This window comes from Chitinophaga sp., assembly GCF_039596135.1.
In the GTDB taxonomy this organism is placed as follows: Bacteria; Bacteroidota; Bacteroidia; order Chitinophagales; family Chitinophagaceae; genus Chitinophaga.
On record NZ_JBCNKH010000013.1, the window covers coordinates 57,672 to 115,342 of the forward strand.

The following is a 57,671-nucleotide window of genomic DNA, read 5'->3' on the forward strand; positions in this document are numbered from 1 at the left end:
CGGAGTGTTTTGAGATCGAAGAGCGCCTGAAAAAGGAATTGAAGATCCCTATCATGCACGATGACCAGCATGGTACGGCGATCATTTCCAGCGCTGCTCTGCTGAATTCGATAGACCTCGTGAAAAAAGATATCACGAAAGTAAAAATCGTATTCAATGGTGCCGGTGCAGCAGCCATGGCCTGCGTAAAACTTTACGTAGCCCTGGGTGCAAAAAAAGAGAACATCATCATGTTCGACAAGGATGGCGTGATCAATACCAGCCGCGAAGGTTTGTCAGAACTGCACCGCCAGTTCGCTACTACCGCTACCGTCACCTCACTGGCAGAGGCGCTGAAAGGTGCAGATGTATTTGTAGGATTATCAGTAGGTAATGTGGTAACTGCAGATATGATCAGGTCTATGGCAGACAACCCGGTAGTGTTTGCGATGGCGAACCCTGATCCGGAAATTGCTTATGAGGTGGCGATTGCCTCCCGTCCTGATGTGATCATGGCCACAGGTCGTTCCGATCATCCTAACCAGGTGAACAATGTATTGGGTTTTCCATATATATTCCGGGGAGCGCTGGATGTACGTGCCACGCAGATCAACGAGGCAATGAAACTTGCTGCGGTTAAAGCCCTGGCAGAACTGGCCAAGGAACCGGTACCAGATATCGTGAACCTGGCTTACAACGAAAAAAATATTTATTTCGGCCCCCGCTATATCATTCCAAAACCACTGGATCCCCGCCTGCTCAGTCATGTAGCACCAGCAGTGGCCAAAGCAGCCATGGAGAGTGGTGTGGCACAGCAGCCTATTACGAACTGGGAAGAATATACGAACGTACTGAATAAACGCCTTGGACTGGACAACCAGCTTTTCCGCGTGATCGGTACCAAAGCCCGCCAGGATCCACGCAAGGTCGTATTTGCAGAAGCAGACAACCTGAAGGTACTGAAAGCATCCCAGGTAGTAAGAGACGAAGGTATTGCTTACCCGATCCTGCTGGGTAATGAACAAAGAATCAGGAGCCTTGCTGCAGAAAATGGTATAGAACTGGAAGATACCGTGATCATCGACCCAAAGAGCGATGAGATGACAGAGAAACGCCATGAATACGGAGAGCTGTTCTTCAAAAAACGCCAGCGTAAAGGCTTTAACCAGTACGAAGCGAAGAAAGTAATGCGTGAGCGTAACTACTTTGGCTGTATGATGGTGGAGACAGGCGAAGCTGATGCCCTGATTTCAGGTCTGACACGTAACTATCCTGACACCATCCGCCCGGCATTGCAGGTAATTGGTACTGCGCCAAATGCAAAGCGTGTGGCAGGTATGTACATCATCAATACTAAGCGTGGTCCGCTGTTCCTGGCAGATACGACTGTCAACTTCAACCCTACTGCCGAAGAGCTGGCCGAAATTACGCTGCTGGTGGCTGAGGAAGTAAGACAATTTAATATTACCCCACGCATCGCGATGGTATCTTATTCCAACTTTGGTTCCAGCCCAACCCCTGAGGCACAGCTGGTAGCCAGGGCAAGAGAGATTGTGAAATTGCGGGAACCGTCACTGATCGTAGATGGTGAAATACAGGCCGCGATGGCGTTCAATAAAGAAATACTGAAAGATAGCTATCCGTTCAGTGAGCTGATCGACCAGGAGGTGAATACACTCATCTTCCCGAACCTCACTGCGGGCAACGTAGCGTACAACCTGTTGCAGGAAGTAGCGGGCTTTGATGCCATCGGACCTATCCTGCTGGGTATCAAGAAACCAGTACATATTCTGCAGTTGGGTAGTACCGTAAGGCAGATTGTAAACATGGTGAACATAGCTGTAGTAGAAGCACAGCATAAATGCTGCAAATAATATGATTTACAGGTCTCTGTCCACGGGCAGAGATCTGTATCTTTATAATAAAAAGCATGCAGCACATCTCCCGGAAAAAGACCTTCTTTCCACTGAACCCTGCATTTCGCGGGTACCTCAAACTGTATGAGCGGGAGATCCGGTTGCCGATATCTTACGAGGAGCTCCGCTACTATGATTCCTCCATTCCGGTATATGACAAAGATGGGAATGATACACTATGGGAATCTGTTTTTTATCCTGATAGCATGTATGGCCAGCTGAAGGCGGGCCTGAAAAGAATTTACTCCATTCTCAAGGCTGGGGGTGACCAGGCTGCGGAAGAGCATTTGCAGGTAGAGCGGATTGATTACTGCACATTTGGGAACTCACATCCTTTCCGTATCAGGATTGTCAATACTTACAACGAAGTTTACGACTATTTTTATATTAAGACGGCCGATGCTTCGCGCATTTACGGGCTGGAGCTGGAGCACATTTTGTCTCCTTACTGGATGAGTTACATTGTGGATGGCAATACACTGGTAGAGGAGCATATTGCGGGTGTACCGGGCGATCAGTTTATAAACCAGTATTTGCAGCGGCCGGAATTTAACCCCAAGCGTATAGCCAAGGAGTTTGTAAAGTTCAATGAGCGGTGTTTTGTGCGCCTGCTGGGCGATATGCGATCGTACAATTTTGTGTTTGACATCACGCCTGATTTTGATGATGTGCAGTTCAGGATCAGGGCAATAGATTTTGACCAGCAGTTTTATGAGGGGAGGCGCACATTGTATATGCCCCAGTACTTTAAAGAGAACCGGGTCTTTGTGGACCTGGCCATTAAGCATTTGAATGCAGAGGTAGTAAAGCAGTACCAGCAGGAGGAGCGCTCGCTCATAGCCCGCAGAATTAAAGCGCACAGGCATCGGATTAAGGACCTGAGGGATGTAATAATGACGGATAGGGTGTCGTTTCCTGAAAAGATTATGCAGTTGGGCGAAGAGCTGGCCCAGTATTATGATGACCCGGTGTTTGCGAGGTGTAAGACGATGGGGGAGATAATAGAAAGGAGTTTGAAAAGGTTATTGGTAAAAAGTCTGAGAGAGAGATAAGCCGGACGCAGGCAAAAGCGTTCTTTGCAGAAATGGCTTCTTTAGCAGACCGCAGGCAAAAGCGTTCTTTGCAGAAATGGCTTCTTAGCAGACTGCAGGCAAAAGCGTTCTTTGCAAAAAAATCCGCTACTTTAGCCGGCCGCAGGCCCTACCGCCCGCAAAAACAGGGCTTCTGCCGAAGGCGGAAGCCCTGTTTTTGCTAGCCAATGATTTAATTATTATTTAAATGGATACATTATCTTTGGCCCGTTATGGAATTTAGATTCTTTCATCATTTCGGAAGCTACCTGCTTATGCTCAAAGGAATGTTTTCCCGCCCGGAAAACATGAAAATGTATTGGAAAGAGTTCATGCGGCAGTGTGTGGATATCGGTATCGGTTCATTAGGTATCGTATTCATCATCTCCCTGTTTATGGGAGCTGTAACCACCGTACAGATTGCTTACCAGCTGGTAAGCCCAATCATCCCCAAAGCTACAATAGCCCAGGTAGTACGTGATACCATCATCCTCGAATTCGCTCCTACACTAACCTGTATCGTACTGGCAGGTGTAGTCGGTTCTAAAATTGCCTCCGAGCTGGGTAACATGCGCGTATCCGAACAGATTGACGCTCAGGAGATCATGGGTATTAACACCCGCGGTTACCTGATCATGCCAAAAATCATGGCTTCACTGATCATGATACCATGTCTCATCTGTATCGCGGGGTTCCTCGGTATATGGGGTGGTCTCAAAGCTGGTGAATTTGGTGGCATTCTCTCTGCCGATGAGTACTGGCAGGGTTTAAGACAGGAGTGGAAACCCTACAATATCTTCTTCTCACTGTTCAAATCATTCGTATTCGCATTCATTATATCCAGTGTACCTTCCTATTATGGTTACTATGTACAGGGTGGTGCGCTCGAAATTGGTAAGGCAAGTACCCGTGCCGTGGTGGTGACCTGTGTGCTGATATTATTCATGGACTACATACTGGCAGCATTACTGTTGCAAAAATAATATAGACTACATGATCGAATTAGTTAATATTAAGAAAGGCTTTGGAGAAAAGGTGATCCTGCCCGATGTGTCGGCGGTAATGGAGCCGGGCAAGGTGAACCTGATCATCGGTTCCAGTGGTAGTGGTAAAACGGTAATGATGAAGTGTATGGTGGGGTTGATGGAAATAGACGGCGGCAAGGTCCTGTACGATGGACAGGATTTTACCAACATGCAGGAACAGGATCGTAAAATCATTCGCCGCCAGATTGGAATGCTTTTTCAGGGTTCTGCCCTATTTGATAGTATGACGGTAGAGCAGAATGTAATGTTTCCGCTCGATATGTTTTCTACAGGTTCATTAAAAGAAAAGAGAGCCCGTGTGATGGAATGCCTGGAAAGGGTACAACTGAAGGATGCCGCTAAGAAATTTCCGGCAGAGATTAGTGGTGGTATGAAAAAAAGGGTGGGTATTGCACGCGCTATAGTTTTGAATCCCAAATACTTATTCTGTGATGAGCCCAACTCTGGTCTTGATCCGCAAACTTCCCTGCTGATCGATAAGCTGATTAAAGAAATCACACATGAATTTAAGATAACTACAGTCATCAATACCCATGATATGAATACGGTAATGGAGAGTGGAGATCATATCGTATACATGTACCAGGGTAGAAAACAATGGGAAGGCACTAATAAAGACATCATTTTCAGTAAGGATGAGAAACTGAATGACTTCATATTCGCATCAGATTTCTTACGGGATGCCAAGGAAATGCGCCAGATGGAGATGTTCCAGGAGAAGGATTGGAGAAGTAAACTAAAGAAGGGTTAGAAACAGGGCTGGTGCAGGGAACTGAAAAAGTACGAATGCCGGACCGGGCAATTTTATCTCCTGCTGAGAAAAAAGTAGCCAAAACATGACGACGGACATTAAAAAAACGTGAACAGGACCACAATCAGTAAATTATTGATTGGGAATGTGGGATTAGCGGGTTATTTTTGCCAATAACATTACAAACACATAAACCAAGCGCGATGAGTGTTTTAGTTAATAAGAACAGCAAAGTGATTGTACAGGGTTTCACCGGTACAGAAGGCACATTCCATGCCACACAGATGATAGAGTATGGCACGCAGGTAGTAGGCGGCGTTACGCCGGGGAAAGGCGGCACCAAGCACCTGGATCGTCCGGTTTTTAATACGGTGAGTGATGCCGTAAAAGCAACCGGCGCCAATGTATCCATCATTTTTGTACCACCAGGATTCGCTGCTGATGCCATCATGGAAGCTACCGAAGCAGGTATAGAACTGGTAGTTTGTATTACCGAAGGTATTCCTGTACAGGATATGATTCGTGCAAAGAACTTCCTGGTAGGTCGTTCTACCCGCCTGATCGGTCCTAACTGCCCTGGTGTAATCACTGCTGAAGAAGCTAAAGTAGGCATCATGCCAGGTTTCATCTTCAAGAAAGGTAACATCGGTATCGTATCCAAATCCGGTACCCTGACATACGAAGCAGCTGACCAGGTAGTAAAAGCTGGTCTGGGCGTATCTACAGCTATCGGTATCGGTGGTGACCCAATCATTGGTACCCCTACCAAAGATGCGGTTGAACTGCTGATGAACGATCCTGAAACCGTAGGTATCATCATGATTGGTGAAATTGGTGGTAGCATGGAAGCTGAAGCTGCAAAATGGATCAAAGAAAACGGTACTAAACCGGTAGTTGGTTTCATCGCTGGCCAGACAGCGCCTCCGGGCCGTCGTATGGGTCACGCCGGTGCAATCATCGGTGGTGCTGACGATACTGCTGCTGCTAAGATGAAGATCATGGCAGAGTGTGGTGTTCACGTGGTAGAAAGCCCTGCGAACATTGGTAAAACAATGGCAGAAGTGCTGAAAGCTGTAAAAGCTTAAAAACAAACTAACTGTATAATAATTATCCTCCTGTCGGGCTGTAGCCAGCAGGAGGATCTTTTTTTTTGCGCTAACCTATATTCTTTACCTTCCGTTATGGAATTGGACCCCTTGATTGCATCCTATTGATGACGGAAATACATACACCCAGTTTTTCATATAAACGCTATCCATATATGCGCCTGATCGTAGCTTTTTTTATTCTATTTTTTATTAGTACAACAAGTACCATGGCTCAGTTTAATTATGATAACCACTGGAAAAAAGTCCAGGAGTTAGATAACAAAGGCCTCCCCAAATCGGCTTTGGAAGAAGTCAATGTAATCTATAAGAATGCATTGCAACAGAAAAATGAAGGTCAACTGTTAAAAACCCTGATCTTCCGTATTAAGTATGTAAACGTAAAGAACGAAAACCCTGCTACCGACGATAACCTGAAGGTAGTAGATGAACAAAACGTTGTTTTTACCCCAACTGTCCGGGCTATCCTGCAAAGCATGAAAGGGGAACTGCTCTGGAATTATTACCAGACCAACAGGTATCAGCTCTATAGCCGTACGGCGATTGCCAGCGATACCTCTTCGGATGTAAGTACCTGGACCGCCGACCGGTTGAACAAAGAAATCACTGCTGCCTATGGCGCTTCTCTGAAAGATGCCGCACAGCTCAAAAAAGTAAACATCGCCGATTACGATGTCATCATCGAAAAAGGACAGAATTCCAGGAACCTGCGCCCTACGCTGTATGACCTGCTGGCACACCGTGCACTGGACTATTATAAGTCAGGTGAGAGTAACTTCAGGCAGGCGGCCAACCAGTTCGAACTGTTGGACCCTGCTGCATTTGCACCGGCTGCTACTTTTGCCACACACACCTTCCAGGTGACTGATTCTACCTCTTTACAATATAAAGCACTCCTGCTGCTGCAAGACCTGCTGCGATTCCATACACAGGATGGTAAAGCGGCATTGCTCGATGTAGACCTGGAACGTATCAATTACATGCACGATGCTGCTGTAATGCCGGACAAAGAATTGCTGTATGCAAAAGCATTGCAAACCATGCAGCAAAACTATACAGGTGAAAATGGTGTGACAGCCGTAATATACCAGCTGGCTGCCTATTACCAGGGCATTGGCAATGGAAAGGACAATGTAGGGGAATTGACGCCTTCTGCCGCCATGAAACAAGCCGTGTCACTGTGTGAGCAGGCGATCAAACAGGCTCCAAATACCGTTGGTGCAGGTAACTGCAAAAGCTTACTGGACGACATTCATCGTAAGTCGCTGGAAGTAAGTGCTGAACAGGTGAACCTGCCTGATGAGCCATTTCGCGCACTGGTACATTATAAGAACGTTAATAAACTCTACTTCAGGATCGCTAAAATTGATGAACGTTTCCGTCGTCAGTTAAAGGCACAACTGGAAGCAAATGAGGGTTATGAAGAGCGTAACAATAAGTACTGGAATCTGATACTAAATAAAAAATCACAACAGACATGGGATGTGGCGCTGCCAGGTACTGACGATTACCGTGAACACGCTGCTGAAGTAAAAGTAGCCGCGTTGCCGTTAGGTCTGTATATGTTAGTCGGTAGCACTACCCCTGAATTTTCAAAAGACCAGAATATTATTACTGTACAGTTCATACACGTGTCCAACCTGAGTTATATCTCCCGCTCTTCTACCGATAGCGACAATGGGAAAGATCTGTATGTATTGCACAGAAAAACAGGAGCACCATTACAAGGTGTGAAATTGAATGTATATACCCAGCAAAATAATGCCGGATTCAAAGTAACGCAATCTGTGGTATCAGCAAAGGATGGTTCTATTGCACTGAAGGCTGAAACACAATACAGCAGCAATAAATACGAACTAATATCAGATGCGGATACACTGGCGCCTGATGATTACAATTATATTTATAGATACAATTCTTACAGGGATAATTCAGGTGCACCCGATCACCAGAGCTTCCTCTTCACAGACCGCGGTATTTACCGCCCCGGGCAGCTGGTATACTTCAAGGGCATTGTAGTAAACCGTAATGCTGTAGTGGATATGGATAGAAAGGTACTGGCCGGCTACAAAACTACTGTTACCCTGCTGGATCGCAATGGACAGAAAGTAGATTCAATGCAGGTAACAGCCAATGAATATGGTTCTTATGCAGGTAAATTCAGACTGCCGGAAAACCAACTGAATGGTCTATTCCGCATTGAAGAAAGCAACAATGGGGGGAGTGTAGGTTTTAGCGTGGAAGAATACAAGCGTCCTAAATTCTATGTAGAATTCGATACACTGAAAGGCAGTTATCGCCTGAATGATACCATTCGTGTAAAAGGTAAAGCACTGGCCTATGCAGGGAATAATATTGATGGTGCTAAGGTTACTTACCGTGTGATGAGGCAGGCTCGTTTCCCTTACTGGTGGTGGTCCAGAAAAGCACCTTCCTATAGCCCTGCACGCCAGATCGCTACAGGTACTACTGAAACTGCTGCAGATGGTAGCTTTACAGTCAACTTCCCGGCATTACCTGACCTGGGTATCGCTGCTGCTCAGAAACCGGTATTTACTTATTCTATCCAGGCAGATATCACAGATATCAATGGCGAAACACGCACCGGCAATCAGCATGTGAGCGTGGGTTATCAGGCCATGGAAATTAGTATTGGACTGGCTGACCGCGTGTTGCCACAGGATCTGGAAAAGGTAGCTATCACTACTGAAAATCTGAATGGTGTATTTGAACCTGCTGATGTAGCGGTGACACTGAAACCATTAACACATCCGGGCCGCCTGCTGCGTGCACGTTATTGGGAACAACCAGATCAGTTTACCCTTTCACGTGAGGAATATGAAAAAACATTCCCGCATGATATTTACAGTGACGAAGATGATCAGAACACATGGAAGAGAGGCAACGCTGTTGTGTCCAAACAAGTGAAAACGCAGGCAACCACTGCTGTACCTTTGGCAGTTAAATCCCTTGCAGCTGGCTGGTATGAGCTGGAAGTAAGCACGACCGATAAATTTGGTGAGAAGGTAATTCAAAAGAAAGCTTTTGAACTGGTAGATTCAAATGCATCCCGTTTATCTTATCCGGCATACAGCTGGACGTATACGGATGATAAACCATTGCAACCAGGGCAGACAGCGCGTTTCCTGATAGGTTCATCTGCGCCGGATCTGCATGTGATTGAAACGATTGGTACGAACGTGCAGTCTGTTCAGAGTAATACATTTACGGTTAATAACGGTGTTACAGACAGGAAGTACATAGTGAAAGAAGAAGACAGGGGAAATGTGGTGTTACAATATGCGTTTGTAAAAGATAACCGTGTACATACAGAAGAAAGAATAGTGCGTGTACCGTGGAGCAACAAAGAACTGGAGGTAACGATTGAAACGCATCGCGATAAAATATTGCCTGGGGCAAAAGAAGAATGGCATGTGAAGATTAAAGGAGAGAAGCGTGATAAGATAGGGGCAGAATTACTGGCTGCGATGTATGATGCTTCGCTGGATGCATTCAAAGCGAATGAGTGGAGTATACCTGATTTGTATCCTTACAAAACGAGTCTGGCAGCCTGGGAAGGTGGTACCAACTTTAAGGAGCAATCAGGGAATAGTTACAATTTCATTGTTGACAATGCTGAACAGAAAGAGATACCATTTGCATATGATGGGTTGAATTGGTTCGATGCATTGGGGAATGGCGCAAGTATTATTGATTTTGGAGAGGGTAGTGGTTTGCAGGCAGTGAAAGTGACGGGTTTTGGATATGCACGGCAATATTTCGGGATGTACAAAGATGTAGCGCCCGGAGGCAGAGCAAGGGAGCTGAAAAAAGGTATGGCGGCACCGGCACCAGCGGTAGCTCTTGCGGCACCTGTGGCTAAAGCAGATATGGAGGTGAGCGCCAGTCTCGCCGACAAGAAAGAGGAACTTTACGCAGTTGTAGAACAAACTGCAGCAGCTCCTGAACCAACGAAAAGCGCTGAAACTGTCACCCCACGTACCAACTTCAACGAAACCGCCTTTTTCTTCCCGGACCTCCGCACAGATGAAAATGGCAACATCACCTTTAGTTTCACCGTGCCTGAGGCCCTGACCCGCTGGCGCTTCATGAGCCTCGCTCATACCAAAGACGCTGCCTTTGGTTATGCTGAAAGCAGTGTCATCACACAAAAACCATTAATGGTGCAGCCCAATGCACCCCGCTTCATAAGAGAAGGCGACAAGATCATCTTCTCTGCCAAGATCAGCAACCTTGCTGACAGTGCATTGACCGGCGAAGCACGCCTGGAACTGCTGGACGCCACTACCATGAAACCAGTAGACGGCTGGTTCCAGAACGTGTATCCCGCACAGCACTTTACCGTACAAAAAGGACAAAGTACTGCTGTTACCTTCCCATTACAGATACCATACAAATTTGGTAGCTCCCTGCTGTATCGCATAGTAGCTACTGCAGGCAAATTCAGCGATGGAGAAGAAAATGCTGTACCGGTATTGACCAACTCTATGCTGGTGACAGAAACCCTGCCACTGACCATGCGTGGCGACGGAAAGAAAGAGTTTACTTTCGAAAAATTGCTGCAAAGCAATGCTTCAGAAACTTTGCAACAACATGCACTGACAGTTGAATATACCGGCAATCCTACCTGGTACGCAGTACAGGCATTGCCTTACCTGATGGAGTTCCCATACGAATGTTCCGAACAGGTATTCAACCGTTATTATGCCAATACACTCGCTACGTATATCACCAATGCATTGCCGGGTGTAAAAAGCATGTTTGAAAAATGGAAAACAACAGATACCACAGCACTGCAAAGCAACCTTCAAAAGAATGAAGAACTGAAGAGTGTATTGCTGCAGGAAACACCCTGGGTGCTGGCTGCAAAAAATGAAGCAGAACAAAAACGTAATATCGCCCTGCTCTTCGATCTGAAAAAGATGAGTGCAGAACAGCAGAAGGCATTGGAACAACTGCGTCAGAAACAGTTACCGAGCGGCGCATTCCCATGGTTCAATGGTATGTGGGAAGATCAGTTCGTGACCCAATATATCCTGGCTGGTATCGGTCGCTTACAACAGGTAGGTGCTGTGAATAGCCCGGATGCTGATGCTATTGTGAATAAGGGTTTAGCGTATGTAGACAGGAAAATGGATGACTGGTACCATGAACTGAAACGCAACAAAGCTGATATGAGCAAGCAACATATCGGTTACATCGAATCGCACTACCTGTACATGCGTAGTCTGCTGAACAAGCCTGTGGATGAAAAGTACAATGAATCTTATCAATACTACCTGGGCCAGGCTAAGAAATACTGGTTGCAGCAAAGCACTTATACGCAGGCCATGCTGGCGATTGTATTAAATGATAAAGCCATCATCCGTTCACTGAAAGAAAACGCCACCAACAATGCCGAAATAGGGATGTACTGGAAGAATGTAACTGCCGGTTACTGGTGGTACCAGGCACCGATTGAAACACAGGCCATGCTCATTGAAGCATTTCAGCGTGTAGGTCATGATTCAGTAGCTGTAGGCGATATGAAAACATGGTTGCTGAAGAATAAACAAACCAACAACTGGCATACGACCAAGGCGACTGCTGACGCCTGTTATGCAATGCTCCTGGGCGGTGCCAACTGGCTCACTACAAATCCTGATATTACCATCCAGTTAGGTCAAACGACTGTGAAGGAAGAAAAGAAAGAAGCAGGAACCGGTTATTTCAAAAAGCAATTCAACAATGAGGAAGTAAAACCTGCAATGGGTAAGATAGCTGTAGAAGTAAACGGCAGTAACGGTCAGCCATCATGGGGCGCTGTATACTGGCAATACTTTGAGCAGCTGGATAAAATCACCACTGCGGCTACCCCAATGACCCTGCAGAAACAACTCTTTATTGAGAAGACAAATGATAAGGGAGCAGTGCTCACAGCTATTGAAGATGGCAACCAACTGAAAGTAGGTGATAAGGTAAAAGCACGTATTGTGATGAAGGTAGACCGCGATATGGAATATGTGCACCTGAAAGATATGCGTGCCGCATGTTTTGAACCTACCAACGTGATTAGCCAGAGTGGCTGGCAGAATGGAGTAAGTTATTACCAGAGCACAAAAGATGCGTCTACTAATTTCTTCTTCAGCCGTTTACCGAAAGGTACATATGTGTTTGAGTACAGTATGTTCGTAACACATAATGGAGATTTCAGTAATGGCATCAGTACTGCACAGTGTATGTATGCACCTGAATTTAGTGCACATAGCGAAGGAATCAGGGTAAAAGTGATAGAGTAGTAAAAGCATGCAACTTTTTTGCCGGACGGCTGTCTTTATTAAGGTAAAGACAGCCGTTTTTCGTTAGTGAACAGCCCATGTATCAAAATCGGACAATATTGAAATACTACGATTGTCTAAACTGTTGAAAATCAATTTTATCACAAAGTGGCATTTTTTTAGTCCACACCAAGATTTCCGGGTCATGAAGCAAACTATCTGTATTCTCCTTGTTTTATTGCTGGCGGGCAATGCTACCGCGCAACAGGTGAAGATCATCCGCGATTCCCTGTACTCTGACAACCTGAAAGAGACGCGCCAGATTGAGGTGGAACTACCGGATGATTACGATCCTGCTTCAGGGAAAAAGTATGAAGTGATCTACGTAACGGATGGAGAATGGAACAATGACATTGTTGCACATATGCAACGTTTCGTACAGATTCAGTTTATACCTCCCTGTATAGTAGTCAGCATGAAGCATATGGGCTTCCGTGACCGGGATTTTACACCCAGCCGTTTGCAAGGCAACCCCCGTTCCGGCGGAGCCGATAAATTCCTTGCATTTATGAAGACTGAACTGATGCCCTATATTGAAAAAAAATACCCTGCCCGGGCTGACAACAGGGTATATATAGGCTCTTCACTGGCTGGCTTATTTGGAATGTATGCCTTTCTGCATGATCCATTGTTGTTTGAATCATACCTTATTTCAGATCCTGCTATGTGGTGGGACAATGGTCTCCTGCTCAAAGAAACCGGCGATAAACTGCCGGGAATGAGCAATGTGCATGCATCGCTGTACATCACAGGCAGGGAAGGAGCATCCATGCGTGAGATGGGAGTGTCTCAGCTGGATTCTATTTTCAGGGAAAAAGCACCGGCCTCTTTGCACTGGAAGGTAACACCTTATGCAGGAGAGACCCACAACAGTATGATTTTTAAAACCGTGTTTGATGGATTGAAATTCACCTGGGCGGGTTATACCACCGATAAACCCAGGTATCATCCTATGACGGGCATTGTGCTGAAAGATAAATCATTCCCGCTCTACATCTGGCCGGACGAAAGGGCTGACTGGCATTATACGACAGATGGAACAGTGCCTACAGCAGCATCTCCACGTATTACAGGTAAACTGGATCTTACCATTCCTGTAGCGTTTACGATTAAGTCTATTTGTGTAAGAGATGAATACAGTGATACGGTAAAGGGTAGTTTTAAATTGGGAAATACCTTGCCATCGGCGCCATTATCAAAAAAGCTGAAACCCGGTGGCCTGGATAGTTTGCAGGGACAACTGAGTGGAGGTATTAAAATCGATACAGACGGTTATTACATATTTTTTGTCAATACGGAAGACAGTGTAAATATATCACTCGGCAATGTGGCTTTTGACAAACAGAGTTTTGTCGTGCCATTACAGAAAGGATATTATCCACTGAAAATTTCTTACAAAGGTACAGCTCCCGGTATAGAGTGGGTAGCACCTGCAAGTCCGGATTCAGGTCCGGTGCCGGCTACAGCATTGTACCACCATTAATAAAGTTATGATCAAGCGTTTCCTGAAAAAGTACAGTATTCTCAACATTTTCGGCCTGGCCATTGGCATCATCTGTGCCGGTGTGATCTTTTTATGGGTGGAAGATGAAGTACAGTTTGACAATGTCAATCAGAAGAAGGACCGGTTGTATTCTGTGCTGGCTAACTGGCAGTATGATAGTTATATCCCTACTTTCTGGTCTACTGCAGCACCACTGGCGCCAGCGATGAAAGCAGATATACCGGGTGTGGTCAATGTGTTTCGTATGACGGAAGAATGGGCGCCGGCATTGATGAGCAATGGAGATAAAGCAGTCTATGCATCCGGCAGGTATGCTGATCCTTCTGTTTTTAACATGCTCACCATGCCTTTTGTAGCAGGTGGTACTTTTAGTGAATTGCACTCCGTAGTGATTACAGAAAAAATGGCGAAGAAATGTTTTGGCGATGAGAAAAATGTGATCGGGAAAACGCTGAAGATGGATAATAAGGATGCATATGTAGTGAGCGGTGTCGTCAAAGACTGGCCATCGAATGTATCGTTCAAACCTGAATGGATTGCCCCATTTGAAATCATAGAAAAAACGAATGCTTACTATAGTAGCTGGACTTCCAATTCCCTGATCACAGTAGTAGAACTGGCACCGAATGCAAATGTAGACGCTATCAATAAGCAGCTGTATAACTATGTGCAGCAGCATGCAGAGGGTGCCGTGAATCACCTGTTTTTATTCCCCATGAACAAGTGGCGGCTCTATGGCAATTTTGATAATGGAAAGCCTGCCGGTGGCAGAATTCAATATGTGAGAATGTTTACGCTCATTGCGTGGATTATACTATTTATTGCGTGTATCAACTTTATGAATCTCGCTACTGCCAGCAGTGAAAAACGTGCAAGAGAGGTAGGTGTGAGAAAAGTAATGGGAGCTTCCAGGCGTGGGTTGGTATTGCGGTTCATGGGCGAAGCGATTTTGATAGCTGCGATCGCTTGTGTACTGGCGGTTGTACTGATCTGGACCTTACTGCCTTATTGTAACCTGATTTTAGGCAAGGAGCTGGCTATGGATCTGCTGGCGCCTGCGCATATTGGTGCATTACTGGGAATCGTACTGATTTGTGGATTGGTGGCAGGCAGTTATCCCGCATTATATCTTTCTTCCTTTCAGCCACTGGCTGTATTGAAGGGGTATAAACGTACTACAGGCAGTGCAGCATGGATCAGAAAAGGTCTGGTTATTGTACAGTTCACAGTGTCGATCGTATTGATCATTTGTACCGTTATCATTTACCAGCAGATCGGTCATGTGAAAGGGCGTGATATGGGCTTTGACAGAAGGAATGTAGTGGGTATGAATATCACACCGAATGTAGTTAAAAACTTTCCCTCCATTAAACAGGACCTGATAAATACAGGTGTGGTAGAACAGGTAGCGCTGGCAGATCATGCGGTGATTTATGGCGGTAACAATACAGACGAAATATACTGGGAGGGGAAACCTGCTACACAAAAAATACTGATTTCCACACGTTTTATCAGTCCCGAATACTTGTCTGCCATGAAGATGCAGATCAGGGAGGGCCGTGACTTTCGTGCTGGCGACAGTATGAATGTAGTGATCACCGAATCGATGGCAAAGTTGATTGATAAAGGAAGTGTGATAGGAAAAACGCTCAATATACCCTGGGATAAGGCGGGCAATTTACGTTCGTTTCCGATCGTAGGTGTTGTGAAAGATTATATGTATGGCGACATGTATGGTTCTCCCGATCCGGTGGTGTTCTTCTGTATACCAGAAGTGGCGAATATTCTCTACATGCGGTTGAAAGCTGATGTGGCGCCAGACAAGGCATTGAGCAAGGTGGGCGCAGTGATGTTAAAAGACAATCCTGCTTATCCGTTTGATTATATTCTGATGGAAGATCAGTTCAATAATCTCTTTAGTGGCGAAATGCTGATCAACAGGTTGTCGACTGTATTTGCAGTGATTGCGATCCTGATTTCCTGTCTCGGATTGTTTGGATTAGCGACTTACATGGCGGAGCGCCGTACCCGCGAAGTGGGCATCCGCAAGGTATTGGGGGCAACTACATCGGGCATCACGATATTGTTATCCAAAGATTTTTTAAGACTGGTGGGTATTGCTGTGCTGCTGGCATTTCCGCTGGCATGGTATGCAATGTCTTCGTGGTTGCAGCAATATGCTTACAGGGTAGATATACACTGGTGGGTATTTGTACTGGCAGGAGCGATGGCTATGATTATTTCTTTGTTTACCGTTAGTTTTCAATCAATTAGGGCGGCGCTCATGAACCCTGTCAGGAGCCTGCGTGCAGAATAAGTCATTTCTTCCATTGACCATTATCATTACGGGCTAGATATTTTCGCATTATTTTGCATATCAAATGAATGTAGATTATCTGGTAGTAGGTCAGGGCATCGCAGGTACGATGCTAAGTTACAGCCTGATGCAGGCTGGAGCTTCTGTGCTCGTCATCGACGAATACAAGGAAAATAGTTCTTCCCGTGTGGCTGCAGGTGTGGTGAACCCGGTATCGGGCAGGCGTTTTACAGTGGCGTGGTTGTATGATGAGATCTACCCGGTGGCCCTGCGCACGTATCGTGAAATGGAGGAATTACTGGGTTTACCTGTATATAAAGAGCGGGATCTGTGGACGGTGTTACCGTCAGAGCAGTTGAGAACGGCATTCTTTGACAGAACGACAGGTCTGGATTATATGCGGCTGCCATCGGGCGCAGCTGTAGCCCACTATGACCAATGGCTGGATCAGCCTTTTGGTGCCGCCATTATCAAAGGGGGTACGGTATTGCTGCAACAGTTGCTACCGATCTGGAGAGAATACCTGAAAAAACATAACTCCCTGCTGGAAGAGCGTTTCCTGCCTTCCAAATTGCAGGCGAAGCCTGCGGGTGTCATTTATGGCGACATTCATGCCAGGGCAATGATCTTTTGCGACGGCGCCCAAACTCCCCATAACCCCTGGTTCAGTGCTATTCCTTTCCTCCTGAATAAGGGGGAGGTATTGATAGTACGGGTACCTGGGTTTGAAACCGCCGATATAGTAAAGAGAAGTATATCCATGGTGCCGGTACCGGGTCAAAAGGACATCTATTGGGTAGGTGCCACTTTTGCCTGGGATTATCCGGATGAAAACCCAACTGCCGAAAAACGAGCTTTCCTTGAGAATGGACTCCAACAATTATTAAAAGTACCCTATGAGGTGCTGGACCACCAGGCGGCAGTACGGCCAAGTGGCACAGACCGCCGTCCTATGTTGGGCATGCACCCTGAAATGCCTTCTCTTGGCTTATTCAATGGCCTGGGAACCAAAGGGTCCAGCCTGGCACCGGCCATGGCGGCCCAGATGACGGCTCATTTGCTGCGGAATGCCCCACTGTGGCAGGAAACCGATATAAAACGGTTTTTTAACAGGTATAAAGGTTAGAAATGCTGGCGGCAAACGTTATCTTTGCCGACCGTCCCGGAGAACTGCCGGGTCGGTTGAAAAGATATTTAAGAGCAACACATAAGGTATAGTATATGTACAGAACGCACACCTGTGGCGAGTTACGATTGGAAAACATAGGCACACCCGTAACCCTGGCCGGTTGGGTACAGACAGTCCGGAAATTCGGAAGCATTACTTTCGTGGATCTGCGTGACCGCTATGGTATCACGCAATTGTTGTTTGGCGAAGCCCTCAATCCACAACTGGACGCACAGCCCCTGGGCCGTGAGTTCGTATTGCAGGTAGAAGGTACTGTGACAGAGCGTTCTAATAAAAATAAAAATATTCCCACCGGTGATATCGAAATCACCGTGAGCAACTTTACCATCCTGAACAAGGCCCAAACGCCTCCTTTCACCATCCAGGATGATACTGATGGTGGAGACGAGCTGCGTATGAAATACCGCTACCTCGATCTGCGTCGTAATATAGTAAGACAGAACCTTGAGCTGCGTTACCGTGTTAATAGAGCAGCACGTAACTTCCTGGACAGCAAAGGCTTCATGGATATTGAAACGCCTTTCCTGATCAAGTCTACGCCAGAAGGTGCACGTGACTTTGTGGTACCAAGCCGTATGAACCCTAACGAGTTCTACGCTTTGCCCCAGTCTCCGCAAACTTTCAAGCAGCTGCTGATGGTGAGTGGTTACGACAAGTACTACCAGATCGTAAAGTGCTTCAGGGATGAGGACCTCCGTGCTGACCGCCAGCCGGAATTTACCCAGATCGACTGTGAAATGAGCTTCGTAGACCAGGACGATATCCTGAATAACTTCGAAGAAATGCTGAAATACATCTTCAAAGAGATCAAGGGCATTGAGTTTACCGAAGCATTCCCACGCATGACTTACGACGATGCGATGGAACATTATGGTAATGACAAGCCGGACATCCGTTTCGAAATGAAACTGGTGAACATGAACGATACTGTAAAAGGCAATGGCTTCAAGGTATTTGACGAAGCTGAGCTGGTAGTAGCGATCTGTGCAAAAGGCTGTGCAGAATATACCCGTAAGCAGCTGGATGAGCTGACTGAGTGGGTAAAACGTCCACAGATTGGTATGACCGGACTGATCTACGCCCGTTATGGTGCAGATGGTTCCATCAAGAGTTCTGTGGATAAATTCTTTGACGAGAGCAAGCTGAAAGGCTGGGCAGAGAAAACCGGTGCACAACCGGGAGACCTGATCCTGGTGCTGGCTGGCAAGGAAGAGCGTACCCGCAAGGCGATGAGCGAGCTCCGCCTGGAAATGGGTGAGCGCCTGGGCCTGCGCAATAAAGATGTATATAAACCGTTGTGGGTAGTAGACTTCCCGCTCTTTGAATACGATGAGGAAGATAAACGCTGGGTAGCTAAGCACCATCCGTTTACTTCTCCAAAACCAGAACAGATCAGCTGGATGGACGATTTGTCTAAATATGCAGATATCAAGGCCAACGCTTACGATATCGTACTGAACGGTACGGAAGTAGGTGGTGGTTCTATTCGTATCTTCCAGCGTGACCTGCAGGAAAAGATGTTTGCTGCGCTGGGTATGGACGAGGAAGAATTCAATCACAAGTTTGGCTTCCTGTTGGGTGCCTTCGAATATGGTGCACCACCACATGGCGGTATGGCATGGGGCTTTGACAGGCTTTGTGCTTTGCTGGGTGGCAGCGAGAGCATTCGTGACTTTATCGCCTTCCCGAAAAACAACTCCGGACGCGATGTAATGTTGGACGCCCCAAGCTCAATCGACCAGAAACAACTGGACGAACTGCAGATAGCCCTGAAGTAATGGCATGGTATTTGCCAATGGCAGCATGCATGTAAACAACTAAAATCCCCCTTGACACTGTGAAAATGCGGTATCAAGGGGGATTGTTGCAAACAATCAGAGGCATGATATTTACTGAATCCCAATGACTTATGTAAGTATAGCCCCTCATTCCTATAAAATATTTTAACATTTAATAGTCACATTATAGAAACTTTTAAACTATATTGCCGGTAAGAAGGAATGTTTCTGGCGCCCGATAATGATGAGATTGATAACACACACATTATTAAGTACAAGAAAAATTACTGCCATGACATTGAACAAGATGTTCAGCAGAGGATGGTTTTGTGCAGTGCTATGCATGCTCTTACTGTTTGGCAACAGTGCATACTCCCAAAGCAGGAACCGTTACGTAGTGAAATACGAAGAAACGGCGATTGCATTAATGAATGAGACCGGTATTCCAGCCAGTGTGATCCTGGGGGTTGCTATGCTGGAATCAGGCATGGGAACCAGCAAAAATGCCCGTTTGCTCCACAACCATTTTGGAATTGTGGGCAGCAACAAGCTCCATAAGAAGAAGGGAGTGACCTATAGGTCCCGGTACAGGGAGTTTGCATCTGACGATGCATCTTTCCAGTACTTTGCCAAAATGGTCATGAAGAAGAAGTATTACTCCAAATTGAAGGGGGATGTAAAGTATAAAGACTGGCTGAAGCATATGAACAGTAGCGGATACTCTGCTGCTGGTCATGAATGGGAGAGAAGAGTGGCAGGCATGATCAGTCGGTACAAGCTGTACAAGCTGGATGAGCAAATGGCTTATTCAAAGAAATAAATTTTAAAAAATGACGTAACTAAACGCATCTGCCCCCGGGTAGATGCGTTTAGTTATGTTATGGAATAGCGCTATCTTTAGAAGATTTAGTAGACCAATCCAATAATCAGAGTAATTCATGTCTGGCAATAATAAATCTGCCTATCCTTTTTACATCATTACGGGGGCTTTAGTGTGTCTGTTAGCATTATCACAGTTTGACAACATTGTGTCTTACGCAGGTTTTAAAACCCGCCCGCTGGATATGCTGGCGGATCTGCGACCTGATTCTTTAAGAAAACAAGAGGAAGATGCCCCGGTCGATAGTTCTATGATTCCACAGATTCCTGAAGAGGGAGACTCCACAGCAACTGCTGCAGAACAAGCTGCAGATTCTACCCTTGCCACTGAGCTGGCAGACGTTCCAGACCCTGACAATCATCTCGATTTTACTGATTATAAAGGCATTATCAGTTATAACCTGCCTTCAACTGCCGATACGGCAGCTGCCGGGCTCCAGCATTTCCTCGATGCATTGGTCCAGCTGAAACAGGGCAAGCGTAAGAAAGTACGTATTGCGTACTTCGGCGACTCTATGATCGAAGGCGACCTGCTCACAGAAGACCTGCGCGATAGCCTGCAAAGGACATTTGGGGGCAGTGGTGTGGGATTTGTACCCATCACCTCGGTAGTAGCGGGCTTCAGAACAACCATTACACATACATTTTCCAAAGACTGGAAAGACTATAGTTATAAACAACAACCACCTTCCAATATCTCGCTTGGCATTTCCGGCCACACATTTGTACCTGGCAGTAACAGTTATGTTCGCTATACACCGGTGCATAAAAAGCGCCTGGACAAGTTTGAACATATCACATTGTTCTATGGCCCTGCCGGTAATGCAAATATCACTATCAATGATAAGGCATATAGCCTGAAAGAGCAGAACACTGTTAACCGTTTTGTATGGTCACAGGATCCGGCACAGAACAATGTGACGATCAAGTGGGCAGGGGGCTCGGCTACACCATTTTATGGCGTGTCTTTTGAAGGCGATAGCGGGGTGTATGTAGACAACTTTTCTTTCCGTGGTATCAGTGGGATTGAACTGGGCAAGTTGTCGAAATCACTGGTGCGGGAAATGCAGGCCGAACATCCTTATGACCTTGTCGTACTCCAGTATGGCGCTAATATATTGTTCAAACCAAAGTTGACTGACTACAGCTGGTATGCAAGACCCATGAAGAAGGTAATTGACTCTTTGAGAAAAGACATGCCTGGTACTTCATTCCTGGTGATAAGCACAGCTGATAAATCATATAAAAATGGTGGTGACTGGGTGACGGCGCCGGGTGTGATGGCCTTACTCAAAGAGCAGCATGAACTGGCTAAGCAGCATGGTACTGCTTACTGGAACCTGTATGCTGCGATGGGCGGTGAAGGTACCATGGCAAAGTGGGTCGACGGTGACCAGGTGTTAGCCCAGAAAGACCATACGCATTTTAACAGACAGGGGGCAGCCAAAGTAGCGGCGCTGCTGTATAAAGCTATGATGGATGAATTTAAGCAGTTGGAAATTCAATAAAACAACATTCTTTGCAGGGATATTGACGTTAACTGTCAGCCTGGCTTCTGGTCAGGCGAACCGTATTGCACAGGATTCCGCACTTAACAAGTTCTTTGCTTCGCTCGACAGGTCAGATAGTATGGTGGTATCCATACTGCACCTGGGTGATTCTCATATTCAGGCCGGTTTTTTTCCCGAGGCGACCGCCTCCCTGCTACAGCGGGATTTCGGAGATGCCGGCAGGGGGTGGGTATTTCCCTGGAACCTGGCCAATACCAATGGTCCCGGCGATTATCGCTGGAACAGTACAGCCAGATGGTCAGCTGACCGTATTATCGATAAGTATAAACCTTCTGTATTAGGACCGGGTGCTATCGTGATCAGCTCTACACAGCCCTCACCGGCCCTGGCTTACAACAGGAGGGAAGATGGCCCGGAGAATAATATCAGCCAGGCAGAACTTTTTTACGACGCCGGGCCTGAAGAGGCCACTATCGTAGCTCCCGGGGCAGATATCAATATATTCGGACCGCCATTCAGGGCTGCAAGTTCTACGGTGAAGGCAGCTACATTGAATTTTGAGGAACCGGTACAGAACTTCCAGGTTCGCTGGGATGATAAAGGCAGCCAGCCGTTTCATTTTTATGGCGCCCTGCTGTTCAACGGTAAGCCGGGGATACAATACAATGCTATTGGTATCAATGGGGCGATGTATAGCCAGTACAATGATGCCAACAATACCCTGATCGCACAGATGGATGTGCTGAAACCACAGCTGGTAATCATCTCGCTGGGCACGAATGAGGCTTTCAGTTCGCTGAGTGCTTCTAATTTCAGAGACCAGATAGATAGTGCGGTAACGGTGATACGCCGGTATCAGCCGGGAGCGAGTATTCTGCTGACTACCCCGCCGGAGTGTAAGAAAGTGAGCAAACGTGCCTTCAAAAGGAAAGTCGGAAAGAAGTATAAAACCTATTATAAGATCTCTTATTATCCTAACCCTTACATAGCGGTAGTGACCCAACAGATCATGAGTTATTGTAAAGAGAAGGGGATTGCATGCTGGAACTTTAATGCGGAGAACAGGTTTAGAAATGCTGAATTCGCAGGCGGTTGGTCACCTGACCATATCCACTTCAATGTACGTGGGTACCAGTTGCAGGGAAGATTACTGTACGAAGCATTGCACCAGAGTTATTTAAAGTATAAAAAGTACACTACCGCACACTACAACGTGAACGAACATGACGATTGAGCTGAATAAAATCATAAGTCTACTGACGTATAATGAGAAGAATCCTATCCTGTTTAATAGTGCATTTTTCATGTATTATTTTGCAGTGTTCCTGCTGTTTTACCTGGCGGCGAGTAGTAATAAACGGGCCCGGGTAGCAGTGTTCACTGTATTCTCATTGTACTTTTTTTACATGGCCTGCGGGTATTATGTAGGGTTGGTATTGTTGTCGGCGGTTGTGGATTTCAATTTGTCCAGGTGGATTTACCGGTCAGAGAAGCATGGGTTCAGGAAGCGATTGCTCATATTGAGTATCGTATTGAACCTGGGATTGCTGTTTTACTTTAAGTACACTAACTTCTTTATTGGGATGATGAATGACCTGCAGCTGGGGCATATTCATCCTTTGAAGTTAATACTGCCGATAGGTATTTCGTTCTATACATTTGAAAACCTGAGTTATACAGTAGATGTGTACAAGCGGGAATTTAAGCCTGTGGACGATTTCATGGACTACCTGTTCTTCCTGTCGTTTTTCCCTAAGCTGATGATGGGACCGATTGTGAGGGCAGCTGATTTTATTCCGCAGATTTACAAGCCTTATGTGCTGGATAGGGAGGATATAGGGAAGGGGATGTACCTGATTGTGAGTGGGTTGTTTAAGAAGGTGGTAATATCGGATTTTATTAACCAGAACTTTGTACAGTATATTTTTGATGATCCGGCCAAGCATACGGGATTAGAGTGTTTGCTGGGAGTGTATGGGTATGCGCTGATCATTTATTGTGACTTCTCCGGTTATTCAGATATGGCATTGGGTATAGCCCGGTGGACAGGGTTTAAGATTCCGGCGAACTTCGATTCACCTTATCAGAGTAGCAGTATTACGGAGTTCTGGCGCAGGTGGCATATTTCGTTGTCTTCCTGGCTGAGGGATTATCTTTATATTCCTTTGGGAGGTAATCGTAAGGGGAAGGTAAGGCAATATGTGAATCTTTTTCTGACGATGTTGATAGGCGGGTTCTGGCATGGTGCGAGCTGGAATTTTATATTCTGGGGAGGTTTGCATGGGACTGCGCTGGCAGTGGATAAGGTGCGGATTGACTACCTGAAGAAGAAAGGCGGTGGGCCTTCAGGGTTTTGGGGAGGTGTGCTGAAGGTGTTTGGGGTGTTGATTACGTTTAATTTTGTGTGTTTCTGTTGGGTCTTCTTTAAGGCTGCGACTTTTGCAGATGCCTGGTCGTTGATACACCAGGTGGTATATGATTTTCAGCCGGAGGTATGGTTGGAGTTGTATAATGGATATACGGCGGTGTTTTGGGTGATGATACTCGCGTTTGTGTTGCATTTTCTGCCGAAGAAGGTGGAGTTGGGTACGGAGAATGTGTTGAGCAGGGTACCTGTGGTGGGGAATGTGGTGATTATGGTGGTTTTTATTTGGTTGTTGGCGCAGGTGAAGAGCTCGCAGCCGATGATGCCGATATATTTACAATTTTAAAGCGGATCGGTTGGATTTTTCCTTCGGAAAAATCCACGAGGTTCGCCTATTTTAAATCATTGTTAAATTTTTTCTTTTCTTTGCCGCAAATTTCGTTCTGAATGCGGCTCAAGCTCCTGCCGATTGTCGGTGTGTTTCTTCTCCTTTCCTCTGTGGCAAAGGCTCAGTTTCTTATGGACATGATTGATACCACCAAAAGTCTTGGTAAAGGTATGTTCTCTCTCTACCAGAAGTACGATGCCATGCGTTTCAGTGGCTACATCCAGCCTCAATTCCAGCTGGCAGAAGGTAAAGGAATTGAATCTTACGAAGGCGGTAACTTCCCGGATCATGTAAATAACCGTTTTATGCTGCGTCGCGGGCGATTCCGCCTCGACTACCAGCGGTATAATGCCAATCACATGCCTGTAGTCCAGTTCGCTTTCCAGTTTGATGGAACAGAACGGGGCGTATTTATCCGTGACTTCTTCGGGCGCTTATTTGAGAACCGCTGGGATGTATTTTCTGTTACAACCGGTATGTTTGCCCGTCCGTTCGGGTATGAAGTGAACCTGGCTTCAAGTGATCGTGAAACCCCGGAACGTGGGCGTATGTCTCAGATTCTGATGAAAACAGAAAGAGATCTTGGCGTCATGGTCTCATTCGAACCCCGCCGCCAGGACAATCCTTTCCGCTTTATGCGTATAGATGCCGGTCTTTTCAATGGGCAGGGCCTCAATGCCAGCAGTGACTTTGACAGTCACAAAGACCTGATTGCCCGTTTATCTATCAAACCACAGCGCCTGAATGCTGCCAACTGGCTTTTATCTGGTAGCATCTCCTGCCTGTACGGCGGTATGGAGCAGTTTACAAACTACATTTACAGGGTAAACGCCAATGTATTCAAAGTCGATTCTTCTACCGCTAATATTGGCAAAATAGCTCCCCGACACTATTATGGCGCAGATGCACAATTGAAGATTCCTAATGGAAAAAATAAAGGTTTTAGTGAGTTCAGGGCAGAATATATTCGTGGGGTACAGACCGCTACACTCAGTTCTTCAGAGTCCCTGTATGCGATTCCTATGAATGGTGCTGTCAATGCACCGCTTTACATCCGCAATTTCGATGGGGCTTACTTTTACTTCCTGCAAAACCTGGGTACGCCCAAAGACCTGGTGGTACTAAAGTACGACTGGTATGACCCTAACAGGGATGTAAAGGGAAAGCAAATCGACGCCAACTTTACAAAAGCTGATGTCAGATACAATACGTTCGGTGCCGGCTATGTGCATTACTTTGATGCGAATACTAAGATAATGCTGTATTATGACTGGGTGAAGAACGAATCGACGGCACTGACCGGGTATACAGAAGATCTGAAGGACAATGTGTTTACCTGTAGAATACAATACAGGTTTTAATATACGAGCCGGCTGCAGGCTGGCCTGAAACAAAAAAAGCTTTTGCCGGGAGGCAAAAGCTTTTTTTGTTTGATTGTATTCTTAGTTGTGTATTACTCTCCTGATCCTAATGTAAACCCGAAGGTACTTCCGATCTCCGGCTTACTGCGAATATTGATGGTCTGTCCATGTGCCTCTACAATATGTTTCACAATTGCCAGGCCCAGACCTGTACCTCCAATGTCTCTTGAACGTGCCCTGTCTGTACGATAGAACCTTTCAAACACACGTGGCAAGTGTTCTTCTGCAATTCCAATCCCATCATCAGAGATTTCCACCAGCACCCGTTTATCATCCATAATGTAGATACTCGCTACAGTATGGCCGTCGGTGCGGCCATATTTAATAGAGTTGTCAATCAGGTTAATCAGCACCTGCCTTACCTTCTCTTTATCTGCCAGCACATGTATCGGCGCTTCGCACCCTTTCTTTACACTGAACTTAATGCCCTTGGTATTCGCCTTCAGCGAGAGTGTATCAAATACATCTTTGATCAGTTCCTGGATCACAAAGTTCTCTGCATTGATCGTCATCTCTCCGCTCTCCAGTTTAGAGATCTCATCGAGATCATCAATCAGGCGGCAAAGGCGTTCAATATTCTTGGTAGAATTCTTCAGGAACAGCTTATTCACTTTTGGATCATCCATGGCACCATCCAGCAGGGTATGAATGTACCCTTGTACCGCAAAGATGGGTGTTTTCAGCTCATGGCTCAGGTTCAGCAGGAATTCCTTACGATACGCTTCGTTCCTGCGCAGGTTATCCAGCTCTTCTTTCTTCTGACTCGCCCACTTCTCTACATCCTCACTTACCTCTTCGATCGTCTTCAGGGGAAGGATGTTCTTATTGAAGAACTCTTCTCTCTTAGATGCTTTCGTTTGGTAAATGAATTTATATATCAGCTTGATCTTTCTGTAAATAAAGTTCTGTAAGATATACAGATAAAGATAATAAGACGTGAGGAAGGTCAGCACGAACGCAGTAGCGATGATCCGCCAGTTGTCATTAATTAAAACAGTCCCCAACGTAATGATCGTTGCGAGAATCAGGGCAGAAAAACCTGCCAGTTTTTGCGGGGAAAGGTTTTTGGCTTTGAACATACTCCACAATGAGTAATGATTATAATACCGGGAAATTAATCCAATTTTTTCACTTGCCATACAAAGGTAATCCTCCCGGATAGCTGTTGCAACCTATGATTACATCAGAGATCCGGCCAGGTTCGGCCTACGGCCTTTTTCAACACAATTAAACTGAATTTTACATTTCGAACTTATATCCAACGCCTTTTACAGTGGTAATGAGATCGATACCAATTTTCTGGCGAATTTTACGGATATGCACATCGATGGTACGGTCACCTACGATTACTTCTGTACCCCATACCTGGTTAAGGATTTCGTTGCGAAGGAATACGCGGCCTGGTTTAGAAGCCAGTAGTTGTAACAATTCGAATTCTTTCTTGGCCAGGATAATTTCCTGTCCTTTGTATGTCACGGTAAACTTCTCTCTGTCGATGATCAGGTCGCCCAGTTGTACCTGCATTTCTTCGGTCTTGTGCAGGCGGCGGAACAATGCATTGATACGGCTAACGAGCAACTTTGGCTTGATGGGTTTTGCAATATAGTCGTCAGCACCCATGTTCAGTCCATCTACCTCCGATTTTTCATCATTGAGGGCAGTCAGGAAGAGCACCATGGTGTCTTTAAATTCGGGAATTTTTCTGATCTCGCGGCAAGTGTCGATACCGTTTTTATTCGGCATCATAATGTCCAGCATAATCAGGTCCGGACGGAACACTTTTGCCTTCTGGATCGCCTCAATACCGTCTTTGGCAGTTACTGTATCGTACCCGGCAGACTTAAGATTATAACTGATAATCTCAAGGATATCGAGCTCATCATCCACCACTAAGATCTTGCCTGCTACCGCTTGGTCCATCATATAGTTTGACATTTTTTAGACGGCACAAAATTATATCGCCGGCCCCGCTATTAATGAAAAGTTAATATTATCTAATTGTTAATTCGGACGTATGGCACACCCATAGCCGGTATTGGGGAAAATTAAGACATATGAAATTACGTCATTTCCAGGTTATTTGGTGGCAGCCTATTCTGTTTTTTTGTGAGGGCCGGGCATTTCCCTGTGATTTCCGTTCCCTTCGCCACTGAGCTTTTTGATGGCCGCCGACATTTCGGACAGCATTTCGACCTGTGTTTGCTGCATTTCCATCATATCCTGCTGCTGGTGAATGATCAGGTGGTCTATTTTTTCGTGCAGGATCCTGACTTCCAGTTCGGACTTCAGGTTGATCATATAGTCATTTTTTGCCCTGATTCTGTCTTTTTCCTCCTGGCGGTTCTGGCTCATCATGATCACAGGTGCCTGTAGGGCTGCCAGGCAGGAAAGGATGAGGTTGAGCAGGATGAAAGGGTAGGGATCAAATCCTTTGTTGGCCAGCCAGTAGATATTGAGGGCCATCCAGCAAAGTATGAAGCTAAGGAATATGATGATAAAAGTCCAGCTACCGCCAAAATCGGCGATTTTATCAGCCAGCTTCTGACCATAAGTGAGGTTGGTATTGTCGCCGTCATCCAGTTTGTCCGTAAGGGTTTCATTGGTGCGCAGTTTTTCGATGACGGTTTTCTCCATTTCGGTGAGTTCCCCAATTTCTTTGGCAAAGAGGTGCTCAAAGTAGTGTTCCCTGTATTTGTTGAGCTCAGAAGCCGAGATTTTTGATTTACTGCTGATGTTTGGGTGATCCTTGCGAATCAGGTCCAGGACGGTTTTACGAACATGCCGGCAGTTGACCTTTTCGTTGGCGGGAAATTCTTTGCCTGAAAGATCGCTGATGAAGTTTTGCATAAATAGAGCGGATTTCCAACTTAAAAGTAAGGATTTTTGTGCTGCACCGCCGGAGGTCGATTGGTGGCTCACTTCGGGGCAGGAATGCAGACAACTCCCTTATTGTAGGAAATTGGTAGTAAATTTGCTATACTAGCCTTATTAAGCATATTTGTATTAATGAAAAAAATTATAATAGTCCTGTTAATGATTGCCTTTCAAGGCAGTCTGGTTCATGCACAAAGTAGTCAGAAGATAGACATCCCTATCGGACGTATCGGATTCCATGATAACATCGACAAAGAACAGGCAGCAGCACTAAAATTTGATGGCAAGGCAGACGACCTGGTGAAGGTGTCGGATGATCAAACGATCAACCTGCAGGTAACCAATGCCCTGATCAGACAGGTGGATGACATGCAAAACCAGATAGAGCTGGATTCTTCACTCGATCATCGTTTGAAGATCAAGTACCTGTCAGGGCTATATGTTATGCTGCACGATTATAATATGAAGCGTGCTTACCATAAAATAGCGGTTGAAGAAGCCCCGGTTATGGTAGAAGCTTATAAGGATATGATGGCTGCCGATATCAAAGGTCAGAGCATCAAACCTTACCTGCAAAACCTCACTTTCGACGCAGGCGAAAAAATGATTGAAGTATTTAAAGACAACCCTGGCTATAAAGATGCCAGAGAAGTACTCTTTGGCAAATACGCTTTTAATCACCTGGAAACCGTGATGGCAGAGATCGCCAATTACCTGGAATACCCCATTACTGACTCCGTGATAGCAGCTGTAGCACGTAAATACCCTAACCAGGTACTGACTTACGCTACTTCGTACACCCCGGTAGCCGCCAGCATCCGTAAGAACCCGGATCCAATCGTGCAGCAGATCGTAGCCATCGGCAAAACGAGCCAGCCTACCCTGATTCTGCCTTTCATTGATGAACTGATGGCCGGTACTACCACTGTCGATCAACTCACTACCATCGTAAGCAACGACGATCTCTACTTCAAACAACTGGTGAAAAGCGCTATCACGCTGCAACACCGCCGTAATAACGGGGACCATGTACTGGGGCTGAAAGCAATGATGGAAAACCTGCAGGCTAAATCTCTCCGCTATATCCGCGAAGTGGATGACCTGCACGAAGAGCCTGCTAACGTACGCTTTGCTATCGTTAAGAACTTTACACCTGAAGAACTGTATTACCTGATTGTAAACGGTCAGGAAGAATTATATACTTCCAGCTACACCAACCATAACAACGCCGGTTTGTACGACCAGATGATGGCCCGTATGAAACCTCCGCGTGGTGATAGTTTGCTGATGCTGGTAGAATTTGACCGCTTTAAGAAATTCATCGCAATGGCGGCTGGTTACAATACCCTGGATGACTTCCTGAAATCCATGGATCCGGCAAATGCCAACTACCTGATGAAGAAATATGTAAGCAGCCTGGAAAAAACAGAAGACCTGGAAGACGCCGTGGATGTGGCTAACTCCTTCGGTAGTATCCGGGATCCGAAACTGCTCACCTTCCTGCGTGAAGAGGTGGCTAAGAACTATGCTTACCTGTCTAAGAAAAAGGATAGAAGAGGGATGGTGATTTATGAACTGCTGGGTAGCCTGTTTGATACTGAAACTGAAAAGACCAGCGACTCATCCAAAGCCACAGAAATGGCTACTAAGCTGAAATTGCCTCCGATCAACTCTGTGAATTTTAATAGCCTGCTCAATGACAGTGGCCGGATTATACAACAGGTATTCTTTTATGGTGACAAAGATGGTCATGACTCTTACGTCAGCTTTATGGGCAACTTCCCATCCAGCGAGTGGAGAGTGAGTAAGAATAAATACTGGACGACAATTACTTCTATCAAGGGGAAGCCTATCACTATCTATGCGAACCTGCCGATAGAAGAGCCGGCTGATAAGGAAGCGATTCAGAAACTGAGTGAGTACCTGGATGAGAATGATATTCACCCGACGGTATTCATTCACCGTGGGCATAGTTATCACGTGAATACAACACTGGATAATTTGCAGTCGACGGCGAAGATTGTAGTGTTAGGGTCTTGTGGTGGTTATCATAACCTGGCGATTGTGTTGGAGAAATCGCCCGAGGCGCATATTATTTCTTCCAAGCAGGTGGGTACGCGATTTGTGAATGAGCCGATTATCCGCCAGTTGGATGAGACGCTGAGAGTAGGTAAGAATGTGGATTGGGTAGAAATGTGGAGTGTGCTGGGTAAGAGGTTTGCAGGGGATGCGAGGAACAAGGAGCTGTTCAGCGACTATGTGCCGCCGCATAAGAATCTGGGTGCGATCTTCATAAAGGCTTATAAGCAGATAATGAAAGATGAGAAGTTATAACAAAAAAGCTCCTGCCGCTGGCAGGAGCTTTTTTGTTGGGGGCTAACAGGCATGGTCCTGCCGCCGCAGGACCATGCCTGTTAGCGACAGAACCATTACTGGTAGATTATTCCTTAAAAAGCTGTAGGTTTGTAGACTGTAAAGCGATATTAGAGTGGAAAATCCAGCGGTTAAGAAGCAAGTATTCGATGTCAGTCTATTAAGGCGCATATTCAGTTTTACAGTTCCTTACAGACGTTCCTTTTACATATCCATGTTTTTGACGGTGTTACTGGCAGTAATTTCGCCCATGCGACCTTACCTGATCCAGCTCACGGTCGATAAATACATTGCCAGCCAGATGATGCAGATGTTGATTACTATCTCCATCATCCAGGTTGGGTTACTGCTGCTGGAAACGGTGTTTCGTTTCTACTTCTCGTACCTTACTAACTGGCTGGGACAATCGGTCGTGAAAGATATGCGTGTAGCAGTGTACAAAAAGATCGTTCATCTCAATCTCGCTTTCTTCGACAAGACCCCCATTGGTACCCTCACCACCCGCACCATCAACGATATTGAAGCTATCAACGACGTATTTTCCGAAGGTTTGATTTCTATCATTGCAGATATGCTCATGATCGTAGCCATCCTGGGTGTAATGTTCTACGAAGACTGGCGCCTCACGCTGATCAGCCTGTCCCCGTTCCCGATCCTGATCATCGCTACTTATATCTTCAAGGAAAGCGTAAACAAGTCATTCTTCCGCGTTCGAAATGCAGTGGCGGCACTGAATGCGTATGTGCAGGAACACCTGACAGGGATTGTGATTGTACAGGCATTCTCTGCAGAGAAAAGAGAATTTGCACGTTTCAAACAAATCAATAAAGAACACAGGCAGGCCAACGTAGACGCGATCTTTGCATACTCGGTCTTTTTCCCGGTAGTAGAAATTATCCTCGCCATTTCCCTGGGCTTAATGGTGTGGTGGGGAGCGAATAAGGTACTGAATTACGAAGTGACACAGGGGGTGATGATTGCGTTTATCATGTACCTGAATATGTTATTCCGCCCACTCCGTATGCTGGCAGACAAGTTTAATACCCTGCAAATGGGGATGGTAGCCAGTGAGCGCGTGTTCAGGATCATGGATAGCGACGATTATATGCCTGATAATGGCAATGAGAGTGCTGCGCAAATGAAAGGCGCTATCGCTTTTGATCATGTTTATTTTGCCTATAAGGATAAGGAATATGTACTGAAGGATATTAACTTCCACGCAGAACCCGGAGAGACCATTGCAATTGTGGGACATACAGGTTCCGGAAAGACGACAATAATCAGTATATTGAATCGTCTGTATGAGATTCAGCAGGGAAGTATCCGCATTGATGGAACAGATATCAGGGAGTATGCCTTGCAGTCATTGCGCAGTAAGATTGGGGTCGTATTGCAGGATGTGTTTCTCTTTGCAGGTTCCATTTATGAAAACATTACACTTCATAACCCCGATATTTCGAGAGAGCAGGTAGAACAAGCCGCCCGCCTCATAGGTATGCATGAGTTCATTATGCAATTGCCGGGGGGATACGATTACCAGGTAATGGAAAGGGGAACAACCCTTTCGTTGGGACAACGTCAGTTAATATCTTTTGTAAGGGCTTTATTATATGACCCTGCCATCCTGATACTGGATGAAGCGACATCTTCAGTAGATACAGAATCTGAAATGCTGATTCAGCGCGCTATCGATAAGTTGATAGCAGACCGTACCTCCATTGTAATTGCACACCGGCTGTCTACCATCAGCAAGGCAGACAAGATCATTGTGCTGGACAAGGGAGTGGTGAAGGAAATGGGTTCGCACGAAGAGTTGTTGAAATTAGAAGGGTTTTATTTCAAGTTGCATAGCATGCAGTTTAAACAACCCGATACGATATAACCAGCCTGCCGCAGGCCTGGAATGAATAAAGGAATGACCCCTTTTTTTGTTATTTTTAGTAAAATAAACTCCCCTACCTATTTATGAGAAGTACTATGAGAGTGCTATTATGTTGTATTGCGTTCGTAGCTGTCACTACCCAAACCCATGCAGGCGATTATGAAAAAGCGTGGGAGGCGCTGCACAAAAACGACAAAGCACATGCTTACGAATTGTTCCGGAAAGTACTGAAGAGCGACCCGGCCCACAAACAAAATGCTTATGCTGCCCTGATATTGCTGGAAAGCTATGACGGGCGCGGGGATACATTTCTCGACAGGTATCCTTCGCCATTTACAGTGATTACCGACCTGAATCCATATACCTACGCGTTATGGTTCACTGATGGCATCTTCGGCTCTTACGGCATTAAGAAAGGCAAGCAGCTGGATAACCTGAACACGGTACTGACCGACCCCCGCTTCAATGGTTCACTGCATGCCGCGGCTAAGTACTTCAAAGGGCTCCATCACCTGGTGGGTATGCAACTGAAGGAGTCTGGTAATCTATACAACCAGATTGGCGCTTTAAACAACTGGCAGTTTGTCGGTTCCTTTGACAATATCAGCGGCAGTGGTTTCAACAAAGACTATGGTCCGCTGAAAGAGCCTGCAGCCGGAAAAGGCTTTACCTCTTACAATAACACACATATAGACTGGTTCAAACCAGCTGTGACCGATAGTGCCGGCTGGCTGTTTGTAGGCACACTGTTCCCGGCTGCTAACTCAGTGGGATATGCGCAGACTTTTGTGAATTCGCCTGCAGACCAGGATGCGATTCTTTGCCTGGGGGGCAATGGCAGCCTAAAAGCCTGGCTGAATGATAAACTCCTGATAGCACAGGAAGATGAAATAGCAACTGAGCTGGATAAATTCAATGTACGTGTGCACCTGAAGAAGGGCTACAACCGCGTACTGGTGCAGATTGGCTTTACGAATCCCGGTTCTAACTTTATCGTTCGCCTTACGGATGATAAATACGAAACCCTGAAGGGGATCTCCACGACAGATAAAGTAGAAACTTACCCTGTAGATAAAAGCACGGATGTACCGGAATTGCTGCCACACTTTGCCGAAGCTTATTTCAAAAAGCAGGTAGAGAAATATCCGAACGATCCTATCTATGCCATTCTGCTCGCCAAGGTATATAACCGTAACCAGCAGTATGATAAAGCAAAAGATGCATTGTTTAAATTCTTTGAAAAGGATCCGCAGGACCCGCTGCTGGCTTATCAATACCTGGAATGCCTGTCTTCCAAATACGATAGAACAGACATTTCTGCACTGGTAGAAATGCTGAAACAGATAGACCCTGAGAATACACTCGTCATGCAGGGACACGAGTCAGAGCTGGAAGATGAAAAGAAATGGAGCGATGCGCTGGAAGTAGTGAACAAGCTGGAAGCCCGCGAAGGACAAAGTTTGTGGACACTCACCAAGAAAATGTACCTGCATGCGAATCTGCAGCATGTAGACAGTATGGTCACCCTGCTGAAGAAAGCATATGAACTGTACCCGGATGAATACGACATTGTAACGGGCATGTACTCCTACAATCAGAAGATGGTGAGAGACCCGGCAGAAGCCGTACGGATACTGGAAAAGTACGTAGCAAATCACAACAATACCAAAGTGCAGGAACAGCTGGCAGAAGATTATTTCCAGCAGAAAGAACCAGAAAAAGGGCTGGCAGTATTGCGTGATATTATTAAGACGGCGCCGTATGAACTGTATGTGTATTCACCGATTATCACTCATTTTTTTGCTGCACAGCAATATGATTCTGCTATTCACTACCTGGAAACAGAGCATGCCATCAGCCCATACAATTCAAGCCCACTGGGTACGATAGCTGCCTGTTACCTGCAAAAAGGCGATAAGGACAAAGCGCTGGATTATTATAAACAGGCGCTGGCACTATATGCAGGTGGTACTACTTACCGGGAAAAAATCCGTGAGCTGGAGAATAAGCCGGACGTATTCAGCTACTTCCCTAAAATGGATTATTACGCGGCCATCAACAAAGACCTGAAAGCACCGCAGGATACGGCTAAGAGTTACTACTACATCTTCGACGAAGAAAACGTAGTACTCTATGCAGAAGGCGCCAGTGAACAGGTGACGAATACGGCCATTTACATCAACAAGAAAGATGCGATTGACCAATGGAAAGAAATATCCATTCCTTACAACAGTACTTATTCTGACCTGACGATCATCAAAGCAGAAGTGGTAAAAGCCAATGGCACCAAGATCTCCGCAGAAACCTACGACAATGACATTGTGTTCACCCGCCTGGAACCAGGTGATGTAATTTACTACAATTACAAGGTGAGCAACTTTGGGATTGGGCGTCTGGGGCGTGAGTACTGGGATAAGTTTTACTTCCAGGCACAGGTGCCTACCAAACTGGCGCGTTATAGCCTGATGGTGGCTGCACCGCTCAGCATCAACTATGTAATGAAGAATGCGGATGATGTGAAACCGGTAGAGAGCCAGCACGAAGATTTCCACATGTATACCTGGGAAATGAAAAATGTGCCTGCTTTCAAAGACGAATCTTACAGCCCTTCACTGGGGGATATTGGCAAGGTACTGCATGTGTCTACCGTGAAATCGTGGGATGTGATTGCGGAGTGGTACAGCGATGTGACCCGGCAGCAGTCCAAAGAGAATTTCGATGTATTAAAGGCGTTGCAACAAATCTTCCCGAATGGAGAAGAAAAGAAGCTGACCAATGATGAGAAGGCAAAAAGGATTTACAACTTCATAGAGCAGCATATCAGTTACAGCTCAGTGGCCTTCAGGCAGGGAGCGTATATTCCACAGCGGGCATCCAAGACCCTGAATACCCGCCTGGGTGACTGTAAGGATGTGAGTACCCTCTTTGTATCCCTGGCCCGCAAGGTAGGTCTGGATGCCAACCTGGTGCTGGTAAGTACCCGCCGGAACGGGCAGCAGAGTATGGTACTGCCATCCATGGAGTTCAACCACTGTATAGCCCGGTTTAAGGATGGGGAGCACTATCGCTACCTGGAACTGACTGATAATCAGCTGCCTTACCATGCACTGCCCCAGAATGACATCAATGCACAGATTCTGAATATTCCTTTCAACTACGATACGAAGGAGACAATCAGCCTGCTGAAACCAACTGATAAATATGATGTGAAGCTGAGCCGTCAAACCAAAATAGAGGTGGGTGCAACCGATCTGAAGGTAAAGACAGCTATGACAGTGAACGGGGAACTGGCCTCCAATATGAGGGGCCGATTTGCGGACAAAGACGAGGAGGAGATGCGGAAAGCACTGCAGCAGAGTGCTGCCAGCCATTACAAGAACCCGGTGACCCTGGATAGTTTTAAGGTAGCGAACCTGGACAACCTGGAGGACTCAGTGACGATCAGCACGGCTTATACCGTTAAGAATGAGGTAATTGGGGTGGGCGACATCAATATGATCAAGCCACCATTTATGGATGTGGTGGCCACCAGCGATGTATTCAGCAATGAGCCCCGCCAGTACCCGTTTGAATACTGGTTGTACGAAAATACAGATCACTACACCAGCGAGATAGAACTGGACCTGCCTGCAGGAAAAACCTTCGACCAGGTACCTTCGGATGTAAAAGCGACCTTTAAGGATATGAAATATGAGCTCACTTATCACAAGGTGGCACCCGGCAAACTGATCATAAACAGGCGCTTCCTGACGAACATCATGGACAGCGTTCCGGCAGCTGAAGTTGGTCAGATGAAAGATTTTTTCAACTTGATAGTCAACGCAGAGCAAAAATATATTTCCTTTAAATAGGATAAAAAGTATGACGAAAGTCGGGACGGCAATGTATTATTGCATTAATATGTAATATGACATTGTTTTCCCGGCTTTCCTTTTTTCATCGTTCCCTTTGTTTAATTATAATTCTGGTTATCTTTGCGCAAAATTTCAGAAAGCGGTGATTTCCTCCAAACTGTTAAAACTTAAGCTGGTAGCACTTATTGCAGTTTTCTGCATGAGTGGGTATAGTACGTTTGCAAACCCGGCTGAGGGTGAGCCTCAGGAAAAGAAAGGGTTTAATGCCAAAGAGGTGATCCTTGGCCACGTTAAGGACGCCCATGATTGGCATCTGTTGGACATTGCAGGCACTCCTGTAACGATCCCTTTACCTGTTATTATTTATAGCAAGGAAAGAGGGCTCTCCACTTTCTCGAGCTCGCAATTCCATCATGGTCATGCTTCTTATAATGGTTACCGCCTGGTAAACGAACATTACCTGGAAGAGAAACATCTGGATCCTGCAAAGTTCGTAGCGGGCAAAGTCATAGCAGTAGATGGTGAAGACAATCCAACTGGCGAAGAAATTTATGACTGGTCTATCACCAAGAACCTGACTTCCATGCTGATAGGTGCTATTCTGCTGGTCTGGATTATGACGAGTGTAGCGAAAGCTTACCGTGTGAGAGGTTCCAAACAGGCGCCAAAGGGTATGCAAAGCCTGCTGGAGCCAGTGATCATCTTTATGCGTGACGAAGTAGCTAAGCCAAATATTCCTGGTGCTTATGAGAGATATACGCCTTTCATTCTCACTATCTTCTTCTTTATTCTTATCAATAACCTGTTAGGTTTGTTACCCGGTGGTGCGAACGTAACCGGCAACCTGGCAGTAACAGCTGCACTGGCACTGATTAGCTTCCTGGCTACAATGTTCAGTTCCAACAAGCATTTCTGGGCGCACACGCTGAATCCTCCTGTTCCGGGATGGGTAAAACCAATCCTGGTACCTGTGGAAATCATCGGTATTTTCACTAAGCCGATATCCCTGATGATTCGTCTTTTTGCGAACATACTGGCGGGTCACATCATCATCCTGAGCATTATTTCCCTGGTATTCATCTTCGGTTCACTGCAGCCAATTGCTGGTTTCGGTTTTGCGCCGATCACGATTGTGTTCAACATCGTAATGATGATGCTGGAATTGCTGGTGGCCTTTATCCAGGCGTTCATCTTCGCTAACCTGACGGCAGTATTCATCGGTCAGGCAATGGAAGGCGGTCATGATGATCACCACGAGGCTAAACATCACTAAGATCAAAATTCGTATTAAACAATAAATACACATTTATCATGGCTATTTTAACTGTTTTATTGCAAGCTGGTACTGAAGCAGCTGCTTCTGCTGCTGGTCTGGCTAAAGCTGGTGGTGCTGTTGGTGCTGGTATCGCTGCTATCGCAGCTGGTATCGGTGTAGGTAACATCGGTAAGAGCGCGCTGGAATCTATCGCTCGTCAGCCTGAAGCTGCAAATGACATCCGCGCTAACATGATCCTGGCTGCGGCGCTGGTAGAGGGTGTTGCCCTGTTCGGCGTTATCGCAGGTCTGCTGGCAGTAGTGCTGTAAGGCCAAAACTTATTACTGCATCCGGCGCACAGGGCAATGGATGCAGTAATTCCCATCTCAAAAATGGATCGCTGATCTGGCAGTATACCGGTAAAAATGTTTGTGTATTGCATTGGTACACTGGCATCATCAGCAAAGAAAAAAATAATGCGAACCAAATAAATTCTAATAATCATGGATCTGTTGCAGCCCGCGTTAGGCTTGTTTACCTTCTCATTAGTTATATTCATCATTCTTTTCATCATCCTGAAAAAGTTTGCATGGAAACCGATCCTCTCTACCCTGAAGGAAAGAGAAACTTCTATTGCAGACTCTATCGCAGCTGCTGAAAGAGTGAAAGAGGAAATGGCGCAGATGAAAGCTGAACATGAGCACGTACTGGCAGAAGCTAAAGCTGAAAGGAGCAAAATCCTGAAAGAAGCTAAAGACGCTAAAGATCACATCATTGCTGAAGCTAAGACGCAAGCCCAGGCTGAAGCTAAAAAGATCATCAGCGAAGCTTACACCGCTATCGACAACCAGAAAATGGCTGCCCTGACTGATGTTAAAAACCAGGTTGGTAAGCTGGTAATCGAAGTAGCTGAGAAAGTGCTGCGTAAAGAACTGTCTGACAAGACCGCCCAGGAAGGCTACATTAAAGAACTGGCAGGAGAAATTAAATTAAACTAAGAGCTAATCGCTAATCATATGCGGAATCCCCGTTTAGCATCCAGGTATGCAAAATCTTTGATAGATCTGTCCTCTGAAAAAGGACAGCTGGAGGCTGTACAGGCAGATATGCTCTTCCTGCAGCAGCTCTCTAAAACAAATCCTGATGTGGTGAATTTGCTGAAAAGTCCCATCATCAAGCCTGAGAAAAAACAACAGATCCTCGCTGCCATCCTGGACAGCCGTGTGAGCGCCATCACTTCCGCTTTTGTGAAGTTGCTGGTTATCAAGGGCAGGGAAGGCAATTTGCCTGAGATTGCCGGAGAATACCTCCGTCAGTACAACACACTGAAAGGTATCAGCAAGGTGAAGATCACCACAGCAGTACCAGTAGATGCAAAAGTACTGGATGTGATCAAACAGAAAGCAGAAGCTGGCTCTGACAAAAAGATCGAACTGGAAACAGCAGTAAATGCTGACCTGATCGGTGGTTTTGTGCTGGAAACAGAAGATAAGCTGTTCGATGCATCAGTGCTGCGTGACCTGAATGATATCAAAAAGCAATTTGCAGGTAATATCTATGTACCTGAACTGAAATAAACAATTTACAGCAGCCGCTGCGTACACGCAAAGCTGTTGTCGTTATACATCAATTTATTTAACGACTCTTTCTAAAAGTATATCACTATGGTGGAGATAAAACCAGATGAAATTTCGGCGATATTACGCCAGCAACTAAGCAACTTCAATGCTGCTGCTGACCTTGAGGAGGTTGGTACCGTATTGCAGGTGGGAGATGGTATCGCACGTGTTTATGGTTTGAACAACGTTCGTTCCGGTGAACTGGTAGAATTCGAAAATGGTGTTCAGGCGATCGCACTGAACCTTGAAGAAGATAACGTGGGTGTGGTATTGATGGGTGAATCGGGTGAAATTAAAGAAGGTAACAAAGTACGTCGTACCGGTAAGATCGCCTCTATTAAAGTAGGTGAAGGCATGGTAGGTCGTGTAGTAAATACCCTGGGTGCTCCTATCGATGGTAAGGGCCCTATCACTGGCGAACTGTATGAAATGCCACTGGAACGTAAAGCTCCGGGTGTATTGTTCCGTGAGCCGGTAAAAGAACCACTGCAAACTGGTATCAAAGCGATCGATGCGATGATCCCTGTAGGTCGTGGTCAGCGTGAGCTGGTAATCGGTGACCGTCAGACTGGTAAAACTGCCATCTGTATCGATACCATCATCAATCAGAAAGAATTCTTTGACGCTGGTAAACCAGTATATTGTATTTATGTAGCGATCGGTCAGAAAGCCTCTACTATCGCGGGTGTAATGAAAACCCTGCAGGATGCAGGTGCTATGGCTTACACCACTATCGTGGCTGCTTCTGCTGCTGATCCTGCTCCTCTTCAGTTCTATGCTCCATTCGCTGGTGCTGCTATCGGTGAGTTCTTCCGCGATAGCGGTCGTCCTGCACTGATCGTATACGATGATCTGTCTAAACAGGCGGTTGCTTACCGTGAGGTGTCCCTGCTGCTCCGTCGTCCTCCTGGACGTGAAGCTTATCCTGGTGACGTATTCTACCTGCATAGCCGTCTTCTCGAGCGTGCAGCAAAGATCATCAGCAAGGATGAAATCGCCCAACAGATGAACGATCTGCCAGAATCAATCAGGCACCTGGTAAAAGGTGGTGGTTCCCTGACAGCATTGCCAATCATCGAAACTCAGGCTGGTGACGTATCTGCATACATCCCAACCAACGTAATCTCCATCACTGACGGTCAGATCTTCCTGGAGTCCAACCTGTTCAACGCTGGTATCCGTCCGGCTATCAACGTAGGTATCTCCGTAAGCCGTGTGGGTGGTAACGCTCAGATCAAATCCATGAAGAAGGTGGCTGGTACCCTGAAACTGGACCAGGCACAATATCGTGAGATGGAAGCATTCTCCAAATTCGGTGGTGACCTGGATGCTGCTACCAAGCAGGTACTTGATAAAGGTGCCCGCAACGTGGAAATCCTGAAACAACCTCAGTTCTCTCCGTACACCGTAGAAAAACAGGTAGCTATGATCTACCTGGGTACCAACGGTCTGCTGCGTGAAGTTCCGGTTAGAAACGTGAAGGCTTTCGAAGAAGCTTTCCTGCATGAAATGGAAGTGCGTCTGCCAGATGTAATGGGTGAGTTCAAGAAGGGTAACCTGCCTGAAGAAGGTCTGAAGAAAATGGTTGCGCTGGCTAGCGAACTGAAACCAAGATTTGCATAAGCCTGTCAAGGTAAGTATATTACGAGAAGCCTCTCCTTTGTTGGAGGGGCTTTTCTATTTTACCGAAATGCGGTTTTACCACTGAATTTTTTACCGACAGTTAACCCGCTTTTACCGGCAATACCACCTACATTTGCCTTTATTAGATTGATAGCCTCCCAGCCTCAGTGTAGCTTTGTTAAAAATTCAACACCCCCTATGTATCAGTTTTACCTAATTCTGTTATTCACCACCTTGTCGACGACCGTTCTGCAGGCACAAACCAAAATCAGCGGAAAGATCACCGACAAGAAAAACCATCCATTACAGGGAGTGAACATCTCCATTAAGGACTCTTACGACGGCGCTACCAGTGCCGCCGACGGTACCTACTCTTTCACCACAGACGCTACCGGCGAACAAAGTGTTATTTTCAACTTAGCCAGTTACCAGACACAGGAACAAAAAGTGAACCTCTCAGGTGCAGTTGTTTTAAACATCATCTTAAGAAACGACATCAGTCAGCTGAAAATAGTAACCATCTCCGCAGGCAGCATCGAAGCCAGCAGCGAAAAGAATAATACCGTACTGAAACCACTGGACATTGTGACTACCGGTGGTGCGATGGCAGATATCGTGAGTGCATTGAAAACATTGCCGGGTACGCAGCAAACGAATGACAAGGAAGGTCTTTTTGTACGTGGTGGTACCGGTTACGAAACACAGACATTTATAGATGGATTGCTGGTGCGTAATCCTTTTTATTCAGGATTGCCTGATATGCCGGGCCGAGGTCGTTTTTCACCTTTCCTCTTTAAAGGAACGACCTTTAGCAGTGGTGGTTATTCTGCCCAGTACGGACAGGGTTTATCTTCTGCATTGGTACTGGAATCGCAGGATCTGCCGGAGCGGTCTTCCTATACACTGGGTGTATCGCCGATTGGTTTCAGTGGTGGCCTGGATGAACTGGCAAAAGACAAGAAAGGTTCCTTTGGTATAGAAGCTGATTATACCAATCTGGGACCCTATATGAATGTGATCAAGCCTAAGTATGAGCCGAGTGTGAACCCGGAGATCATTGGTACTTCTGCCAACTTCAGAAGGAAAACATCTAAAACCGGTATGCTCAAGTTCTATGGGTATAGTAACTGGACGCATATGGGGAGTATTCGTCCCAGCCTTGAATATGTGGGAGATAAGGAGTTGTTTGAGATGAAAAATCAGAATGTGTATACGAATCTAAGCTATAAGGAGTTATTAAATAATGACTGGAAGATAAATGCAGGGGTATCATTTAGCACCAACACTGATAAAATCACTTTGGATACGATGCAGAAAAATCCGGATCCCACTAAGATTCATAACTTATCTCAACTTACGCAGGGTAGGGTGATGCTCACAAAGAACATCGGTAATTTCTCTGCATTGCGTTTTGGAGGGGAGTATCAGTATGCCGTGGAGAACTCTGCCTACAATGAATTTCATGCGAACTATGTAGATAATTATTCAGCTGCATTTGCAGAAGGTGATATTTACTTTACACCACAATTCGTAGGTCGTGTAGGTGGTCGTATGGAATATTCGTCGAAGATTGCGAAGATGAATTTTGCACCGCGTGTATCACTGGCGTATAAATTAGATCAGTATAGTCAGGTATCATTGGCCTATGGTGATTACTATCAAAAACCAGAGCAGCAATACATGCGGTTCAAGCCGGACCTGGATTACATGAAAGCAACGCATTACATAGCCAGCTTTCAGCGGGTAGCGAATAACTATACATTGCGTGTGGAAGCCTTCTATAAGAAGTATCATAACCTTGTAAAGACAAGCCCGGATACTGCGACTAACGGTACCGGTTATGCAAAAGGGATTGAGCTCTTCTGGCGTGATCGTAAGAGTGTGAAGAATCTTGACTATTGGGTGTCTTACTCTTACCTCGATACCAAGCGAAATTATCTCACTTATCCATATGAAGTACAGCCGGACTTTGCTGCCAAACATACTTTCAGCATAGTGACCAAATACTACATCTCTTCTATTACTACTAATATCGGTTTGACATACAGTTTTGCTACAGGTCGTCCTTATTATAATCCTAATCTGCCCGTGAGCCAGTTTATGTCGCAAAAGACCATTGATTATAATTCAGTCGGACTGAGTGTCAGTTATCTGACTTCAATTCGCAAAGCTTTTACCATCTTCGTTTTATCTGTGAATAACGTGGGTAATTTCAAGCAGGTGTATGGCTATCATTATTCAACAGATGCTTTGCGCCGGGAAGCGATTACGCCAAATATTCCCCGTTTTATTTACCTGGGTATGTTTATGAGTTTCGGTATAGACAGACGCCAGGAAACGATTGATAATTTATAAAACCTAAACTCGTATATGATGAAAAATTTTGTTCTCTCCTTCTGCCTTTTAGTGACTACTTTTTCGATGACCTTTGCACAGAGTGCGCAATACCAGTCTGCCATGAGCAAACAGATTGCGCAGCTGGATGATCCGGCCAACCGTGGGCCAGAGAAGATGCAGGAAATAGCCAACACATTTGAGCGCATTGCTGCTGCTGAAAAAACACAATGGTTACCTTATTACTACGCTGCTTATTGCTATGTGATGAATGCGCTGATGGAGAAGGATAAGAGCAAGGTAGATGCGATCGATGATAAGGCGCAGGCTGCTATATTGCAGGCAGATGCACTGAGTCCTAAAAATGATGAGATCTATTGTATCAGGTCATTGATTGCTACTGCACGCATTGGGGTAGATCCACAAACAAGGGGTATGCAGTTTGGTTCAGAATCTGCAACATGGCTGGCGCAGGCAGCACAGATCAATAAGGATAATCCACGTGTGGATATGCTGCAGGGACAGTCTTTGTATTATACACCGGAACAGTTTGGTGGTAGCAAGGAAAAAGCGAAAGAGAAGTTTACAGTAGCGCTGAAGAAGTTTGCGGCTTTTAAGCCGGCAAGCGAGATTGCGCCACATTGGGGTGAGGAGTATACCAAACAGCTACTGGCTAAATAATTTCAAACAGGGAGGAATGGCTTTGCCATTCCTCCCTGTTTGGCTGTTATTACATTTCAGTCTTTACCGTTAACTTTAAAAACACACGTTAACCTAAAAACTGAACCCCATGAAAACCGTGGAAAATAAACTCTCCGTGGCTTCTTCTGCTGCTTTGTTACTCTCAGTAGTAAAAAGCCTGTACACTGACGGCTGGGGGCAGGAATACTTATCACACATCGATTTCAGTGCTGTAGAAAAACCCGCAGAAGAGCTGTCCAGGATCACGCCATTGTTCAGTGAGATCCTGTTACTCCGCAAGCAGATGGTGCGCTACCTGATTAAACAGCTCATGATAGAACACCCCCATCAGCAGGTATGTATATTAGCAGCAGGATTGGATCCCCTGGGGCTTCAGATTGCAGAATACTTCCCCGAACAGCTTACCAGCATTTATGAGGTAGATACCTGCCATATGCAGGAAAAACAGGCGCTCTATGCCGCTGTATCTTACAATGACGCCCGCCTGCATACCCTGCATGCAGACATTACCCACACACAGCAAATGATGGAGATGCTGACAGCTGCAGGTTACAGACCTCATGAACCTACCCTCATAGTATTTGAAGGCATCATGCATTATATTCCTGAAGAGCATTTTCTGCGGGTGATGCGTTGTTTTTGTTCCCGGGTGCGGAACAATGCGGTAATACTGGACTATACCATTCCTGAGGAGGAGATGCCACCTTCCTTTATTTCCCGGGCAAGGGCATTGTCAGATATCATGGAAAACAATATTGGCGCCTATACACGGGCCTATAGCCGTAAAAAGGTGTTGAACCTGCTCTCATTGCTGGAGGCGGAAATAACAGGTGTATACGACATGCAGGCTACGGAATATGTACTGCATGGCTATAACAAGTGGTTCAGGAGCAGGGGAGAGGGGTTGTTGGAAATGGCGGCCTTTCATATCTGAAAAAAGCCTCCCGTTTTGCGGGAGGCTTTTTCTGTATTATTCAGAAGCTAATTCTATTTTCTTGAGTGGGTTTTGTGTATTCTCCGCATACTGTTCTCTCTTCTCAATAATATCCAGGCAGGAGAAGATCGCCTGGCGGAAGGAGAAATGGTCTGCCAGGTTTTTGCCTGCAATGTCAAATGCAGTACCATGGTCAGGAGAGGTGCGTACAACAGGCAGCCCGGCTGTGAAGTTGATACCTTCGCCGGTAGCCAGTGACTTGAATGGAATGAGGCCCTGGTCGTGGTACATGGCCAGTACGCCATCGAAGGTGCTATGCATATTCCTTGCAAAGAAGGCATCGGCGCTATAGGGACCAAAGCAGAGGATACCATTGTTTTTTGCCTGCGTGATAGCAGGGATGATCTCCTTCAGTTCTTCCTCACCGATCAGGCCATCGTCGCCGGCGTGTGGGTTTAGGCCCAGTACCGCAATGCGTGGTTTGTCAATACCAAAGTCTTTGATCAGGCTATCTTTCATCATGGCCAGTTTAGCCAGGATGTTTTCGCGGGTCACATATTTCGCAACATCAGCGATAGGTATGTGCTCGGTGAGCAAACCCACACGCATATTATCGGCAGTCATGAACATGAGCACATCTTTTGCACCAAAGGCATCCCTGAGGTAAGGAGTATGGCCTGTGTAGTTGAATTGCTCGCTCTGTATGTTCTTTTTGTGAATAGGGGCAGTCACCAACCCATCGATTTCCCCATTTTTCAGGCATTCGATGGCTACTGCCAGGGAACGGGCAGCGTACTTGCCGCCGGTTTCGTTCAGTATACCTGGTGTAATCTGTACTTCTTCTTCCCAGCAGTTGAATACATTCACCTGCTTGTGGTTCAGCCGGGAGAATTCTTTCAGGCTCTGGTAGTTGAAGTTGTTCTCATTCATCAACTTGCGGTAGAAGTTGATGGTCTTATTGGAAGCAAATATCACCGGGGTACAAAACTCCAGCATTCTGTTATCTGCAAAGGTCTTGATGATCAATTCGGCGCCAATGCTGTTAATATCACCAACGGTGATACCAATTACCGGCTTGTTTGTATGGGCGTTGCTACTCATGCGTTTTTGAGAATAATGGGCAAATATAACAAGAATTAAGGGAGAAACTTATTCAAAACGATTTCCGTAATTTTGACACCTGATCATGTATACACTTAAAAAATCGCTTGGGCAGCACTTTCTCAAGGACGAAAACATCTGTAGAAAGATAGTTGGTTCACTACCTGTAATTCCGAATCAACAAGTGCTGGAAGTGGGCCCTGGTGCGGGTGCCATCACTAAATACCTTCTTGAACTGCCAGATACTTCCTTTAAAGCTGTAGAGCTGGACACTGAAAAAGTAGAATACCTCGGGAAGACTTATCCGGCTATTCAGGGCAAGCTCATTAATGAGAGTTTCCTGGATGTGAAACCGCCTTTTGAGGGGAAATTCAATGTTATTGGCAACTTCCCCTACAACATTTCTACCCAGATTATGTTTCGTATACTGGACTGGAAAGACCAGGTACCCTGTGTAGTAGGGATGTTCCAGAAAGAGGTGGCCCAGCGTATTGCAGCGAAGCATGGCAATAAGGAATATGGTATTTTGAGTGTACTGCTGCAGGCTTTTTACGAGGTAGAGTACCTGTTTGAAGTGAGTGAAACATGTTTCAACCCGCCTCCCAAGGTGAAATCAGCTGTGATTCGCCTGAACAGGCTGGAACAGGCTTATGACATTCCAAATGAGCGGAAGTTTTTCAACCTGGTGAAAACTGCTTTTGGTCAGCGTCGTAAGCAATTGAGAAATCCGTTAAAACCATTATTTGATAAGGAAGTACTACAGGACAGCTTTTTCACCAAACGGGCAGAAGAGTTGACTGTAGCAGATTTTGTTGCATTATCCCACAAGATGATATGAGCAGGAAAGTATTAATTACAGCTAAAGCGCACAGTTACTTAATGGACAGGTTGGAAGAGAAGGGATTTGAGGTCAGCTACCAGCCTGCCATTACATACGAGGAGCTACTCGGAAGTATTCACGAATACGTAGGATTGATTGTCACCACCCGTATGAAGATAGACCAGCCTGTCATAGACCGTGCCAGGCAATTGCAATGGATTGGCCGGTTGGGTAGCGGGATGGAACTGATCGATGTGCCGTATGCGGAGAGCAAGGGAATCCACTGCGCCAGTAGTCCGGAAGGAAACAGGGAAGCGGTGGGAGAGCAGATGGTAGGTATGCTGCTGTGTATGATGAACAATGTGCTGAAGAGCAACCTGGAATTGCGCCAGGGAATTTATGAGAGAGAGGGTAACAGGGGCTTTGAAATAGGCGGGCGTACTGTAGGCATCATTGGATATGGCAATACAGGCAGCGCTTATGCACGCAAGCTGAGGGGGTTTGAGCCAAAGATCCTGGCTTATGATAAATATAAAACGGGTTTCAGCAACGATCATGTGCAGGAAGCGACCATGGAGCAACTGTTTGCCGAAGCGGAGATCGTAAGCGTGCACCTGCCGCTGACGGCAGAGACCAAACACCTGGCGAACCTGGAATTCTTCCGTTCTTTCCACAAACCAGTCTGGTTCCTGAATGCGGCGAGGGGTAAGATAGTGAATACCCCTGATCTGATTCAGGCGCTGGAAGAGGGCCTACTGAGAGGTGCGGCACTGGATGTACAGGAAAATGAAAAGCTGGCTACTTACAGTCCTGAAGAGAGGGAACAGTTTCAAAAGCTGCTGCATTTTCCGAATGTGGTGATGACGCCGCACATAGCGGGATATACTCATGAGGCGAGCATTAATATGGCCAGGATAGTGTTGGAGAAGTTGAATGTGATATAGGTTCGCAGGGAGAATTTGTCATTAGGAATGCTTACAATTCTGGAGTGGCAGATTCATGCATTAGGATTACTGTATATGTGACTTTATTTAGGGGAATAAGCAATTTTTCGTTATATTTGCTTTAATACAAATTTACAACGCTTCTGTGCAAACGGGGGCGTTGATTTTTTTTCTTTATTCTTAAACTATATAACGTTATGTCTGGTATTAACTACGTTACCAAAGAGACCCTGGACCAGATGCGTGAAGAGCTCAACTTCCTCAAAACAAAGGGCCGGGCAGAAATTGCCAGGGCGATTGCGGAAGCACGGGAAAAAGGTGACCTAAAGGAAAATGCTGAGTATGACGCAGCAAAGGAGGCGCAGGGTTTGCATGAAGCCAAGCTGGCTACGCTTGAGAATGCTATCGCTACTGCCAGAGTAGTAGAGGCGGATTCCATTGATACCTCCAAAGTATCTATTTTATGTAAAGTGACTATTACAAATGTAGGTACTAAAAAGACCGTGACCTATCAGTTGGTGTCGGAGAAAGAGGCGGATCTGAAAGCGAACAAGATCTCAGTGACTTCTCCCATTGGGAAGGGATTGCTGGGCAAGGTGGTAGGTGAAATTGCAGAAATCTCTACTCCTAATGGTGTAATCAAATTCAAGGTAGATAATATTACAATATAATTATCTCTCTGAAGATATCAGGGCCTTCCGTATCATGCGGAAGGCTTTTTTTTTACCTTTAGGATTCTTTAAAACCCGCATTATGTCATCTGTATTTACGAAAATCATCAACGGTGAAATTCCCAGTTACCGTATAGCTGAGAATGATAGTTTTTATGCCTTCCTGGATATTTTTCCATTGGCGAAGGGGCATACATTGATAGTTCCAAAGGAGGAGGTAGACAAATTCTTTGATGTGACAGATGATTTGCTGGGTGAGTGGTTGTTATTTGCCAAGCCTATTGCGCAGGCGATAGAGCATGCATTTCCATGCAATCGTGTAGGTGTGAGTGTGGTTGGTTTGGAAGTACCGCATGCACATATGCACCTGATACCAATTAATTCTGTTGACGACATGAACTTTCAGCGTCCTAAGCTCAAGTTGTCTGAAGCCGAGTTCAAGGCAGTGCAGGAGCAGATTACAGCTGCCCTGGCACGTTAAAGCGGAAGCCGACACCATGGAGGGTTTCCAGTTTCACAGCGGGATCTGTTCTGAAATGTTTCCGTAGCTTGGTAATGAACACGTCCATACTACGTCCCAGGAAATAGTCATCTTTACCCCAAACGTGGAAGAGTATTTCTTCCCGCTTCAGCGTTTTGTTAGCATTATCGCAAAGGTATTTGAGCAGGTCAGCTTCTTTTTGAGTAAGCGTACTGGAAACCTCTCCGTTCTTTTCGCGAAGAATGAGGTCATTATAGTCAAAGGTGAGTTTGCCGATGTTGTACTGCGTGCGTTTCTCTGTCGCATTGTTGACGGCACTCTTGGTTCTTTTCAGGAATACTTCAATGCGCAGCAAGAGTTCCTGCATGCTGAAAGGTTTGGTAATGTAGTCGTCAGCTCCTGTTTTGAATCCTTTAATTTTATCTTCATCCATTGCTTTCGAGGTTAGAAAGAGGATAGGAATGAAGTCGTTTTTTCTCCGGATTTGTTCTGCCAGCGTGAAACCGTCTTTTTTGGGCATTACCACATCCAGTAAACATATATCAAAGGTTCGTAACTGGAACTGCTCCCAGGCCATTTGTCCGTCTGTGCTATGTACCACGTCGTAGCCTGCTTCTTCTAATCGCTTCTTTGTTACCGCACCAACATTTTGATCATCTTCCACCAATAGGATTCTTGCTTTCATAGCTTGATGCTGATTATATAAAATACCATAGTTTATGGTGTGTAGCTCCATGTATCATCAGGGGGAGCGAGTTATGAAGATTTTAATTCAAAGTAAATACAATTTATTAACTTCTGGAAAAACCTATGTGCTAACCCCCAATAATTACCCGACGATCCTGCCGGGGTTTTTCTGTAGAAACGCGTCCCAACCCTTAGCTTTACTGGTATCCGGCATGACGCTGGACTCCTGGAAAAAATGACAGACTGCCACTGCGAGTGCATCTGTAGCATCCAGATAATCAGGGCGTTCTGAGAATTTTAGGATCCTTTGGAGCATTTGCCAGATTTGTTCTTTGTCTGCATTACCATTGCCGGTGATAGACTGTTTTACTTTTTTGGGTGAATACTCAGTCACTGGTACTCCGGCCTGCATGGCTGTAGCGATGGCTACACCCTGTGCCCTACCCAGTTTGAGCATACTTTGTACATTTTTTCCAAAGAAAGGGGCCTCGATTGCGCAGGAAACCGGTTTATGCAAGCGTATCAGTTCATTTACACGGGCGTGTATCAATTGCAACCTTTCGTAGTGATCTTTGTGACGGGACAGTTTTAACACATCCATTTCCAGCAGGCTGGCTTTTGTTCCTTCCACCAGAATGAGCCCGTAACCCATTACCAGTGTACCCGGGTCAATACCGAGAATTATTTTTGACTTGTTTGCCAACCACAGTTTATTTTTGCCAAAATCTTTGATGTCTGAACAAAAATACCAAAATAATTCTCAATTACCTGCTGGGAGCAGTCCTTTTTACGTGGTTAGCCTGGTCCATTTATACCCAGCTGCTCCACCAACCTAATTTAAAGAGTTCTCTGCAGCAAATGATAGATACCCTTGAGCATAAGGGCGTTGTGGCCATGCTGTTGGTATTGATAGGTATGCTGTTCAACTGGGGGCTGGAGGCCCGCAAGTGGCAGCTGCTCATCCAGCCCCTCCAACCCATGTCGTTCCTTCGTGCGTTCAGGGCTATACTCTCTGGCGTTTCATTTTCCATCAATACACCTAACCGAATCGGAGAATATGGGGGTCGGGTACTCTATGTTCGCAATAATAGAAGCAAATTAAAGGCAATTGCTGCCACCATGGTGGGTAGCTTCAGCCAGCTGATAGTTACTATTATCTTTGGGTTAAGTGGTTTGGTTTACTTTGTGGCTAACTTCGCGCCAGTCAGGGCTGAACATAGTGCCGGCTACTCAATATGGGAAAAAATATCGTTTGGAATCCTCCTGATAATTTGTGGCTTGGTCATATTGTTATATTTTCGGCTGCAGATCATTCTATCAATCTTTGAAAGAATACCATTGTTAAGGAAGGCCCGGATTTTTGTGCAGATTATTGTTCGTTACTCCGCTACAGACCTCGAACACTTGTTGCTCCTTTCGGCCTTGCGGTATGTGGTCTTCTCGGCACAGTATTTGATTTTGCTTGACACATTGGGCGTTGAAATGCTGTGGTGGCAAGGATTTTTGATGAACGCTGTCATTTATCTCGTAATGGCTATGGTGCCTACCATCGCCATCGCAGAACTGGGCCTGAGAGGCAAAATAAGCCTGTATTTCATGGGATTCCTCAGTATGAACAGTCCTGCTATCATAGCTGCAACCGTCATTATCTGGTTGGTAAACCTTGTGCTGCCGGCCGTTTTAGGTAGTGTGCTTTTGCTGGGAATTAAGATTTTTAAGGAAAAATAGCTTCATCAATGAGGTCCATTCTACTCATAGTTGTTTTAAGTCTGGCCACTATCCGCCCCCTGTATGCCCAAAACGATTTTTGTGGTATCACCAATACCAGCTTCAGAGCCGGCGAAAGTATCACGTTCAAAGTTTTTTATACCCTGGGAAGAGTATTCATTGGCGCCGGCGAAGCCACGTTTAACTGTAACCTTGAAAAGTTCAATGGCAAAGATGTCTACCACATCTCCGCCGAAGGCAGGACCTACCGAACCTACGACTGGTTCTTCAAGGTACGTGACAAATACCAGAGCTTTATCGATACGGCCAATCTGATGCCTATGAAGTTCCTTCGCGATGTAGAGGAAGGCGGGTACCGGCTTCATAATGACGTGACTTTCTATCAGGCACAGCATACCGCCGTCAGTACCAAAGGCAGTTATAAGGTACCCCCCTGTGTACAGGACGTGATCAGCGCTATCTATTATGCCCGAAATATCGATTTCGATAAATATAAACCTGGCGATAAAATCCCCTTCAATATGTTCCTCGACGATAAGGTGTACAATATCTATGTACGCTATATCGGTAAAGAAACGGTCGAAACCAAGTTCGGTAAGTTCCGGGCTATTAAGTTCGCCCCCCTGCTCCTGGAAGGTTCCATGTTTCAGGGGGGAGAGAAAATGAGTGTATGGGTCAGTGACGATGGCAATAAAATACCCCTCCGTATTGATAGCCCCATTTCGGTGGGTAGTATAAAGGTAGATATGATCGCATATAAGAATATCCGCTATCCATTTTCCTCCCTCATCTCAAAATAATAGCGTTTAGGCTTATTTTAACTTTATGTGAACATCTGACTAACTATATTTGTTTGTACATTAATACTTTATTATATATGGAAGAACGTAAACCAAAGATATTACTGGCAGAAGATGATACCAACCTGGGTATGGTGCTCAAAAATTATCTTGAACTGAACGATTATGACGTGGAGCTGTGCCGTGATGGCATTCTGGCGCTGGCTGCCTTCAGAAGGGAAAAATTTGACATCTGCCTCCTGGATATCATGATGCCTAATATGGATGGTTTTAAACTGGCCGAGGAAATCCGGGATGTAGATCCTGATATTCCTTTATTCTTCCTCTCTGCCAAAACAATGAAAGAAGACATCATCCAGGGCTACAAGCTGGGTGCTGATGACTATATTGCCAAGCCATTTGACAGTGAATTGCTCCTGTTGAAGATCAAAGCGATCCTGAAAAGAAACCAGGAACTGAACAGCAAAGAGGAAGAGCAGCATGAGTTTAAAATAGGCCGTTATGAATTCAATGCCCGCCTGCGTACGCTGACCCGTGATGGTGAAACACATACGCTCTCTCCAAAAGAGAACGAACTGTTACGCATGCTGTGCGAGCACAAGAATGACCTGCTGCCACGTGAACTGGCCCTGAAGAAGATCTGGGGTAGCGATACATATTTCAATGGCCGTAGTATGGACGTATATATTGCCAAGCTGCGCAAGTACCTGAAGGAAGACCCGAATATCGAAATCGTGAACATTCACGGTAACGGTTTCCGCCTGGTAGTGAAAGATTAAGACTTTAAAATAGCTCTGAGGCAGACTGAAAAGAATCGTACTTTTCAGTCTGCCTTATTTTTATAGCGCATGAAACTATTGTTAATAGAGGACGAACCGGCAGTTGTATCCTTCATTCACCGATATCTTACTGAAGCAGGATACGATGTGACTGTAGCCATGGATGGGCCCACAGGTCTGCAAATGGCCATGGACCACCCGTTTCAGCTCATCATACTGGATGTGATGCTGCCGGGTATGAGCGGAATTGCCGTGTGCAAGGAGCTGCGCAGCCAACAAAACAAGACCTCTATCCTGATGCTCACTGCACTGGGTTCTACCGAGAATGTGGTATCCGGACTGGATAGCGGGGCAGATGATTACCTGGTCAAGCCTTTCAAACAGGCAGAACTGCTGGCCAGGATCCGCTCCTTATTGAGAAGGCAGACAGATAATACGGTCTCTGTTGCCCCTGCTGCCAACCTGCTGAAACTTGCTGACCTGGAACTGAATACAGATACCAAAAGTGCGAGCCGCAGCGGGGAGAGCATCACACTCACAGCTACAGAATACCGGCTGCTGGAATATTTGCTGCGCAACCCCCGTCGTGTGTTGTCAAGAATGGAGATCCTGGAAAATGTGTGGGGCATCGACTTTAATATGAATACCAAGGTAGTAGATGTATATGTAAATTACCTCCGGAAGAAAGTAAACCGCAAAGACCTGCCAGCGCTTATCCAAACCGTGGTTGGTATGGGTTATATGCTGAAAGAAGAAGCATGAGTATACGTGTCAAAATACTGATCCTGTTTACTGCACTGACAGTTTTTATCATCCTGCTGATAGCCGGGGGAGCTTACTTCCTGGCCAATCAATACTCTTTTACAGATTTTTATAAACGTCTTGAAATACGTGCCATCATTGCCGCTCGTGCTGCCCTGATCAAAGACAGGGATAACAGCGCTACCTATACGGAAATCCGTAATGAACACCTGGAACGTATGCCTTATGAAAAGGAATACTTCCTGAAACTGGACAAAGAAGGACATTTCAACCGCCCGGCTTCCCTGGCTTCCCTGCCTGGTTCCTTTTTTGAAATGGTACAGCTGCAGCGAAAAGCGAATTATCGTAGTGGCGATATCTTTTATTCCGGGGTTGTATTTGGACAGGATCCTGATCGTTATATCGTGATCGTTTCTGCCCGCAATGATTTTGGCCGCCGCTATATGGCAGACCTGAAGCACGTATTGACTATTTGCCTGGGTACCGCCGGCATACTGGTACTGACAGCTGGTTTCTTCTTCTCGAGGTACATCCTTCAGCCCGTGAGGGTCATGACCGCCAGGGTAAAAACTATCAGGGCGCACAACCTGCACCTGCGGCTGGATCCACCCGATAGTAACGATGAAATGTTTGAACTGGCACAGACATTCAACAATATGCTGGACCGGCTGGAAACGGCCTTCGAAACGCAGAACAACTTTGTAAGCAATGCCTCTCATGAACTGGGAACACCGCTCACTGCTATCATTGGCGAAGCAGAGCTGGCACTGAATAAGCAACGTTCAGACGCTGAATACCGCCAGTCGATACAAGTGATACTCGGCGAAGCGGAGCGCCTGGAGCACATTACCAAAAGTTTACTACGCCTGGCCCAGACCGGGTTTGGCGGCAAAGGGCAACAGCGCGAACGGTTACGTGTGGATGAGCTGATCTTTTCAGTAAAAGATACCATCGACCAGATTAATCCTGATAATAATGTAGAAATAGATTATTCCATGTTGCCCGAAGATGAAGCAAAGCTCTTCATCCTGGGAGATGCACAGCTATTGCACCTGGCATTCAGCAATATTGTACAGAATGCCTGCAAATATTCTGACAACCGCCCTGTGAGCGTAGCTTTGGCGGCTACTGATACAAATATCATCCTGTTGATCCAGGACCAGGGTATTGGTATTCCTGCATCTGAACTGCCCTTTATCTATGATCCTTTCTTCCGCGCTTCTAATACCAGTGGTTATAAAGGGTATGGTATAGGGTTGCCCTTATCCCGTAATATCATTCGCCTGCATGGGGGCAATATCATCGTAAACAGCCAGCAGGGCAAGGGAACAGAGATACGGGTCACCCTGCCGGTGGCATAATTCTTACCGGTTTCTTACCACATTTTTAATTCTCTTTTATCTCCTGCTTACGGGTTCCTAATCCCGTGGAAATAGCTTTGTGTTATAAATCAAAGCACATGAAGCATATTTTGATTCCTACAGATTTTTCCATCAGGTCTCTTCGTGTAGTTCATCATGTTGTAGATCGCTTTGGGGCTGGTGAACCCTTGAAAATTGTGATGATGCATGCCATGCAGATGCCGGGTTCTATTATGGACCTGATGATGCTGTCAAGGAGGTCCTCACACTATGACCTGATTACTGACGATTATAAAGAAGCCAGTGAAATATTAAAGAATAAATATGGCTCAGCCATTCAGTCGCTGAAAACCGAGTTCCTAATGGGCCGCAGCAATGGCGTGTTCCGCAACTTTTTGTTGTACCACAATATTGATGCGATTGTATGTCCAGCTGAATTCAATTTCCGCAAGGCATCGCCCTACAGCTATGACCCGGCAGAACTGATCAGGAAGAGCAACTACCCCGTACATCATGTATCCCTGAAGAAGAAAGAAAGGATGCTGGTGTCGGCAATGTCCGAACTATTTGAAATATAATAGATGTGTCTGTTTGAGTAGTGCTCTTTCCCTTTACGGAGGGGGGAGCGCTATTTGTATATCATTTCTAAACTACAGGTCTTATGCTACTCAAGAAAAATATACCCTTTAAGTATGTATTTGGGAAGGTCAAGTATGAAATTGCGTTGGTTGTATTATATACGCTTGTGATAGTGTTAATACATGACCGGTTTAATCTGCAGGAAACCATCAACATACCATTGACTGTACCGATGATTATGGGTACAGTAATATCGCTGCTGCTGGCATTCAGGTCTAACCAGGCTTATGATCGCTGGTGGGAAGCCCGCACCATATGGGGGGCAATTGTGAACGATTCCCGCTCTTTTACAAGAGAGGTGCTCACCTTTATACATAGTAATGAATTTCCTGAAGAGGCAGAGCGGATGCGCGAAAGAATGATCCGTCGTCAGATGGCATGGTGTTATTCATTGGGCCAGCAGCTGAGAGGATTGTCGGCTACAGAAGGATTGGAGCGACTGATACCCAAGAGAGAAGTGGCTTATGTAGCACGCTTTGCGAATGTGCCGATGGCACTGCTGGAGCTGCATGCAAAAGATTTGCAGCATGCGTTGCAGCGAGACTGGATCAATGCTTACCAGCAGGTACAGATCGATTCTACCCTGAATAAATTCAGTGATTCAATGGGTAAGTGTGAGCGTATTAAGAATACCGTATTTCCTTCAACCTACAGCTTGTATATACATTTTGCATTGAACTTCTTTATCATGTTATTACCGTTTGGAGTGATAGAGTTTTTTGGTTGGGTGGCAGTGCCGCTGGTAGGTGCGATTGCAGCGTCTTTCCTGTTGATTGAAAAGATGGCAATACACCTGCAGGATCCGTTTGACAACAAACCTACTGATACGCCAATGACGAGCATTGCGCGTACCATTGAAAGGGATCTGCGGCAGATGCTGAACGACAATCATGTACCGGAAACACTGCCTGTGTATTCTTATTATGTGATGTAGTAGTTATATATATTGGTAAAGAATGATTGGTACGGGAGGGAGTAAAAAAGAAGCATAGATTGGTTAAAGATTCAGCAAATTCCCTGATCATCGTTTTGAGGAGGAAGGGCTGACCAGCGATACAGTGGTCAGCCCTTTAGTATTTTTGAAGCGGTTTGTTTTAAAATAATAAACCGCCGCTAGCCCCACCTCTGGGCGTTTTGCCGAGGTGTACATATGCTTTCTCAGTTACTTCCCTTCCACGTGGGGTGCGCTTGATGAATCCTTCCTGTATGAGGAACGGTTCATATACTTCTTCCAGTGTGCCGGGTTCTTCGCCTACAGCAGTAGCGATGGTGGTAATACCAACGGGACCGCCTTTAAAGTTTTCGATAATGACCTGCAGGATACGGTTATCCATTTCGTCCAGGCCGTATTCATCTACGTTCAGGGCTTTCAGGCTGAATTTGGCAATATCCAGGTCGATGGTACCATTGCCTACTACCTGTGCAAAGTCTCTTACTCTTCTCAGCAAGCCGTTGGCAATACGGGGGGTGCCCCGGGATCTCCGCGCTATTTCCATCGCAGCCTCGCTGGTGATCTTTGTATCCAGCAGGCCGGCGGCGCGCCAGATGATCTTTTGCAGGGTGGCGGCGGTATAGTATTCCAGCCTGGATTTAATGCCGAAGCGGGAGAGCAGGGGAGCCGTGAGCAACCCTGAGCGGGTAGTGGCCCCTATCAATGTAAACGGATGCAGTGAAATCTGGATGGCACGGGCACTTGGACCGGTATCGATCATGATATCAATACGGTAGTCTTCCATGGCAGAATACAGGTATTCTTCCACCACGGTACTGAGCCGGTGAATTTCATCTATGAACAGCACGTCCTTAGGCTCGAGGTTGGTGAGCAGACCGGCCAGATCACCGGGTTTCTCTATCACAGGGCCTGAGGTTTCACGGATGTTGACCCCCATT

Annotated in this window: 44 protein-coding genes (2 of these 44 cut by a window edge); 37 read left to right on the forward strand and 7 right to left on the reverse strand. The window is 45.9% G+C overall.

What is annotated here, in order from left to right; all coding sequences use genetic code 11:
* The 15 genes from ABDW16_RS11280 to ABDW16_RS11350 all read left to right on the forward strand — a co-directional run.
* Positions 1–1,853, forward strand: the 3' portion of a protein-coding gene (locus ABDW16_RS11280; protein WP_343669815.1) for an NADP-dependent malic enzyme. The gene continues 424 nt to the left of window position 1, outside the view; only the last 1,853 of its 2,277 coding nucleotides appear in the window; the start codon falls outside the window, past its left edge; the stop codon is at positions 1,851–1,853.
* 56 nt (positions 1,854–1,909) lie between these two features.
* On the forward strand, positions 1,910–2,947 hold the full coding sequence (locus ABDW16_RS11285) for a hypothetical protein (protein ID WP_343669817.1): 1,038 nt from the start codon (positions 1,910–1,912) through the stop codon (positions 2,945–2,947).
* A 251-nt stretch (positions 2,948–3,198) separates the two neighbouring features.
* Entirely contained in the window at positions 3,199–3,948 is a 750-nt protein-coding gene (locus tag ABDW16_RS11290) for an ABC transporter permease (protein WP_343669819.1), read from the forward strand.
* 10 nt (positions 3,949–3,958) lie between these two features.
* Positions 3,959–4,762: an ATP-binding cassette domain-containing protein gene (locus tag ABDW16_RS11295; RefSeq protein ID WP_343669820.1), complete on the forward strand. Its 804-nt coding sequence runs from the start codon at positions 3,959–3,961 to the stop codon at positions 4,760–4,762.
* A 203-nt stretch (positions 4,763–4,965) separates the two neighbouring features.
* Positions 4,966–5,847, forward strand: a complete 882-nt coding sequence (sucD, locus tag ABDW16_RS11300) for a succinate--CoA ligase subunit alpha (RefSeq protein ID WP_343669821.1) — start codon at positions 4,966–4,968, stop codon at positions 5,845–5,847.
* A gap of 230 nt (positions 5,848–6,077) precedes the next feature.
* On the forward strand, positions 6,078–12,167 hold the full coding sequence (locus tag ABDW16_RS11305; RefSeq protein WP_343669822.1) for an alpha-2-macroglobulin family protein: 6,090 nt from the start codon (positions 6,078–6,080) through the stop codon (positions 12,165–12,167).
* Positions 12,168–12,351: 184 nt separating this feature from the next.
* Positions 12,352–13,689, forward strand: coding sequence for an alpha/beta hydrolase-fold protein (locus ABDW16_RS11310; protein ID WP_343669823.1), 1,338 nt, complete (start codon positions 12,352–12,354; stop codon positions 13,687–13,689).
* A 7-nt stretch (positions 13,690–13,696) separates the two neighbouring features.
* Positions 13,697–16,027: an ABC transporter permease gene (locus ABDW16_RS11315; RefSeq protein WP_343669824.1), complete on the forward strand. Its 2,331-nt coding sequence runs from the start codon at positions 13,697–13,699 to the stop codon at positions 16,025–16,027.
* A 64-nt stretch (positions 16,028–16,091) separates the two neighbouring features.
* Complete coding sequence (locus ABDW16_RS11320; RefSeq protein ID WP_343669825.1) at positions 16,092–17,153, forward strand: FAD-binding oxidoreductase; 1,062 nt, start codon at positions 16,092–16,094, stop codon at positions 17,151–17,153.
* Positions 17,154–17,248: 95 nt separating this feature from the next.
* Positions 17,249–18,994, forward strand: coding sequence for an aspartate--tRNA ligase (aspS, locus tag ABDW16_RS11325; protein WP_343669826.1), 1,746 nt, complete (start codon positions 17,249–17,251; stop codon positions 18,992–18,994).
* Between the two features lie 292 nt (positions 18,995–19,286).
* Entirely contained in the window at positions 19,287–19,814 is a 528-nt protein-coding gene (locus tag ABDW16_RS11330) for a glucosaminidase domain-containing protein (RefSeq protein WP_343669827.1), read from the forward strand.
* Between the two features lie 118 nt (positions 19,815–19,932).
* Positions 19,933–21,381, forward strand: coding sequence for a hypothetical protein (locus tag ABDW16_RS11335; RefSeq protein ID WP_343669828.1), 1,449 nt, complete (start codon positions 19,933–19,935; stop codon positions 21,379–21,381).
* On the forward strand, positions 21,353–22,618 hold the full coding sequence (locus ABDW16_RS11340) for a GDSL-type esterase/lipase family protein (RefSeq protein ID WP_343669830.1): 1,266 nt from the start codon (positions 21,353–21,355) through the stop codon (positions 22,616–22,618). The genes ABDW16_RS11335 and ABDW16_RS11340 overlap by 29 nt, the downstream gene beginning before the upstream one ends.
* Positions 22,608–24,095 (forward strand): MBOAT family O-acyltransferase, encoded by a 1,488-nt coding sequence (locus ABDW16_RS11345; RefSeq protein WP_343669833.1) that lies wholly within the window; start codon positions 22,608–22,610, stop codon positions 24,093–24,095. The genes ABDW16_RS11340 and ABDW16_RS11345 overlap by 11 nt, the downstream gene beginning before the upstream one ends.
* A gap of 101 nt (positions 24,096–24,196) precedes the next feature.
* Positions 24,197–25,498, forward strand: coding sequence for a porin (locus tag ABDW16_RS11350; protein WP_343669835.1), 1,302 nt, complete (start codon positions 24,197–24,199; stop codon positions 25,496–25,498).
* 92 nt (positions 25,499–25,590) lie between these two features.
* Here the strand turns inward: ABDW16_RS11350 and ABDW16_RS11355 are convergent, their stop codons facing one another.
* The 3 genes from ABDW16_RS11355 to ABDW16_RS11365 all read right to left on the reverse strand — a co-directional run bounded on the left by ABDW16_RS11355 (position 25,591) and on the right by ABDW16_RS11365 (position 28,405).
* On the reverse strand, positions 25,591–26,637 hold the full coding sequence (locus ABDW16_RS11355; RefSeq protein ID WP_343669836.1) for an ATP-binding protein: 1,047 nt from the start codon (positions 26,635–26,637) through the stop codon (positions 25,591–25,593).
* A gap of 160 nt (positions 26,638–26,797) precedes the next feature.
* Entirely contained in the window at positions 26,798–27,481 is a 684-nt protein-coding gene (locus ABDW16_RS11360) for a response regulator transcription factor (RefSeq protein WP_343669837.1), read from the reverse strand.
* Positions 27,482–27,649: 168 nt separating this feature from the next.
* A complete protein-coding gene (locus tag ABDW16_RS11365) occupies positions 27,650–28,405 on the reverse strand; it encodes a DUF1003 domain-containing protein (protein ID WP_343669838.1) in 756 nt (251 codons plus the stop codon).
* A gap of 159 nt (positions 28,406–28,564) precedes the next feature.
* Here ABDW16_RS11365 and ABDW16_RS11370 point away from each other — a divergent pair, with 159 nt between their 5' ends.
* The 11 genes from ABDW16_RS11370 to ABDW16_RS11420 all read left to right on the forward strand — a co-directional run bounded on the left by ABDW16_RS11370 (position 28,565) and on the right by ABDW16_RS11420 (position 45,008).
* Complete coding sequence (locus ABDW16_RS11370) at positions 28,565–30,766, forward strand: hypothetical protein (protein ID WP_343669840.1); 2,202 nt, start codon at positions 28,565–28,567, stop codon at positions 30,764–30,766.
* Positions 30,767–31,019: 253 nt separating this feature from the next.
* Entirely contained in the window at positions 31,020–32,687 is a 1,668-nt protein-coding gene (locus tag ABDW16_RS11375) for an ABC transporter ATP-binding protein (protein ID WP_343669841.1), read from the forward strand.
* An 83-nt stretch (positions 32,688–32,770) separates the two neighbouring features.
* Positions 32,771–36,538 carry a DUF3857 domain-containing protein gene (locus ABDW16_RS11380; RefSeq protein WP_343669843.1) on the forward strand — a complete coding sequence of 1,256 codons (3,768 nt, stop codon included), beginning with the start codon at positions 32,771–32,773 and terminating at the stop codon, positions 36,536–36,538.
* A gap of 145 nt (positions 36,539–36,683) precedes the next feature.
* A complete protein-coding gene (gene atpB / locus ABDW16_RS11385) occupies positions 36,684–37,814 on the forward strand; it encodes a F0F1 ATP synthase subunit A (protein WP_343669845.1) in 1,131 nt (376 codons plus the stop codon).
* A gap of 38 nt (positions 37,815–37,852) precedes the next feature.
* The gene (gene atpE / locus ABDW16_RS11390) at positions 37,853–38,125 is read left to right on the forward strand and encodes an ATP synthase F0 subunit C (RefSeq protein ID WP_343669847.1); all 273 of its coding nucleotides are present in this window, start codon (positions 37,853–37,855) and stop codon (positions 38,123–38,125) included.
* Positions 38,126–38,299: 174 nt separating this feature from the next.
* Positions 38,300–38,794, forward strand: a complete 495-nt coding sequence (atpF, locus tag ABDW16_RS11395) for a F0F1 ATP synthase subunit B (RefSeq protein ID WP_343669849.1) — start codon at positions 38,300–38,302, stop codon at positions 38,792–38,794.
* Between the two features lie 18 nt (positions 38,795–38,812).
* Complete coding sequence (atpH, locus tag ABDW16_RS11400) at positions 38,813–39,373, forward strand: ATP synthase F1 subunit delta (protein WP_343669850.1); 561 nt, start codon at positions 38,813–38,815, stop codon at positions 39,371–39,373.
* An 87-nt stretch (positions 39,374–39,460) separates the two neighbouring features.
* A complete protein-coding gene (gene atpA, locus ABDW16_RS11405; RefSeq protein ID WP_343669852.1) occupies positions 39,461–41,038 on the forward strand; it encodes a F0F1 ATP synthase subunit alpha in 1,578 nt (525 codons plus the stop codon).
* Positions 41,039–41,236: 198 nt separating this feature from the next.
* A complete protein-coding gene (locus ABDW16_RS11410; RefSeq protein WP_343669854.1) occupies positions 41,237–43,393 on the forward strand; it encodes a carboxypeptidase-like regulatory domain-containing protein in 2,157 nt (718 codons plus the stop codon).
* A gap of 15 nt (positions 43,394–43,408) precedes the next feature.
* Entirely contained in the window at positions 43,409–44,053 is a 645-nt protein-coding gene (locus ABDW16_RS11415) for a hypothetical protein (protein WP_343669855.1), read from the forward strand.
* Between the two features lie 109 nt (positions 44,054–44,162).
* Positions 44,163–45,008, forward strand: a complete 846-nt coding sequence (locus ABDW16_RS11420; protein ID WP_343669856.1) for a class I SAM-dependent methyltransferase — start codon at positions 44,163–44,165, stop codon at positions 45,006–45,008.
* A 36-nt stretch (positions 45,009–45,044) separates the two neighbouring features.
* Here the strand turns inward: ABDW16_RS11420 and pdxA are convergent, their stop codons facing one another.
* A complete protein-coding gene (gene pdxA, locus ABDW16_RS11425) occupies positions 45,045–46,109 on the reverse strand; it encodes a 4-hydroxythreonine-4-phosphate dehydrogenase PdxA (RefSeq protein WP_343669857.1) in 1,065 nt (354 codons plus the stop codon).
* Positions 46,110–46,194: 85 nt separating this feature from the next.
* Here pdxA and rsmA point away from each other — a divergent pair, with 85 nt between their 5' ends.
* The 4 genes from rsmA to ABDW16_RS11445 all read left to right on the forward strand — a co-directional run bounded on the left by rsmA (position 46,195) and on the right by ABDW16_RS11445 (position 49,025).
* The gene (gene rsmA / locus ABDW16_RS11430) at positions 46,195–46,947 is read left to right on the forward strand and encodes a 16S rRNA (adenine(1518)-N(6)/adenine(1519)-N(6))-dimethyltransferase RsmA (protein WP_343669859.1); all 753 of its coding nucleotides are present in this window, start codon (positions 46,195–46,197) and stop codon (positions 46,945–46,947) included.
* Positions 46,944–47,873: an NAD(P)-dependent oxidoreductase gene (locus tag ABDW16_RS11435; protein WP_343669861.1), complete on the forward strand. Its 930-nt coding sequence runs from the start codon at positions 46,944–46,946 to the stop codon at positions 47,871–47,873. Before rsmA ends, ABDW16_RS11435 begins: the two co-directional genes overlap by 4 nt.
* Before the next feature lie 197 nt (positions 47,874–48,070).
* A complete protein-coding gene (gene greA, locus ABDW16_RS11440; RefSeq protein WP_343669862.1) occupies positions 48,071–48,544 on the forward strand; it encodes a transcription elongation factor GreA in 474 nt (157 codons plus the stop codon).
* Positions 48,545–48,626: 82 nt separating this feature from the next.
* Positions 48,627–49,025, forward strand: coding sequence for an HIT family protein (locus tag ABDW16_RS11445; RefSeq protein WP_343669864.1), 399 nt, complete (start codon positions 48,627–48,629; stop codon positions 49,023–49,025).
* Here ABDW16_RS11445 and ABDW16_RS11450 read toward each other — a convergent pair.
* Complete coding sequence (locus tag ABDW16_RS11450) at positions 49,003–49,710, reverse strand: response regulator transcription factor (protein WP_343669866.1); 708 nt, start codon at positions 49,708–49,710, stop codon at positions 49,003–49,005. The genes ABDW16_RS11445 and ABDW16_RS11450 overlap by 23 nt on opposite strands.
* A 144-nt stretch (positions 49,711–49,854) precedes the next feature.
* Positions 49,855–50,415 (reverse strand): crossover junction endodeoxyribonuclease RuvC, encoded by a 561-nt coding sequence (ruvC, locus tag ABDW16_RS11455; protein ID WP_343669867.1) that lies wholly within the window; start codon positions 50,413–50,415, stop codon positions 49,855–49,857.
* 68 nt (positions 50,416–50,483) lie between these two features.
* Between ruvC and ABDW16_RS11460 the strand changes: the two genes are divergently transcribed.
* From ABDW16_RS11460 to ABDW16_RS11490, 7 genes are all read left to right on the forward strand, one after another.
* Complete coding sequence (locus ABDW16_RS11460) at positions 50,484–51,440, forward strand: lysylphosphatidylglycerol synthase domain-containing protein (protein ID WP_343669878.1); 957 nt, start codon at positions 50,484–50,486, stop codon at positions 51,438–51,440.
* A gap of 8 nt (positions 51,441–51,448) precedes the next feature.
* Complete coding sequence (locus ABDW16_RS11465; RefSeq protein ID WP_343669868.1) at positions 51,449–52,240, forward strand: DUF3108 domain-containing protein; 792 nt, start codon at positions 51,449–51,451, stop codon at positions 52,238–52,240.
* A gap of 77 nt (positions 52,241–52,317) precedes the next feature.
* Positions 52,318–53,019 carry a response regulator transcription factor gene (locus tag ABDW16_RS11470; protein ID WP_072364009.1) on the forward strand — a complete coding sequence of 234 codons (702 nt, stop codon included), beginning with the start codon at positions 52,318–52,320 and terminating at the stop codon, positions 53,017–53,019.
* Between the two features lie 69 nt (positions 53,020–53,088).
* Complete coding sequence (locus ABDW16_RS11475; RefSeq protein WP_343669870.1) at positions 53,089–53,781, forward strand: response regulator transcription factor; 693 nt, start codon at positions 53,089–53,091, stop codon at positions 53,779–53,781.
* Positions 53,778–55,142: an ATP-binding protein gene (locus tag ABDW16_RS11480; RefSeq protein WP_343669871.1), complete on the forward strand. Its 1,365-nt coding sequence runs from the start codon at positions 53,778–53,780 to the stop codon at positions 55,140–55,142. Before ABDW16_RS11475 ends, ABDW16_RS11480 begins: the two co-directional genes overlap by 4 nt.
* A 98-nt stretch (positions 55,143–55,240) precedes the next feature.
* On the forward strand, positions 55,241–55,720 hold the full coding sequence (locus ABDW16_RS11485) for a hypothetical protein (protein WP_343669872.1): 480 nt from the start codon (positions 55,241–55,243) through the stop codon (positions 55,718–55,720).
* A gap of 83 nt (positions 55,721–55,803) precedes the next feature.
* Entirely contained in the window at positions 55,804–56,715 is a 912-nt protein-coding gene (locus ABDW16_RS11490; RefSeq protein WP_343669873.1) for a bestrophin family ion channel, read from the forward strand.
* A 160-nt stretch (positions 56,716–56,875) separates the two neighbouring features.
* Here the strand turns inward: ABDW16_RS11490 and ruvB are convergent, their stop codons facing one another.
* Positions 56,876–57,671, reverse strand: partial view of a Holliday junction branch migration DNA helicase RuvB gene (gene ruvB, locus ABDW16_RS11495; protein WP_343669874.1) — the 3' portion only. Its footprint extends 233 nt past the window's final position; only the last 796 of its 1,029 coding nucleotides appear in the window; the start codon falls outside the window, past its right edge — the gene reads right to left on this strand; its stop codon occupies positions 56,876–56,878.

Bases quoted from the DNA above. Each gene is read 5' to 3' on its own strand.
- ABDW16_RS11285 (WP_343669817.1), top strand. From the start codon at position 1,910: ATGCAGCACATCTCCCGGAAAAAGACCTTCTTTCCACTGAACCCTGCA.
- ABDW16_RS11290 (WP_343669819.1), top strand. From the start codon at position 3,199: ATGGAATTTAGATTCTTTCATCATTTCGGAAGCTACCTGCTTATGCTC.
- ABDW16_RS11295 (WP_343669820.1), top strand. From the start codon at position 3,959: ATGATCGAATTAGTTAATATTAAGAAAGGCTTTGGAGAAAAGGTGATC.
- sucD (WP_343669821.1), top strand. From the start codon at position 4,966: ATGAGTGTTTTAGTTAATAAGAACAGCAAAGTGATTGTACAGGGTTTC.
- ABDW16_RS11305 (WP_343669822.1), top strand. From the start codon at position 6,078: ATGGCTCAGTTTAATTATGATAACCACTGGAAAAAAGTCCAGGAGTTA.
- ABDW16_RS11310 (WP_343669823.1), top strand. From the start codon at position 12,352: ATGAAGCAAACTATCTGTATTCTCCTTGTTTTATTGCTGGCGGGCAAT.
- ABDW16_RS11315 (WP_343669824.1), top strand. From the start codon at position 13,697: ATGATCAAGCGTTTCCTGAAAAAGTACAGTATTCTCAACATTTTCGGC.
- ABDW16_RS11320 (WP_343669825.1), top strand. From the start codon at position 16,092: ATGAATGTAGATTATCTGGTAGTAGGTCAGGGCATCGCAGGTACGATG.
- aspS (WP_343669826.1), top strand. From the start codon at position 17,249: ATGTACAGAACGCACACCTGTGGCGAGTTACGATTGGAAAACATAGGC.
- ABDW16_RS11330 (WP_343669827.1), top strand. From the start codon at position 19,287: ATGACATTGAACAAGATGTTCAGCAGAGGATGGTTTTGTGCAGTGCTA.
- ABDW16_RS11335 (WP_343669828.1), top strand. From the start codon at position 19,933: ATGTCTGGCAATAATAAATCTGCCTATCCTTTTTACATCATTACGGGG.
- ABDW16_RS11340 (WP_343669830.1), top strand. From the start codon at position 21,353: ATGAATTTAAGCAGTTGGAAATTCAATAAAACAACATTCTTTGCAGGG.
- ABDW16_RS11345 (WP_343669833.1), top strand. From the start codon at position 22,608: ATGACGATTGAGCTGAATAAAATCATAAGTCTACTGACGTATAATGAG.
- ABDW16_RS11350 (WP_343669835.1), top strand. From the start codon at position 24,197: ATGCGGCTCAAGCTCCTGCCGATTGTCGGTGTGTTTCTTCTCCTTTCC.
- ABDW16_RS11355 (WP_343669836.1), bottom strand. From the start codon at position 26,637: ATGTTCAAAGCCAAAAACCTTTCCCCGCAAAAACTGGCAGGTTTTTCT.
- ABDW16_RS11360 (WP_343669837.1), bottom strand. From the start codon at position 27,481: ATGATGGACCAAGCGGTAGCAGGCAAGATCTTAGTGGTGGATGATGAG.
- ABDW16_RS11365 (WP_343669838.1), bottom strand. From the start codon at position 28,405: ATGCAAAACTTCATCAGCGATCTTTCAGGCAAAGAATTTCCCGCCAAC.
- ABDW16_RS11370 (WP_343669840.1), top strand. From the start codon at position 28,565: ATGAAAAAAATTATAATAGTCCTGTTAATGATTGCCTTTCAAGGCAGT.
- ABDW16_RS11375 (WP_343669841.1), top strand. From the start codon at position 31,020: ATGTTTTTGACGGTGTTACTGGCAGTAATTTCGCCCATGCGACCTTAC.
- ABDW16_RS11380 (WP_343669843.1), top strand. From the start codon at position 32,771: ATGAGAAGTACTATGAGAGTGCTATTATGTTGTATTGCGTTCGTAGCT.
- atpE (WP_343669847.1), top strand. From the start codon at position 37,853: ATGGCTATTTTAACTGTTTTATTGCAAGCTGGTACTGAAGCAGCTGCT.
- atpF (WP_343669849.1), top strand. From the start codon at position 38,300: ATGGATCTGTTGCAGCCCGCGTTAGGCTTGTTTACCTTCTCATTAGTT.
- atpH (WP_343669850.1), top strand. From the start codon at position 38,813: ATGCGGAATCCCCGTTTAGCATCCAGGTATGCAAAATCTTTGATAGAT.
- atpA (WP_343669852.1), top strand. From the start codon at position 39,461: ATGGTGGAGATAAAACCAGATGAAATTTCGGCGATATTACGCCAGCAA.
- ABDW16_RS11410 (WP_343669854.1), top strand. From the start codon at position 41,237: ATGTATCAGTTTTACCTAATTCTGTTATTCACCACCTTGTCGACGACC.
- ABDW16_RS11415 (WP_343669855.1), top strand. From the start codon at position 43,409: ATGATGAAAAATTTTGTTCTCTCCTTCTGCCTTTTAGTGACTACTTTT.
- ABDW16_RS11420 (WP_343669856.1), top strand. From the start codon at position 44,163: ATGAAAACCGTGGAAAATAAACTCTCCGTGGCTTCTTCTGCTGCTTTG.
- pdxA (WP_343669857.1), bottom strand. From the start codon at position 46,109: ATGAGTAGCAACGCCCATACAAACAAGCCGGTAATTGGTATCACCGTT.
- rsmA (WP_343669859.1), top strand. From the start codon at position 46,195: ATGTATACACTTAAAAAATCGCTTGGGCAGCACTTTCTCAAGGACGAA.
- ABDW16_RS11435 (WP_343669861.1), top strand. From the start codon at position 46,944: ATGAGCAGGAAAGTATTAATTACAGCTAAAGCGCACAGTTACTTAATG.
- greA (WP_343669862.1), top strand. From the start codon at position 48,071: ATGTCTGGTATTAACTACGTTACCAAAGAGACCCTGGACCAGATGCGT.
- ABDW16_RS11445 (WP_343669864.1), top strand. From the start codon at position 48,627: ATGTCATCTGTATTTACGAAAATCATCAACGGTGAAATTCCCAGTTAC.
- ABDW16_RS11450 (WP_343669866.1), bottom strand. From the start codon at position 49,710: ATGAAAGCAAGAATCCTATTGGTGGAAGATGATCAAAATGTTGGTGCG.
- ABDW16_RS11465 (WP_343669868.1), top strand. From the start codon at position 51,449: ATGAGGTCCATTCTACTCATAGTTGTTTTAAGTCTGGCCACTATCCGC.
- ABDW16_RS11470 (WP_072364009.1), top strand. From the start codon at position 52,318: ATGGAAGAACGTAAACCAAAGATATTACTGGCAGAAGATGATACCAAC.
- ABDW16_RS11475 (WP_343669870.1), top strand. From the start codon at position 53,089: ATGAAACTATTGTTAATAGAGGACGAACCGGCAGTTGTATCCTTCATT.
- ABDW16_RS11480 (WP_343669871.1), top strand. From the start codon at position 53,778: ATGAGTATACGTGTCAAAATACTGATCCTGTTTACTGCACTGACAGTT.
- ABDW16_RS11485 (WP_343669872.1), top strand. From the start codon at position 55,241: ATGAAGCATATTTTGATTCCTACAGATTTTTCCATCAGGTCTCTTCGT.
- ABDW16_RS11490 (WP_343669873.1), top strand. From the start codon at position 55,804: ATGCTACTCAAGAAAAATATACCCTTTAAGTATGTATTTGGGAAGGTC.